Raw genomic sequence first — 54,860 nt, forward strand, 5'->3', positions numbered from 1 at the left:
CCCGGTCCAGCGCCAGATGACCATGACCGCGATCGTGACCTTGATGCCCCAGTACGACGAGAGCCAGCCGACCGGGTCGGCACCGACGGCTCGGAGCGCGGCGTTGACGAGCCCGAACCCGTCCGAGAACACCGAGCCGAACACGATCGCCATCGCGACCATGCTCGTCACGTTCGGGATGAAGAACGCGACCCGGTAGAAGCCCTTCGCCCGGATGTTGCCGTGCAGCAGGAACGCGAGCACGAGGGCGAGGAACAGCATCGGGACGGTCGAGATGATCCAGATGATGAAGGTGTTCGAGACGGCGTTCCAGAACCGCGGGTCGGTCAGCAGGTACTGGTACTGCGCGAGGCCGACGAACGCGGGGGAGCCGACACCGTCCCAGTCCGTGAACGACAGCACGATCGAGAAGACGATCGGGAACAGCCCGAACACGAGGAACAGCACGTAGAACGGCGCGATCGCCACGTACTGCGGCCAGAACCGGCGCAGGCTGAAGCGGTGACCGGTCGCCGCGGTGGAGATCGAGGCGGTGGGGGCGCCCCCGACGACGGGGTTCGCGGTGGTGGCGGTCTGCTCGCGGATCGGCGCGCTCATGCCGACACCCCGCGCTTCGCCAGGACGCGGTCGGTCTGGTCGATGGCGTCCTGCCAGGCACGCTCCGGGTCCTTGCCGCCGGACTCCACGTTCGTGATCTCGGTCGCGAAGGCGCCGATGAACCGCTCCGAGTTCGAGATGTACGTCACGGGGACCTCCGGTGCGGCCTTGCTGAAGAAGTCGAGCGGGTTCTGGTCCCCGAAGAAGTCGCCGGGGTTGCGCATGATGCCGTTCTCGAACGACGCGGGTGTCGACGGGAAGAGCTGGATGTCGTTGTAGGTGTGGGACTGCACGTCCGCGCCGGTGATCCACTTGGCGAACGCCACCGCGGCCTCGGGGTTCTTCGACGTCTTGGGCACGGCCAGGAACGAGCCGCCGCTGTTGCCCGGTCGCTCGGGCTGCCGGGCGATCCGCCACTTCCCGGACAGGTCCGGAGCCGTGTCGTGGATGATCTGCGTCCACCACGCGCCCTCGATCTGCCCGGCGACCCGACCCGCGACCCACCCGGCGTTCTGGTCGGTCCCGGACTGCAGGTTGCCGGTGATCCCGGCGTGGATCGACTCGACCGCGTTCTCCCAGGCCTTCCGGATCGAGCTGTCGTCGTCGTGGTAGAGCGGCTGGTCGTCACGGTCGAAGTACCGCGTGGGGCTCGCGGAGACGAACTGGTTGAAGAGCTGCGTCGCGGTGATGATCGTCGCGGCACCGGTCTTCTGCTTGATCTGCTTGCCGAAGGTCCGGAAGTCCGCCCAGGTCTGGATCGCCGCGCTCACCTCGTCCGGGTCGGTGGGGAGGTCGGCCTTCTGCAGGACGTCCTGGTTGTAGAAGAAGCCGGTGGGGCCGGTGTCGACGGGCCAGAAGCACTGCCGCCCGGACGGGGTCCGGCCGAGCGAGAGCTTCCAGTCGTAGTAGGCGGACTTCTCGGTGGCGGAGGGATCGAAGTCGGTGAAGAGGTCCTCGTCGGGGAAGTAGAGCCAGCAGTTCGAGTTCACCATGAGGACGTCGGGGATGAACGCGTTCCCGGCGAGGGCGGTCCGGAACTTCGTGTCGTACGACGCCCCGCCGATGAGGTCCGGCCGCAGCCGCATCGGTTCGTGGCCGCTGATGCCCCCGGCCGCCTGCTTCAGGAACTTCGGGTCGAGGGACCGGTTCCAGTACCAGAGGACGAGTTCGTCCGGGTCCTTGGAGATCGCGGTGCCGGTGGAACACCCGGCGAGGAGGGCCGTGGTGGCGAGTGCGCCGAGGGCGCCTGCGCCGGCGAGGAACCCCCGCCGGCTGAGACTGTGCGTTGCTGCTGTCACTGGAGTGCCTGCTCTCGTCGTTGAGATGCGGAACCGATGAGCGCTCGACCGTGAACGCTCACGAAGTGGTCAGAGCATGCCCCGGCCGACACGCCGTGTCAAGCATCTGCATCGTTGCAGGTGCGGAGACGGACGGGTACGGTCGTCGGGACCGTGAAGGTTCACGACACGATAGGGATCCGCATGTCAGCGCAGACCGCGACCACCGCCAGCAGCACCTCCTCGACGGGGCACGACACCCCCGGCTGGGCCGTTCTCGGCCCCGGTGGGATCGCCCGCCGCTTCCTCTCCCAGCTGCCCTCGAGTGGCGTCGGTGCCACCCTCGTCGCGGCCGGCAGCTCGTCGGCGGAGCGAGCGGGAGCGTTCGCTGCCGAGGCTGCCGAGCACGGGTTCGCCGACGTCGCCGCGGCCACCTACGACGAGGTGCTCGCCGACCCGCGCGTCGACGCCGTCTACGTCTCGACGGTCCACACCGGGCACGCGGCGCTCGTCCTCGCGGCGCTCGCGGCGGGCAAGGCGGTCCTCTGCGAGAAGCCGCTCTCGCCGAACCACGGCACGTCCATGGCGCTCGCCGATGCCGCACGCCAGGCCGGCCTCCCCCTCGTCGAGGCGTACATGTACCGCTTCCACCCGCAGACCGCGGCCCTGCTCGACCTCGTCCGGCAGGGTGCGATCGGTACCGTCACGCACGTCGACGCCTCGTTCGCGTTCCGGGCGGGCAGCCGGTCCGGGCGGCTCTTCGACGTCGACACGGCCGGCGGCGGGATCCTCGACGTGGGCGGCTACCCGGTGACGATGACGGCCGCGATCGTGCAGGCCGCGACCGGCGTGGCCGTCGCCGAGCCCACCGAGCTCACCGCCACCGGGACCGTCGGCCCGACCGGCGTCGACGAGTGGACGGTGGCACAGCTCAGCTACACCGGCGGGATCACCGCGAACCTCCGGACCGGCGTCCGCGTGCAGGACGACAACTCCGTGGTCGTCCACGGCACCACGGGGAAGATCACGCTCACCGACCCGTGGACCCTCGGCGACGACCCCACGATCGAGATCAGCACGGTGGACGAGGACCCGCGCACGCTGTCCTTCGCCGGCGCGCACCCCTACGCCCTCGAGGCCGACGCCACCACGGCGGCCCTCGCGGCCGGTCGTGTCGACGCCCCCGAGTTCACCCTCGACGAGTCGCTCGCCACCGCCCGGACGCTCGACAAGTGGCGTGCCGCGATCGGTCTGCGCTTCCCGTTCGAGGCCGAGACCGCCGACATCCCGACCGTCAGCGGCCGACCCCTCACGGTCGCCGCGCACGAGCCCGACCGAGCCGACAACCCGATGCGCTACGGCGAGGTCGCGGGTGTCGGCAAGCGCATGTCCCGACTGGTGATGGGTGTCGACAACCAGCCCGACCTGGCGCACGCGAGCGCGATCTTCGACCTGTTCGTGGAGCAGGGCGGCAACGTGTTCGACACCGGCTACATCTACGGCGGGGGCGTGCTCGAGGGTCGGCTCGGCAAGTGGATCCAGAACCGCGGCGTCCGCGAGGACGTGGTCGTGATCACCAAGGGCGCGCACACGCCGTACTGCGACCCGGAGTCCCTCACCCGGCAGCTGCTCGAGAGCCTCGAGCGCCAGGGCACCGACTACGCGGACATCTACATGATGCACCGCGACAACACGGACATCCCGGTGGGGGAGTTCGTCGACGTCCTCGACGAGCACCGTCGTGCCGGCCGCATCCGCGTGTACGGCGGCTCGAACTGGACCCCTGCCCGATTCGACGAGGCGAACGCCTACGCCCGCGCGAACGGCAAGCACGAGTTCGAGGTGCTGAGCAACCACTTCGGCCTGGCCGAGGCGTACGACGTGCCGTGGGCCGGCTGCGAGCACGCCACCGACGCGGCGTCGAAGCAGTGGCTCGAGGAGCGCCAGGTGCCCCTGCTGCCCTGGTCCTCGCAGGCGCGTGGGTTCTTCACCGGCCGCGCCAAGCCGGAGGACACGAGCGACGCCGAACTCGTGCGCTGCTACTACAGCGACGAGAACTTCGAGCGGCTGCGCCGTGCGTCGGAGCTCGGCGAGCGGTTCGGCGTCCCCGCGACGGCGATCGCCCTGGCGTACGTGCTGCACCAGCCGTTCCCGACGTTCCCGCTCTTCGGACCGCGTACGATCGCGGAAGCCCGGTCGTCCATGACCGGCCTCTCCGTCGACCTCACTCCGGAACAGGTGGCATGGCTGGACCTCCGCGACTGACCGAACCCGTTCCCGCACCCGGCGGCCGGGCGACGATCATCGACGTCGCCGCGGCCGCCGGGGTGTCCCGGCAGACCGTCACCCGGGCGATGAACGGCATGTCCGGCATCAGCGCGGCGACGAAGGAACGAGTCCTCGCCGCCGCGGAGCGCCTCGACTACCGGCCGTCGCGCTTCGGTCGCGGGCTCGTCACGGGTGGCGACCACCAGCTCGGCCTCGTCGTGAACGACCTGCGCAACCCCTACACGCCGCAGCTGGCCTCGGCCGTCTTCCGACTCGCCGCCGAGCAGGGCTGGAACGTCATGCTCGCCGACGTCGACCTCGCGAGCGACGCCGACCGGATGGTGCAGGCGCTCGGGTCGCAGACGGACGTCGTCATCGGGTACCTCGGCTCCCGTCGCGACCGGTGGCGCGAGCTCCTCGGCACCGTGCCGATGGTCGAGCTCGACCCGTACTCGGAGCCACCGACCGCAGCCGTCTGGATCGACCCCACCGACGCGATCGAGGTCCTCGCCGACCACCTCGTCGCCACCGGGGTCCGGCACCCGGTCGTGCTCGACAACTCCTCGCCGGAGCACACGAGTGTCCGCGGCATCCTCATGATGGACGCCCTCCAGCGGCGCGGGTACCTGCCCGAGCTCGTGCACGCCGAGCACGGCACGGCGGAGTGCGGCGCCGAGGAGACGACACGGATCCTCCGCCGACGCCGACGGCAGGACGCGATCCTCGCCTTCAACGACGTGATGGCGCTCGGTGTCCTGCAGGCCTGTCGGCGGGCGGGCGTCGACGTCCCGCGAGAGCTCCGGGTCGTCGGCGTCGACGGCCTGCCGCTCGGCTCGCTCGTCTCGCCGACGCTCACCACGTTGGCGGTGGACCTCGACGAGGTCGCGCGTGAGGCGCTCGACCTCGCCCTCGGCATGCTCGCCGGCGAGCTGCCGCGGCAGGGTGACGCGGTGCAGCGCACGGTGCGGCACCGCCTGCTCCTGCGCGAGTCGGCCTGACGACGCGGCCTACGAGACAGCGCGACCGGAGGACGGACGGGAGGCGCGGTGCGGGCCCGCACCGCGCCTCCCGTCCGTCATCAGTTGCATTTGCAACTATTACCGTCCAGACGGTACACTAACGGAGTCCTGACGGGATGCGTGCACACCCCGCGTCCCGTCCGGTCCGTTCGTCAGTTCCGCCGTCGACCTGGTCCGGCTCGAAGTCCCTGGAGTCACCGTGTCCGCCCTGCTCACCAGCCCGATCCCCACTGCCGCCACCGGCAGCCGCGCCCGCCGGTTCGCCGCCCTCGCGGTGCTCATGCTGCCCGTCCTCCTCATCTCGGTGGACAACACCGTCCTGAGCTTCGCGCTGCCGTCGATCTCGCGCGCGCTGAACCCGGACGCCACCACGCAGCTCTGGATCGTCGACGCGTACCCGCTCGTCCTCGCCGGCCTCCTCGTCGTGATGGGCAGCATCGGTGACCGCATCGGCCGCCGTCGGATCCTCGTCGTCGGTGCCACCGGCTTCGCGCTCTTCTCCGTCGCCGCGGCCTTCGCCACCGACGCCTGGATGCTCGTCGCCGCACGGATCGTCATGGGCGTGTTCGGCGCGATGCTCATGCCGGCGACCCTCTCGATCATCCGCAACGTGTTCGTCCACGCGGGGGAGCGGCGGATGGCGCTCGCCGTCTGGTCCACCATGTTCGCGGCGGGCAACGCCCTCGGGCCACTCGTCGGCGGCGTGCTGCTCGCGCACTTCCACTGGGGCGCGGTGTTCCTCGTCGCGGTGCCGATCCTCGTCGTGATGCTCGTCGCCGTGCCGTTCTGCGTTCCGGAGTCCCGTGACCCGAACCCGGGGCCGGTCGACGTGCCGAGCATGTTCCTGTCGCTCGGCGCCCTCGCCCCGATCGCGTGGGCGATCAAGTCCGTCGTGCACCCCGAGGAGCGCGGCTTCGCGATCGCGATGCTCGCCGTCGGCGTCCTGTGCGGCATCGCGTTCGTCCGTCGGCAGCTCCGCTCGCGGACCCCGATGCTCGACCTCCGGCTGTTCCGGAGCACGGCGTTCACCGGCAGCGTGCTCATGAACATGGCGGCGATGTTCTCGCTGACCGGGTTCCTGTTCTTCATCGCACAGCACCTGCAGCTCGTCGCCGGCCTCGACCCCTTCGCGTCCGGCATGGTGCTGGTGCCGGGGTCGATCCTCACGATCGTGGCGGGGCTCGTCGTCGTGCCGATCGTCGCCCGGGTCGCTCCGCGCTGGGTCGTCGCCGTGTCGCTGCTGTTCTCGGCGGCCGCCTACGCGATGGTCGCGGTCCTCGGGCACCACGCCTCGATCGTGGCGCTGGCGTTCGCGTTCGTGCTGCTCGGGATCGGGATCGGTGCCTCGGAGACGGTGACGAACGACCTCATCATCTCGACGGCTCCGGCGGACAAGGCCGGTGCGGCGTCGGCGATGTCCGAGACGGCGTACGAGATCGGTGCCGTGCTGGGGACCGCGGTGCTCGGGACGATCCTGGCCACGGCCTACCGGGCGCACGTCGTGGTGCCGGACGGGCTGTCCTCGTCGGCGCACACCGCCGCGCAGGAGACCCTCGGCGGAGCGGTGTCGGCGGCGTCGTCCCTCGGCGGGTCGGCGGGGCAGGCGCTGCTCGAGTCGGCGCGGGCCGCGTTCGACTCCGGCGTCACGGTGACGGCGGGGGTGGCCGCGCTCCTGATGGTGGTCGCGGCGGCCGGTGCCGTCGTCATGCTCAAGCGCCGGTAGCGCCGCGCCGCGCCGCCGCTTGGTGAGCAGAAATGGTCGGGTCGCCGCGAGCGACCCGACCATTTCTGCTCACGAAGTCGGGCTCGCACCGCCGCACCCCGCGTCACACGGGGTCACACGGCACGCCCGGGATCGACCGAACCTGGGAATCGTTGACCTCAACCAGGGTTCAGGTCATACGTTGGGACATGGCCGCGGAGCCGCGGCCCTCCCCATCGAAGGAACGACCACGACTCCCATGCCCGACGCAGCACCGGCGAACATCGCGGACGCCTACAAGGCCGCCTTCCGTGGACACCCGGCCGGTGTCGCCGTCATCACCGCCGAAGGCCCCGACGGTCCGACCGGCCTCACCGCATCGAGCGTCGCGAGCGTGGCGATCGACCCGCCCGTGCTCGTGTTCTCGCTGTCCACGAACTCGGGGTCAGCCGGAGTCGTGCTCGGCGCCCCGATCTTCGTGGTGCACCTCGTCGACTCGCTCGGCGTCGCCCTCGCCCGTCGCTTCGCCTCCACCGGCAGCCCCGCCGCGGACGACCCGATCTGGGGCACCCTCCCGTCGGGTGACCGCTACCTGCCGAGTGCCGCGAGCGCCCTGCGCTGCCGGCCCCTCTCGACCACGCCGATCGGCTCGTCGACCGTCGTCGTCGCCGAGGTCCTCGACATCGTCGTCGGCCTCGAGCGGGGCGAGCCGCTCGTCTACCACAACCGGGAATTCCACTCCCTCACCGATCGTTCCCGGCTCTCGTGAGCCGCGGAACACCATCCGCACACCACTGATCGAAAGGAACTCACATGGCTGAGTACACCCTGCCGGAGCTGCCGTACGACTACGCCGCACTCGAGCCGCACATCAGCGGCAAGATCATGCAGCTGCACCACGACAAGCACCACCAGACCTACGTGACGGGTGCGAACACCGCGCTCGAGCAGCTCGCCGAGGCCCGTGAGTCCGGCAACCTGGCGAACGTCAACAAGCTCGAGAAGGACCTCGCGTTCAACCTCGGTGGCCACGTCAACCACTCGATCTTCTGGACCAACCTCGGCCCGGACACGAAGGTCCCCGAGGGCGAGCTCGCCGCGGCGATCGACGAGTTCTTCGGCTCGTTCGAGAAGTTCCAGGCCCAGTTCACCGCCGTCGCCACGGGCATCCAGGGCTCCGGCTGGTCCGTCCTCGCCTGGGACACCGTCGGCCAGAAGCTGACCACGTTCCAGCTGTTCGACCAGCAGGCCAACGTGCCGTTCGGTCTCGTGCCGATCTTCATGCTCGACATGTGGGAGCACGCCTTCTACCTCGACTACCTCAACGTCAAGGCGGACTACGTCAAGGCCGTGTGGAACATCGTCGACTGGGAGAACGTCGCCGCGCGTTTCGCGAACGCGAAGTCGCAGAGCTTCGTCACCCTCTGAGACGGGCGCAGCGGGTCACGGTGGTGACCCGGTGAACGACGGGAGGCGCGGTGCCGGCTGGCACCGCGCCTCCCGTCGTTCGTCGGTGCGCGTCGACCGCTCAGGCCGACTGGACGTGGGCCCCGGCGACCAGCTTGTGCGCGATCGCGCGCAGCGCGGCGTCGGGCGTCGCCCGCTCGCGGTCGACGATCGTGCCCCACTGCACGCCCCGAGCCGCGAGGACGGCACCGCGGGCCGCTCGTTCGGCGTCCACCGCGCCGTAGCCGTGTTCGGCGCACCAGGCGGCGATCGCGCTCACCTGCGCGCGGTGGAAGGTTCGCTCGCGATCACGGCCGTCGAGTGACTCGACCGATCCGAGCTCGAAGGTGAGCCGGGCGGCGAGGGAGCGCTCGGGGTCGTCGAGCCCGCCGAACACCGCGATGAGGTAGTCGGTCAGCCCGAGGTCGTCGGCGCCGGGGTCGAGCGTGACGTCGGAGACGGATTCCGCCAGGTGGTCCACCACGGCGTCGATCAGGGCTTCGCGCGTGCCGAAGTGGTACACGATCGGGTACGCGCTCGTCCCGAGCACCCGACCGAGGCTGCGGACGGAGACGTCCTCGAGCTTGGTGTCCTGCAGGTGCTCGGCCACCTTCGCGATGATCGCCGGCTTGAGTGTCGGGTCGGGCTTGCGGGGCATGGCGTCTCCAACGAGCGTGATGGGCAGTACGCGACCGTTCACATACGATCACAGAGTATATTACTTCCGGTCGCCGGGAAACAGCCGGGAATCCATAACGGGTGCAAGGGATTTGTGGCGAGAAGCGGAGTTTTACTCGATTCCACGTAGGATGGGGCCGATGTCCATGCCTCCAGAGCGCCCTGTGGCCCCGTCGCGCCCCGAGGCACCCCGTGCCGGGCGGGCGGTCGCCGGACGCCGTCGCGGGGCGGGGAAGCGCTTCCTCGTCGTCGGCGACGTCCTGGACGGGGTGCTCGTGCACACCACGGCCGCGAGCATGGGTGCACACGACCCGGCCGCGGTCATCCGGCACCGACCGGTCGGCGCCGCGGGCAACACCGCGACGTGGCTCGGCTGGCTCGGCGCCGACGTGGACCTGGTGGGGCGGGTCGGCGTGGACGACGTCTACCGGCACGAGCGATCGCTCGCCGACGCCGGCGTCCGCGCGCACATCCGCTACGACGCCCGAACCGCGACCGGCGCCGTCGTGTCCGTGCGGAACGGGAACGGTCGGACCGCGATGTCCGATCCCGCAGCGAGCGGGGTGCTGTCGGCGGAGGACCTGCCGGTCGACCTCGTGGCGCGCGCGGACATCGTGCACCTGACCGGCTCGGCGATGCTCGGCGGAGGCGGTCCGGACCGCATCGCGGCACTCGTCGCCCAGGCCCGGTCCGGTTCCGCCCGGGTGTCCCTCGACCCCTCGTCCGCCGCGGTGGTGTGTGCGGTCGGCGCGTCGGAGTTCCTCGAGGCGCTCTCCGGCCTCGATGCCCTCTTCCCGAGCGAGGACGAGGCACTCGCGCTCACCGGAGCACCCACCGTCACGGAGGCGATCGAGTCGCTCGCCGACCGCGTGCCCCTGGTCGTGGTGACCATGGGGACCGAGGGCGTCCTGCTCGGGCGCCGTGGTCGGACGCCGCAGCGGGTGCCGATCACGCCTGCGACGGTGGTGGACACGCTCGGCGCCGGGGACGCGTTCGCGGCGGGGTTCCTCCGTGCGTGGGCGACCGATCCGGTGCGGGTCGCGGCGGCTGCGCGCGAGGGCACGCGGGTCGCGGCGCGGGCGCTCGGGTTCGTGGGCGGACGTCCGCCGGTCTGACGCTCGCGCGTCAGCGCTCGCTGGGTTCGGCCGGGACCACCGGTCGCGGGGTCAGCGCTCGCTGGGTTCGGCCCGGACCACCAGGGTCTGCACGAGGCCGGCTGCGAGCGGCGCCAACCGGATCTCGACCCGCAGTCGACCGGCCGTCCCCGGCAGCCACCAGCGCAGGTGCGACGGGGCCTGGGACTCGTCGGCCACCGGTTCCGCCCCGAGGTCGGCACCGACGGCCGCCACCGCCTCCGCGACGGCCCGGCGGCGTCGTTCGTACGGCACGTCCATCGCCACGTTCGGCGTGCAGATCGCATCGGCGAGGTCGTCGTCCCAGTGGGCCAGGAGGCGCGTCACGGCAGCCTGCGCCGCCCGCGTCGCGTCGACGGTCGGCCCGGTGCCGGGTGCACGGTCCGCCGCGGCGGTCGCGCGGGCGGTCAGCACGAGGTCGAGCGCCCGGTCCGCCGCCGCCGAGACCTTCGCCTGCGTGGCGTTCTCGAAGGCGATGACGCCGAGGCCGTCCCGGACCGACCACCGCATGTGCGCCGAGAACCCCGGGTACCCGCCGGAGTGCGAGACGATCTCGCCGAACGCCGGGTCCTGCTCGACGAAGAGGCCGAAGCCGTACGCCGTCGTGCGGCTCGAGGTCGGCACCACCGCTGCCGGCACGACCCGCATCGCCTGCTGCATGAGTCGGCGGTCGGCGGGGGAGACCGGTCCGGGCTCGGGCGTCTCGGTGAACGCCGACGCGAGGTGCCGACCCCAGCGGGCGAGGTCCGTGACCGTCGAGAAGAGCCCGCCGATCGACGAGAACGCGCCGGGGCCCGACATCGGCAGCGGCTCCCACGTGCCGACGCCCGCCCCGTCAGCGGCGGGACGCACGCCCGTGACCACGTGACCGCGGGCGTCGTCGGCGCGGAAGACGGTGTCGCGCAGGCCGAGGGGGCCGAGGACGAGTTCGGTTGCGACCTCGGGGAAGGGACGACCGGCCACGACGCCGATCGCCCGGCCGAGCAACGCGTACCCGGTGTTCGAGTAGGCGAACCGGGTCCCCGGGACCGAGTCGAACAGGAGCCCGGCGCGCAGGACGTCGTCGAGCTCGGCGTCCGAGATCGATTCCTGCCGGTCGGCCCACGGATCGTCGGTCGGGAAGCCGCCGGCCATGGTGAGGAGCATGCGGAGCGTCGGCACGGGGGAGTCGGCGGTGGGCAGCACGACGTCCGTGAAGGCGGGCACGAAGTCCGTGATCGGGGCGTCCAGCCGGACACGGTCGTCCGCCACGAGCGCGAGCAGGGTGGCCGCCGTCACGCTCTTCGTGCAGGAGGCGATCCGGTACACGGTGTCGGCGTCGGGAGCGACGCCGTCGCCGCGGTCGCCGTGCCCGCCCGAGGCGACGAGCCCGGTGCGGTCGAAGACGCCCCAGACGCTGCTCGGAGCGACGCCGCGTTCGACACGTTCGCGGAACAACGCGTCGACGTCCGCGATCACCTGCGGATCGATGCCGCTCACGACCGGCGCATCCGGTCGTACGCGTCGAGTGCCCGCTGCCGGGTCTCCTTGAGGTCGAGCATGGGCTCCGGACGGTCTTCGTCGGCGGGGACCCAGCGGTGCACGTACTCGCGGTGCGGGTCGAACCGCTCGAGCTGCCGGTCCGGGTTGAACACCCGGAAGTACGGCGCCGCGTCGAACCCGGAGCCGGCGACCCACTGCCAGTTCGCCGCGTTGTTGGCGGAGTCGGCGTCGACGAGGGTGTCCCAGAACCACTGCTCGCCCACGCGCCAGTCGACGAGCATGTTCTTCACGAGGAAGCTGGCCGTCGCGAGCCGGACCCGGTTGTGCATCGCACCCGACTGCCAGAGTTCCCGCATGCCCGCGTCGACGAGGTCGAACCCGGTCGTCCCGGTCCGCCAGCGGTCGATCTCGGCGTCGGGGACGCCCCGCCAGGGGAAGGCGTCGAACTCGCGCCGGACGTTCACCGTGGTGATGTCCTCGCAGTGGAAGTACTCGTTCCAGTTGAACTCGCGCCAGGCCAGCTGCCGGAGGAACGCCGAGGCGTTCTTGCGCTGCTCGGGCTCGAGCTGGCCGTGCAGGCGGTGCCAGACCTGGTACGGACTGACCTCGCCCCACCGCAGGTGCGGGGAGAGGTCGCTCGTGGCGGCCATCGCGGGTTCGTCGCGCTGGTCGTAGTCCTCGAGCGCGTGGTGCACGAAGTGTTCGAGCCGCCGGTGCGCGCCCTGCTCGCCGGGTTCCCAGGCGTCCCGGAGACCGCCGGCCCAGTCGGGGTGCGTCGGCAGCAGGTCCCAGTCGTCGAGGTCGTCGCTCGCGACCTGGGGCGCCACGGGGAGGTCACGCGGCTTGGGCAGCGGGTGGCGGGGCTCGGGCATCGCCTGGGCGGCACGCCAGAACGGCGTGAACACCTTGTACGGCTCGCCCTGCCCGGTGAGGACGGTCCAAGGTTCCCAGAGCAGGCTCGCGGCGAAGCTGTGCGCCTCGGTCCCGCCGTCGGTGAGGGTCGACTTGATGCCGGCGTCGAGGTCCCGCTCGGCTCGGCCGTACCGGCGGTTCCAGAACACCGCGTCGGCGCCGGTGTCGGACACGAGCGCGTCGACGGCCTCGGCAGCGGGCCCGCGGCGGAGGACCAGTCGGGACCCGCGCTCGCGGAGTTCACCGTCGAGCGCGGCGAGCGAGTGGTGCAGCCACCACCGTGCCGCAGCCCCGATCGGGCGGATGCCGGGGGACTGCTCGTCGAGGACGTACGCGACCGTGACGTCGCCGCCGTGGTCGATCGCTGCTCGGAGTGCCGGGTTGTCCGCGAGACGGAGGTCGTCGCGGAGCCAGACCAGGGCGCCGGTCACACCGTTGCCGCGTCGACGTCGGACGCCGCCCGGGTCGCGCCACGTCGGGGCGAGGCCGCACCGGCCGCGGTCCGGAGCTTCGTGCAGAGTTCGGTGAGCGTGCGCAGCTCGACGTCGTCGAGGCCGGCACCGACCTGGTCGGCGATGGTCTGCGCGTGCTGGACGGCGACGGCGCGGTACACGTCGAAGCCGTGCGCGGTGAGGGCCACGATGACGCCGCGGGCGTCGGTGGGGTCCGGCTGCTTCTCGACGATGCCGCGCGCGGTGAGCCGGTCGACCAGGCGGCTGACGCTCGGCTGCGTCAGGAGCAGGTGGCCGGTCAGTTCGCGCATCCGGCAGCGCCGGCCGGGCTGCGTGGAGAGGTTGAAGCAGACGTCGTACTCGTTGAACGAGATCTCGCCGCCCGGGAAGTCGGCGTTGAGCGCGCGCATCACCGTGACCTGGGCGCGGAAGAGCGCTTCCCAGGCAGCGACGGCGGTCGCCTTCTCGCTGCGGCGTGGCTCGTTCACGGTCGCGCTCCCTCTGGTCGTACGGTCATGCCACACTACCGACGGCCTCGGACACGCGATGCTGCTGACGCGCAGCCGTGTCCCCCGGGACGCAACGAGGGCCGGTCATCACGGGGATGACCGGCCCTCTCCCTTGCACCAAGAGTGTCCTGCAATCACATTCCACAGGCGGTGCCACAGCAAACACCGTCTGCACGCACGACTGTATAACGAACGGGTAACGGCGCGCTACCGGACGCGGCGGTCGTTCGCTGCGAGTTCACCAAGAACGACCGATCAGGATCAGAAGAGGTCCGGCGACGGCGTCGAGGCGTAGCGCACGGCGACGTCCGCGTGGCGGTCGAAGCGGTAGCCGACACCGCGCACGGTGCGGACGATCTCCTCGAACGCGCCGAGCTTCGAGCGGAGCCGACGGACGTGGACGTCGATCGTGCGCTCGTTCGGGGTCTCGTCCTCGCCGTCCGACCACAGGCCGTCGATGATCGCCGAGCGGTCGACGGTCTGGCCCTCGCGGAGGACGAGGAACTGCAGGAGCTCGAACTCCTTGTACGTCAGGGGAGCGGCTTCACCGTCGAGCGTGACGCGCTTCCGGGAGATGTCGATGACGACCCCGGTCTCCTCCGGCTCGGGCTTCTCTGCCTGCTTGCGCGCGGCCACGGCGGAGCGGTCCTGCAGGGCGAGCCGGACGACGTCGACGTCACGGCCGCCGGAGCCCTCGGCGGCGACGGCCACGGCGGCGTACGTCTCCGAGGTCGGGACGAGCTGCGCGGTCAGGGCCTTGAGCTGCTCGACGACCGCAGCGAGGGTCGTGCCCGCCGCCGCTGCCTTCGCCTCGTCGATGCCGACGTAGAGAGCGAAGCCGCGTGCCTCGGTGCCCTCGGGCAGGGCACGGTTGCGCTGCGGGGCGACGACCGGGCTGGTCGGCACGCCGGTGGCGACGGGCGGCGCGACGGGCTCGCGACGCGGACGGATCGGGGTCACGGTGCCGAGGTCGGTCGGCGCGGGTGCGGCGGTGCGGAGGGCGGTGCGGGGCTGAGCGATGGTGAGCGACATGGCGGTTCTCCGGGCGATGTGGCTGCGGTGTCGAGGTGTGCCGCGGCCGTGTCGAATGCGTCGGTCCGGGTACGGCGAGTGCCGTGGGCCCTGCGGTCCTGCTGCGGACCGGGGCCGACCCGGGGGTACGGGAGACAGACCTCGTGACGTGGTGCGCGTCGTCGACGTGGTCGTCACCCGGGGATCACGCTCGCGCGACGGGGGTGGTGTCGCGGGGGATCCGGCTGGAACGGGTGCCGATCAGGCACACATTCGACAACGCATGACGGCCGTGGCCGGCATCATCATGCCGGCGGTCCCCTGGGCCTCGGAGAGGACGCGGGTGGACACGGTTGCAGTCATGGGACGAGTATCGGTGGGATACCAACGTCGTGTCAACCGTCCGCACGGACGGTGCGTTCTGCGAACGCACCGGCACGACGGACAGGAGGCGCGGTGCCAGCTGGCACCGCGCCTCCAGTCGGAACGTGGTCGCGTCTACTCGGCGAGTCCGTAGAGGCGGTCGCCCGCGTCGCCGAGGCCCGGAACGATGTAGCCGTTCTCGTCGAGCTTCTCGTCGAGCGCGCCGAGCACGATCGAGACGTTGCGGTCGCCCACGGCGGCCTCGACCGCGGCGAGCCCCTCGGGCGCGCCGAGGATGCAGACGCAGGTGACCTCTTCCGCACCGCGGTCGAACAGGAAGTCGATCGCGGCCGCGAGGGTGCCGCCCGTCGCGAGCATCGGGTCGAGGACGAAGCACTGCCGACCGGAGAGGTCGTCGGGCAGGCGCTCGGCGTAGGTCTGCGGCTCGAGGGTCTCCTCGTTGCGCGCCATGCCGAGGAAGCCGACCTCGGCCGTCGGGACGAGCTTGACCATGCCCTCGAGCATGCCGAGCCCGGCACGCAGGATCGGCACGACGAGCGGGCGTGGCTTCGCGATCGAGACGCCCATGGTGTGTGCCACCGGGGTGTCGATCGGCGTCGCGGTGACCCGGACGTTGCGCGTGGCCTCGTACGCGAGGAGCGTGACGAGCTCCTCGGTGAGGGCGCGGAACGTGGGGGACGGCGTCGTACGGTCGCGGAGCACCGAGAGCTTGTGGGTGATGAGCGGGTGGTCGGCGACGTGGACTCGCATAGGGTCGAGCCTACCGTGCTGCCGACCGCCAGGAGGTTCCGTGGAAGCACCCGCCGCCCGCCCGTTCGTCCCCGCGATGGAACGCGCGCTCGACGAGGCCCGCGCGTGCCTCGCGACCGGGGACGTCCCGGTGGGGGCGGTCGTCCTCGACCGGGACGGCGCGGTCATCGCCGTGGGACGGAACGAGCGCGAGGCGCGACAGGACCCCACGGCACACGCCGAGGTCCTCGCGCTCCGGGCGGCCGCGGCGGCGATCGGCGACTGGCACCTCGAGGAGCACACCCTGGTGGTGACGCTCGAGCCGTGCCCGATGTGCGCCGGTGCGGTCATGGCGGCCCGGGTGCCGCGGATCGTGTTCGGCGCGTGGGACCCGAAGGCCGGCGCGAGCGGGAGCGTCTACGACGTCGCGCGGGACCGTCGGCTGCCGCACCGGTCCGAGGTGATCGGCGGGGTGCTCGAGGGGGAGTGCGCCGCGCTGCTCGACGCGTTCTTCGCCGAGCGTCGCTGACTTGTGGGCGTCACTTCCAGAGGACCGCGACGAACACGTTGACGATCGCGAGCGCCCCGGCCGAGTGGAAGAACGGCAGGGCGGCCTTCGCCTTTGCGGTACCGGCGTCCGCCCGCTTCTGACGCGCCCGCGCGACGAGCGCCAGCACGAGTGCGACCGCCGCGATGACGAGCTTCACGCCGAGCTTGACGTGGTTCGCGCCGCCGTCCTGCGTCGCGTCGATGATCCCCATCATCCCGAGGCCCGTGACGAGCTGCACGACGAGACCGGTGATCGGCCAGGAGGTCTGGAAGCCGCCCTTGCGGCGCACCTGCACCAGGAAGGCGCCGATGACGGCAGCGAGACCGAGGAAGTGGAGGACGAGCAGGATGCTGAAGAGCGCCGACATGTGACCATCGTGGATGACCGGCCACGGCGCTCGCCAGCAAGGTTCCCCTTAGTCTGCGGCGCGGATCACGATCGCCTCGGTCGGCGGGCGGGGGCCCGTCCGGAGCACGTCGGGTTCGACGTAGATCACGCGTGCGATCGGCACCGCCTGGCGCACCCGGTGCTCGACCGTGTCGATGCCCGCGGCGACGTCGCCGAGCCGTCGGTCGCCGTCCACCGCGACCTTCACGCCGACCATGAGCTCGTCGGGGCCGAGGTACAGGGTCTTGATGTGGATGATCGAGTCGACCTCGGGACCGTCGAGCACCGCGTGCTTGATGCGCTCGACGTCGGCCGCGGTGGCACCCTCGCCGACGAGGAGGCTCTTCGTCTCGATGCCGAGCACGACCGCCACGGCGATGAGCAGCGCGGCGATGAAGATCGTGCCGATCGCGTCGAACACGCCGTTGCCCGTGATCGCGGTGAGGCCGACGCCGAACAGGGCGAAGACGAGGCCGAGCAGCGCCGCGGTGTCCTCGAGCATCACGACGGGGAGCTCCGGGGCCTTGGCGCGGCGGACGAACTGCACCCAGCTCTGCCGGCCCTTCTGCGGTCGTGCTTCCCGCAGCGCGGTGCGGAGGGAGAAGCCCTCGAGCCCGATCGCGATGACGAGCACCACGAGCGGCAGCCACCAGTTCTCCAGCGGGTGCGGGTGGGTGAGCTTCTCGATGCCCTCGTAGAGGGAGAACACCCCGCCGACCGAGAACAGGATGATCGACACGACGAACGCGTACACGTAGCGCTCACGCCCGTAGCCGAACGGGTGCTCCTCGTCGGCGGCACGCCGGGCACGACGGCCGCCGAGGAGCAGGAGGAGCTGGTTGGCGGAGTCGGCGAGGGAGTGGACGCCCTCGGCCAGCATCGACGCGGAACCGCTGATCGCCGCGGCGATGAACTTCACGATCGCGATCCCGACGTTCGCACCGAGTGCGGCGAGGATCGCCCTCGTGCCTCCAGAAGCGCTCACAGCTGTCCCCTTCTCCCGATCTGTTGGACGATCCTAGGCGAGGGCGCTCGGTAGGGTCTGGGGCATGACGATCGAACTGCCCCGCACCGCCCTGCTCGGCGTCGGCTCCATGTCCGGCGCGGTCCTCGACGGCCTGCTCGCGGCCGGTCTCGACCGGGCCACCGTGACCCTGACGACGAAGTCGGAGCAGTCCGCCGCGGCACACCGGGAGCGTGGCCTGGACGCCACCGCCACCGACACCGACCCCGACGCGAACCGGGCAGCGGTGCGCGGCGCGTCGCTCGTCGTGCTCGGGGTGAAGCCCTACGCGATCGGTGACCTGCTCGACGAGGTCTCGGCGGACCTCGAGCCGGGGACCGTCGTCGTGAGCGTCGCCGTGGGGACGACGACCGCGAGCATGGAGGCGAAGGTGCCGGCCGGTGTCCGGGTCGTCCGAGCGCTCCCGAACACGCCGATCGGTGTCGGGCACGGGGTGACCGGGATCAGCGCCGGTGCCTCCGCGGACGCCGACGCCGTCGCGCTCGCGTCGTCGGTGTTCGACGCGTCCGGTGTCGTGATCGAGGTGCCGGAGTCCCAGCTCGACGCGCTCTCCGCCGTCTCGGGCTCCGGGCCCGCCTACGTCTTCCTCCTCGTGGAGCAGTGGCAGCAGGCCGCCGAGTCGCTCGGGTTCTCCCACGACCAGGCCGAGGCGATGGTGCAGGGGACGCTCCGCGGTGCCGTCGAACTGCTCGCCGCCTCCGGCAAGGAGCCCGCCGACCTGCGGAGGGCCGTCACGAGCCCGAAGGGGACCACCGAGCGTGCCGTCGCGGTGCTGCAGGACGCCGACCTGGCGGGGACGTTCGAGCGGGCGTCCCGCGCGGCGATCGCCCGCGCCGAGGAGCTGGCGAAGGGCTAGCGACCAGCGGGCTGGTGTTCCTCGGGCCGCCCCTCGGACGCGACGCCCGCGGCAGCCGGGGACGGCGCGGTCGGTCGGGCACGTCCGGCCCGGGCCATCGCCCAGATGACGAGCACCCCGGCGAGCACGGTGAGCACCGACCCGCCGATCGTCACCGCGTGGTCGAACGCCACACCCTGGGCGTGGGTCCACGGTGTCGCGGTGAGCGACCCGGTGAACACGGCACCGAGCACCGTGCCGGCGATCGCCACCCCGACGGCCGAGGCCACCTCGGAGGAGGTGTCCACGAGCGCGGCGCCGATCGTCGTGCGGTCCTCCGGCAGCCCGCGCAGGACGTTCGTGCCGGCGACCACCCCCACGACCCGCATGCCGGCGGCGACGAGCACGAGCGCCAGGGCGATCCACCCGTAGCCGAGCGGCCCGAGCAGCGTGTACACCGCGAGCCCGACGACGACGGCGGCCGCACTCGACCAGGCGGCGTGCCCGAGGCCGACGCGCCGGACGAACGGTCCGACGAACGCGCTCCCGGCCACGAGCACGGCCACCTGCGGGAGCATGCCGATCGCGGCGAGGGCCGGCGGCCACCCCCAGGCGAGCTGCAGGTGCAGCGTCACCAGGTATCCGAGGCCCGCGACCGCGAGGCCCGTGGCCGCCTTGTAGGCGAGGCCGCTCGAGACCAGCGGCCGGGCGACGAGCGCGAGGTCGAGCAGCGGGTGCTCGACGCGGCGCTGTCGCACGGCGAACCAGACGCCGCCGACGATCGCGCCGGCGGTGGCCGCCCAGGCCGTCCAGTCGTCGAGCCCGCCGTCGGCGAACCGCGTCGGCGCGACGAGGGCGAGGAGGATCGTCACGGTCCCCAGCGCCGCTCCGGTCCAGTCCACGGGAGCACGGTGCAGCCCCGTCGGATCGTCCGCGGTGACGCCGACGCGGATCCCCACGAACGCGAGTGCGGCGATCGGGACGTTGACGAGCAGGAGCACCTGCCAGGGCGCGACGGCGAGGACGAGTCCGCCCACCGTCGGTCCCACCGCGAGCCCGACGAGCCCGACGGTGGAGATCACCGTGATCGCCCGGACCCGCCGCTCGTCGTCGTCGAAGAGCCGGAACGCGAGGGCCATCGACCCGGGGGTGGTCATCGCCGCCGCGATCCCGGTGGCGACCCGGACGGCGATCAGCTGGTCGGCGGTGGTGACGAACGCGGTCGCGAGGCTCGCCAGCCCGAGGAGCACGAGCCCTACGAGCATCACCCGGCGTCGGCCGTACCGGTCCGCGACGGCACCCGCAGCGAGCATGAGCCCGCCGAACACCACCGAGTACGCCGTCGTCACCCACTGCAGCCCGGTCGCGCCGACCTGCAGCTCACGACCGATCGTGGGGAGCGCGACGTTCAGGACGGAGTTGTCGAGCATCTCGAACAGGAAGACCGCGGCGAGCCCGGCGAGGGCGACACGCGATCCGCGCAGGGATCGGGGAGAGTGGGGGGACCGGACGGCGTTCATGCGTCTAGGTTAAGTCAGTAAACTGAGTGAGTCAATCAGCGAGGAGTCCGCATGCCCAGGAGCGCGCCCCGCGGCGGGCCGGAGACTCGTGCGCGGATCGCCGAGACCGCGTCCGGGATGTTCGCCGAGCACGGCTTCGACGGCGTCACCGTCGCGCAGGTCGCGAAGGCCGCCGGGGTCTCGAGCGTCACGGTCTTCAAGCACTTCCCGCGCAAGGAGGACCTGTTCCTCGACCGCTCCGCCGAGACGGTCGCGCTGTTCGTCGCAGCCGTCGAGGACGTTCCGCGTGACGAGGCGCTCGACGCGCTCGAGGCGCTCGCACTGCGCCTGGTCGACGAGCGCGCGCCGGTCTCCGGGCTGGCGCCCGGCGCACACGCGTTCTTCCGGACGGTCGCCGACTCGCCCGCCCTGCAGTCGCGCGCGCTCGAGCACGTGGCGGGGGCGCAGCGCGCGCTCGGGGACGCCGTCGGCGACCGACTCCTCGCAGCGCTCTTCGTCGCCGGCTACGCCACGGTCTTCGTCGGGACGGCACGTGCCGTCCTCGCGGGGGAGGACGACGACACCGTCGTCACGGCGCACCGCGCCGGACTGGAACGGCTCTTCCGCGCACTCCGGGACGGCGTCGCGTCCGCGACGTGACCGGCTGACGGACTGGAGGGACGGTGCCGGCCCGCCCCGCGCCTCCTGTCCGTCCTGTCCTCACTCCAGGGCGGCGAACCGTTCCAGCGCACTCTCGGTCCCCGAGACGATGATGACGTCGTTCTGGCCGATCACGCTCTCCGGCGTCGCCGGGACGAAGGCCTCGCCGGGGGTCTTGATGCCGAGCACGGTCAGGCCGAAGCGGGTGCGGATCACCGTGGTCGCCAGGTCCTTGCCGCGGACCGACGCCGGCGGGAACATCTTGACCACCGCGAAGTCGTCGTCGAACTCGATGAAGTCGAGCATCCGGCCGGACACCAGGTGTGCGGTGCGCTCGCCGGCCTCGCGCTCGGGGTAGACGACGTGGTTCGCGCCGATGCGGGACAGGATCGTGCCGTGCGACCGGCTGATCGCCTTCGCCCAGATCTGCGGGATGCCGAGGTCGACGAGGTTCGCGGTGATGAGCACGCTCGACTCGAGGTCGCTGCCGGTCCCGACGACGGCGATCGGGAAGTCCTGCGCACCGATCTGCCGCAGGGCGTCGATGTCGGTCGCGTCCGCCTGCACCGCGTGCGTGACGCGGTCCGACCACTTCTGCACGAGGCCGGCGTCGGTGTCGACGACGAGGACCTCGCGGTCCTGCCGCTCGAGCTGCCCGGCGGTGGCGGCGCCGAACCGTCCGAGGCCGATGACGAGCACCGGAGCGTCGTGGCTGACGGCACCGAGCGGGTGCGGACGGTTGCGGTCAGCCAACGATCGGCCTCTCCTCGGGACGGCGGAACAGTTGCCGGCTCTGGCTGGCGGCCAGTGCAGCGGCGATGGTCACTGTACCGACACGGCCCAGGAACATCGTCGCCGCGAGCACGTACTTGCCGGACTCGGGCAGGTTCGCGGACACTCCGGAGGACAGCCCGCACGTCGCGAACGCCGAGATGACCTCGAACAGCACGCGGTCGAGGGACTCGTGGGTGATCTGCAGGAGCACGACGGTCGCGACGGCCACGATGGTGGCGCCCCAGAGCACGACCGCCACGGCCACGCGCAGGACGTCGCTCGGGATGCGCCGACCGAACGCCTCCATGCTCTGTCGCCCGCGGGCCTCGGCGACGGCGGCGAGGAACAGGACCGCGAGCGTCGTGACCTTGATGCCGCCGGCGGTCGAGGCCGAGCCGCCGCCGATGAACATGAGCATGTCCGTGACGAGCAGGCTCGACCCGTTCAGCTGGTCGAAGTCGACGAGGGAGAAGCCGCCGGACCGGGTCATCGTGGAGAGGAAGAGGGCCTGGAACGCGGTGCGACCAGCGCCCTCCTCACCGAAGGTGGTCGGGTTCGATGCCTCGAGCGCGATGTACACCGCGGCGCCGCCGACGAGCAGGACCGCGCTCGTCGCGAGCGTGAGCTTCACGTGGATCGGCCAGCGGCGCGGCGTCCGGAGCTGCTTCGTCAGGGCACGGATCACCGGGAAGCCGATCGAGCCCGCGACCACGCCGACCATGAGCAGCGAGAGGAACCAGTAGTCGTGCGCGAACGGGGTGAGTCCGCTGGCGTTCGGCGCGAAGCCGGTGTTCGTGAACGCCATCGCCGCGTAGTAGAAGGAATCCCCGACCGCCGTCCAGAAGGGCATCCCGGCGATGAGGACGGACGGCAGCAGGAGGAGCCCGAGGACGATCTCGATCGACAGGGTGCTCACCGCGACCGTCGCGAGCAGGGTGCCGACTTCACCGAGACGGACGGCCTGGCCCTCGGGCACGGCGCCGTGGTGGGTCCGCAGGGGGTTCGAGTCGCCGGCCGCCATGAGCTTCGCTCGGAGTCCGAGCTTCCGGGTGACGAAGAGGCCGAGGATCGAGGCGAACGTCAGGACGCCCACGGCCCCGATCTGCGTGCCGATCACCACGAGGCTCTTGCCGAACACCGACCAGTGCGTCGCCATGTCCACGGTGGCGAGCCCGGTGACGCAGACCACCGACGCCGCGGTGAAGAGAGCGTCCGCGAAGTGCGTCGAGCGTCCGTCCGCCGCGGCCCACGGCGTCATGAACAGGCTCGTGAAGACGAAGATCAGCGCCACGAAGACGACGATCGCCAAGCGGGACGGCGACGAGCGGAGGGCGGTGCCGAGACGGGACGGCCGTCGACGGGTCGCTCCCGCCGAGCGGGACGGCGGCTCGTGTCGGTCGAGCATCGTATGCCTCCGTGGACATGGGCGGGACGGTTCGTCATGGTACATCCGTGACGCCCCGGCTAGCCTTGCCCCATGGCCGACATCTTCAGCGTCGTGGCGGACCCCACCAGGCGTGAGCTGCTCGGGACGCTCCTGTCCGCGTACGGCTCGGACGTCACCGGCGGCGAGCTCAGCGTCGGCCAGCTCGTGGAACGCCTCGGCGTCAGCCAGCCGACCGTGTCGAAGCACCTGCGCGTGCTCCGCGACATCGGCCTCGTGACGAGCCGCGAAGAGGGGCAGCACCGCTACTACCGCCTCGACCCGGAGCCGCTCGTCGGCATCGAGGAGTGGGTCCTCCCGTTCACCGGCGCGGTGGACGCCGACGGCACCCCGGCCACGACGGCGTGGACGCTCGACGGGCAACCGGTCTCGGTCCGACGCTCCGGCACGGCGGGCAAGGCCACGGTCGAGGTCGGCACCGAGCTCGGCCGCGTGATGGCCGAGGCGTCCTACCGTGCGACCGCGGCGCTGTCCGGCGCGCAGCAGGGCTGGGAACGGGTCGTCGACCGGAGCCGGAAGCGCTTCACGCGGCGCGGCGACGAGGACTGAACGGGACCTGGACACCGGGTCGCACCGGCCCCTACAGTTGCCAGTGACCACACAGGTCACACCGATTTCCCGAAGGCGGACCATGACCGGCAGTTTCGACGACGTGCGCTTCCTCACCGTCGCTGAGGTCGCCGAGATGATGCGCGTCTCCAAGATGACCGTCTACCGCATGGTCCACGCGGGGGAACTCCCCGCCATCCGCTTCGGCCGGTCCTTCCGCGTCCCGGAGTCCGCCGTCGCGGACGTCCTGCGCGGTGGCATCGCCGACGTCGGCTAGGTGGGTCCGAACCGGCCCGTTCGACATCGCGTCAGGCCTCCGCTAGACTCGGCGGGGTTGTTTTTCCGCGGTCTCGTTGGCCCGGTGTCCACACAACATCAGTCCGAGTGAGGTCCGTATGGGTTCTGTCATCAAGAAGCGTCGCAAGCGCATGGCGAAGAAGAAGCACCGCAAGCTGCTTCGCAAGACGCGCCACCAGCGTCGCAACAAGAAGTAGGCCCCGAGCCTGCAGCGTCACGCCCCGGTTCGCCGGGGCTTTCGCTTTTCCGGGGGCGGATATGGTGGTCCCATGCCCGCCGTGACCCTGCTGACCAAGCCCGGCTGCCACCTCTGCGACGACGCCCGACCGGTCGTCGAACGTGTCGTGGCCGAACACCCGGGGACGACCCTCCAGGAGCTGTCCATCATCGACGACGACGCCCTCCGCCTGGAGTACGCGGAGGACATCCCGGTCGTCCTGGTCGACGGGCGTGTCCACAGCAACTGGCACGTCGACGCCGACCGGCTCCACCGTGCCCTCGAGAAGGCCGAGGCCCGCGCATGATCCACCACGTCGTCTCCTGGACCCTGCGCGAGGACCTCGACCGCGCAGAGTCCGTCGAGCGGATCCGCGAGCTCCTCGTCGGGCTGATCGGCACCGTCGACTCGATCCGTTCCCTGCAGGTCGTCGAGAACGTCGCCTACCCGGGGAAGAACCAGGACGTCGCCGTCGTGGCGACCTTCGACGACCTCGCCGGCCTCGACGAGTACCAGGTGCACCCGCAGCACCAGGCCGCGGCAGCGGAGATCCGTGGCCTGGTCACGGGGCGGGCGGCCATCGACTGGGAGAGCTGAGCCGCGCCTCCAGGCCCGCGCCGCGCCGCGCTCGCTTCGTGAGCAGAAATGGTCGCCTCCCGACTCGGGAAGCGACCATTTCTGCACACGAAGGCCGGCGGCAGTGCCGCGGACTACGGGGTGAGGCGCGTCGGGCCGCGGAACAGGTACGTGACCTCGCGGATGGACGGCTCGTGCAGCGCGAGCATGAGCACGCGCGCCAGGCCCATGCCGAACCCACCGTGCGGCGGCACGCCGTAGCGGAAGAAGTCGAGGTACCAGCCGAGCTCCTCGGGGTCGAGGCCCTTCTCGACGGCCTGTGCCGTCAGGGTGTCGACACGGTGCTCGCGCTGTGCACCCGTCGAGATCTCGGCACCGTTGAACAGCAGGTCGTAGCTGTTCGTGAGGGTCGGGTCGTCGGCGTGACGCATGTGGTAGTACGGCCGGATCGACGCGTCGTAGTCGGTGACGAAGACGAACTCCGAACCGTGCGTCTCCTTCGCCCAGGCGCTCACGCGGCGCTCGCCCTCGGGGTCGAGGTCACCGTCGGCGCGGACGACCTCGTAGCCGCTGTCGGCGACGATCTTCCGGGCCTCGGCCAGGGTCACGCGCGGGAAGGGTGCGGTCGGGACGACGAACTCGAAGCCGAAGACCGCTTCGACCTCGGTGCCGTACTTCTCCTTGACGGCGGTGAAGCCGGCGACGAGGAGCTCCTCGTGCATGGCCATGACGTCCTCGTGCGACTCGACCCACGAGATCTCGGCGTCGACGCTCGTGAACTCGGTCGCGTGGCGGCTCGTGAACGACGGGTCCGCACGGAAGGCGTCGGCGATCTCGAACACCGCGCCGAAGCCGGCCGGCTGCGCCATCTGCTTGAAGTTCTGCGGCGACTGCGCGAGGTACGCCGTCGTCTCGAAGTACTCGAGCTGGAAGAGCTCGGCACGCGACTCGGACGCCGAGGCCATCAGCTTCGGGGTGTGGATCTCGATGTAGTCACGCTCGACCCAGTACGTGCGGAACGCGTGCTCCATCGTGGTCTGGATGCGGAAGATGAGATTCTGCTTGCGGTTGCGCAGGTCGAGGAAGCGCCAGTCGAGGCGCTTGTCGAGCGAGGAGTCGTCCGCGATCGGGGTCTCCGGGACGGCGGCGCTGATGACGGTCAGGTCGCCGACCTTGACCTCGAGCCCGCCGAGCTTGACGCGCTCGTCGTGCTTCAGGGTGCCCTGCACGTGCACGAAGGTGCCGTGCGCGAGGCCGGAGATCGCCTCGGTCGTCGCGAGTGCGGCGGCGGAGGCGTCGTCGCCCTCGACCGCTTCGCGCGTGGCGGGGTTGACGAGCTGTGCGGCGCCGGACTCGTCACGGAGGACGACGAACTGCACCTTCTTCTGGTCTCGGACGGTCTCCACCCATCCGGCGACGGAGACGGGGCCGTCGGGGCGTGCGGCGAGGTCGGCGATGCGGGTGCGTTCGATCACGGTGGTCGAGTCTACCGGTTGCGCCTCCGGCGCCGTCGTCGGGTGCGTTCGTCCCTCCACAGGTCGGCTCGCGTCCGGTGTCGTCCACAAGGTGGGCCCGGAGGCGCGGGACGGGTCCGATGTCTCCGTAGCGTTCCCGACGTGGCCGGGTCGCGAGCTGGAGGGAGGCCCCGCACGACGGCAGGGGTCGAGGGGCTCGCGGCCCGGCCGCCCGCGGCGGGGGAGCTGTCACGGGAGTGAAGCGCGCAGGCTGCCGAGCGTCCCGATGAACTCCTCGGCCATGCCCGCCCGCTCGACGAGCTTCGCGTGCCGCGCCCGCGCGTCCACGAGGAACTCGTCGAGCCGTGCGGCCAGCGCAGGCGCGTCCCCGGGGTCCTTCGCGGCCAGACCGTCGACGACCCGGAGCAGCTCGGCCATCTCGTCCAGCGTGAACCCGAGCGGCTTCATCCGCCGGATCACGAGCAGCCGTTCGAGGTCCTGTTCCGTGTAGACGCGGAACCCGCCGGTCGTCCGTCCGCTCGGCACGAGCAGCCCGACCTCGTCGTAGTGCCGGATCGTGCGGAGGGACATCCCGGCGCGGTCGGCCAGTTCGCCGATGTGCATCGTGGTGCTCACGGGGACGACTCTACCCTCACGTGAGGGTAGAGTTCAGGGCGATGTCCGTGACCACCCACGCTCCCACCGCTCCGAGCGTCCTCAGCGCCCTGCGTTCGCCCCGCCTCCTCGCGCGCGAGGTCCTCGCCGGGATCGTCACCGCGCTCGCCCTCATCCCCGAGGCGATCTCCTTCTCGGTCGTCGCCGGGGTCGACCCGGCGGTCGGGCTCTTCTCGAGCGTCGTCATCGCCGTCGTGATCTCGATCGTGGGCGGCCGTCCGGCGATGATCTCCGCCGCCGCCGGGTCCGTGGCGCTCGTGATCGCCCCGCTCGTGCGCGACCACGGGATCGCGTACCTCGTCCCGACGATCGTCCTCGGCGGCCTCATCCAGATCGTGCTCGGCTTCCTCGGGGTCGCCCGGCTCATGCGGTTCATCCCGCGCAGCGTGAACGTCGCGTTCGTGAACGCCCTCGCCATCCTGATCTTCACTGCGCAGCTGCCGAACCTGTTCGGGCCGGACGTGCCGGCGGTGGTCTGGGCGCTGACGGCGCTCGGCGTCGCCGTCATCATCGGGTTCCCGTTCGTCACGAAGGCGGTCCCGGCACCGCTCGTCGCCGTCGTCGTGATCACCGCGATCACGATCCTGTTCGGCGTCGCCGTGCCCACGGTCGGCGACGAGGGTGCGCTGCCGAGCGCGCTGCCCGGGTTCAGCGGCATCACCACGCCGTTCTCGCTGGACACGCTGCAGACCATCGCGCCGTACGCGTTCGGCGTCGCGATCGTCGGGCTCATCGAGACGCTCCTCACCGCGCAGCTCGTCGACTCGATCACCGAGACCGGTTCGAGCAAGTGGCGTGAGTCGTGGGGCCAGGGCATCGCGAACGTCGCGTCGGCCTTCTTCGGCGGTACCGGCGGCTGCGCGATGATCGGCCAGACCGTCATCAACGTGAAGACGGCCGGGGCCCGGACGCGCATCTCCACGTTCGCCGCCGGAGCGTCGGTGCTCGTGCTGACGATCGTCCTGCACGACCTCGTGGCCGAGATCCCGATGGCCGCGCTCACCGCCGTGATGATCATGGTCTGCGTCGCCACCTTCGACTGGCACAGCATCCGACCCCGCACGCTCCGGCGGATGCCCCTCGGCGAGACCGCGGTGATGGTGATCACCGTCGTGGTCGTCGTCGCCACGGACAACCTCGCGACCGGGGTGCTCGTCGGGGTGGTCGTCGCCGCGCTCGTCTTCGCCCGCCGAGCCGCCCACGTGGTGACCGTCGCGCGTGAGGTCGTCGACGAGCACACGGTCCGCTACCGGGTCCGCGGGGCGCTGTTCTTCGCCTCGTCGAACGACCTCGTCACCCGCTTCTCCTACGCCGAGGACCCCGAGCACGTCGTCATCGACATGTCCGACGCGCACGTGTTCGACGCGAGCACGGTCGCGGCCCTCGACGGGGTCGAGCAGCGCTTCGCCAAGCACGGATCGACGGTCGAGGTGGTGCACCTCAACACCGGGTCCACGGCGCTCCACGGGCGGCTCTCCGGCGAACTGGGCTGAGTGGTTCCGCATCCGGTGAATCCCCTGTGCGGGCGGTGGGAACCCCTGAGCGACCTACACTGGAACCCATGCCCGCGTCCCGAATCCACCTCGTCCGTCACGGCGAGGTGCACAACCCGGACCGTGTCCTCTACGGGCGGCTCCCCGGCTTCGGGTTGAGCGACCTCGGCAAGCAGATGGCCCTCGCCTCCGCGACCGCGTGGAAGGACGCCAGCGTCGACGTCCGGCGGATCGTGGCCTCGCCGTTGCAGCGCACGCAGGAGTCCGCGGTGCCCTGGTCCGAGGCCTTCGGGCTCGAGGTCGCCCTCGACGAGCGGCTCATCGAGCCGACCAACCGGTACGAGGGACAGCCCCCGGGCTTCACGAAGCGTTCGCTCGGACGCCCGGCCGAGTGGCCCTGGATCGCGAACCCGTTCCGGCCGAGCTGGGGCGAGGCGTACGAGTCCATCGCGAACCGGATGCTCGCGGCGATCGCCACGGCGTGGGAGAGCGTCGATGACGGAGACGTCGTCCTCGTCAGCCACCAGTTGCCGATCTGGATGGTGCACCGCCGTCTCGCCGGCGAACCGCTCTGGCACGACCCGCGCAAGCGACGCTGCGACCTCTCCAGCATCACCACCGTCGAGCGTGTACCCGCCACCTCGTCCGGTCGGTTCACCGAAGTCGGGTACGCGGACCCGGCGCAGGCCCTGCGCGCGACCGCCATCGACGAAGGAGCAGTGTGATCACCAGCAGGAGCAAGCGGTTCGCGGTGCTCGCGGCGACGGCGGTGACCGCCGCCCTCGTCCTGACGGGGTGCTCGTCCGACAACGACTCGCTGTCGAAGCAGTACGGCAGCGGCACGACCCAGAACTACATCTCCGGTGACGGCGCCGTGACCGAGGTCGCCGCCGACAAGCGCACCGACGCGGTCGACTTCGAGGCGAAGGACATCGACGGCGAGACCCTGTCGTCGAAGGAGCTCACGGGCAAGGTCGTCGTCCTCAACTTCTGGTACGCCGGCTGCCCGCCGTGCCGTGCCGAGGCGAAGTACCTCAACACGGTCCACGACCAGTTCGCCGACGACGACGTCCAGTTCATCGGCGTCAACGTCCGTGACGAGCAGGCCACCGCCGAGGCGTTCGAGCGCACCTTCAAGGTCGACTACCCGACGGTGCTCGACCAGAAGACCGGCGCGATGCAGCTCGCGCTCTCCGGGCAGATCGCCCCGAACGCCGTGCCCGCCACGATCGTGCTCGACAAGCAGGGCCGCGTCGCCGCCCGCGTCCTCGGTGCGGTCGACGGCCCGGGCATCCTGAACACGCTCGTCTCCGACGAGTTGTCGGGCAAGGCTTCCTGACCCGTGTCCAGCAACCCCTTCGCCGACGCGATCCTCAGCGGGCAGATGGCCGTGGCGCTCCCCGTCGCGGCACTCGCCGGGCTCGTGTCGTTCCTGTCCCCGTGCGTGCTGCCCCTCGTGCCGGGCTACCTCGGCTACGTCGGCGGCGTCGCCGAGGGCGGACAGCGCCGCGGTCGCGTGGTGCTCGGGGTGCTGCTGTTCATCCTCGGCTTCACCGCGGTGTTCGTGGCGTACACGACGGTCTTCGGCGCGCTCGGGTTCTGGCTCGTCCGGTGGCGCGACCTCATCACGCAGATCCTCGGCGTCGTCGTCATCGCGATGGGTCTCGTCTTCGTCGGCCGCTTCACCTTCCTGCAGCGCACGATCAAGCCCGGGTGGACGCCCGCGACCGGCCTGGTCGGTGCGCCCCTGCTGGGCATCGTGTTCGGGCTCGGCTGGACGCCCTGCCTCGGCCCGACCCTCGCGGCGATCAACCTGCTCAGCGTCCAGTCCGGCAGCGCCTGGCAGGGCATGTGGCTCGGTGTCGCGTACTGCCTCGGCCTCGGCATCCCGTTCGTCCTCGTCGCGCTCGGCGCCGGCTGGGCCACGGGTGCGATCCGCGCCGTGAAGCGCCACATGCGCATCGTCAACATCATCGGAGGAGCGATCCTGATCGTCATCGGTCTGCTCATGGTCACCGGCATCTGGTCGGCCGTCATGTCGAGCGTCGGGGCGGTGATCCAGACCTTTGTCCCCGCAGTCTGACCCCGACATCGACTCCACCGACACCTCGGCGGACCCGCAGCGACCGTCGGACCACGTCGACGGATCCGGCCCGGAGACGGCAGCAGGCGGGTCGGGTGACTCCGGCGTCAACCAGCCGAAGCTCGGGGCCGTCGGGTACCTCCGCTTCTTCTGGCGGCAGCTCACGAGCATGCGCACGGCGCTGTTCCTCCTCATGCTGCTGGCACTCGCGGCGATCCCGGGGTCCCTGGTCCCGCAGCGCACGGCCGACCCGAACGGCGTCGTCCAGTACAAGGCCGACCACCCGCAGCTCTTCCCGGTCCTCGACAAGCTGCAGGTCTTCGACACCTACACGTCGGTGTGGTTCTCGGCGATCTACCTGCTGCTCTTCGTCTCCCTGATCGGCTGCATCGTCCCGCGCACGAAGCACCACTGGCAGGCGCTGCGCACCCGACCCCCGAAGACCCCGGTCCGCCTGAGCCGTCTGGCCGGCTACCGCTCGGTCGCCGTCGACGGCGAGGGCGTCACGCCGGAGCACGCCGTCACCCGCGCGATGGCGATCCTCAAGCGCTCCGGCTACCGCGTCGAACGCTTCGGCGACTCGGTGAGCGCCGAGCGCGGCTACCTGCGCGAGACCGGCAACCTGGTGTTCCATGCGGCGCTCGTGGGCGTGCTGCTCGCGGTCGGTGTCGGCGGCGGGTTCGGGTACACCGGTCAGCGGCTCCTCGTCGAGGGTCAGACGTTCTCGAACGTGCTCGGCTCGTACGACTCGTTCAACCCCGGTCGCTGGTTCCAGCAGAGCGACCTCAAGGGCTACAACTTCACGCTCGACAAGTTCGTCACCAAGTACGAGGAGCGGAACCTCGACGCCCTCGGCCAGGCGCTCGACTACTCGGCGACGGTCACAACGCAGGAGAAGGGCGGCTCCAAGCAGACGAGCCGACTCGGCGTCAACGACCCGGTGAGCGTCGGCGGCACCAACGTCTACCTCCTCGGCAACGGCTACGCGATGGACGTCACCGTGCGCGACGGCGACGGCAACGTGGCGTTCAAGGACACCGTGCCGTTCCTCCCCGAGGACGCGAACTACACGTCGACCGGCGTCATCAAGGTGCCGGACGCGCTGCCGGACCAGCTCGGCATGGTCGGGTTCTTCTACCCGACGGCGTCGAAGCTCTCGACCGGCGCGTACGCCAGCGCCTACCCGGACGACCAGAACCCGCTGCTGACCCTGCAGGTCTACACGGGTGACCTCGGGCTCGACGACGGCGTCCCGCAGAGCGTCTACACGCTCGACACCAGCGGGCTGCAGCAGATCGCGGGCCGCCAGTCCAAGACCGCCAGCGTCGAGCTGAAGCCCGGGCAGACCAAGACGCTGCCGGACGGCGCCGGGTCGATCACGTTCGACGGGGTGAAGCGCTACGTCTCGCTCGACGTCCACCACGACCCGTCGCAGCTGTGGGTCGGCGGCTTCGCCGTGCTGTCCGTCCTCGGGCTCCTCACGTCGCTCTTCGTCCCGCGCCGTCGCGTCTGGGTGAAGGTCGTGCCGCGCCGCGACGGCAGCGCCGACGCCGAGCCGGGCTACGACCTCGAGTACGCGGGCCTCGCACGCGGCGAGGACCCGAACCTCGAACGGGCCGTGGCGGACATCGCCAAGCGCCACACGTCGGACCTCGGAGTTAGGATGCCCCAGTGAACGACATGACCACGAACCTCGCGACCTACTCGGTCGTGCTGACGTACTCCGCCATGGCGGTCTACGTCATCGCGTTCATCGCGTTCGCCCTCGACATGGCGAAGCGGGCCGGCAACGTGACGGCTGCGTCCGACGCCGCTGCGACGCCCGCCGCCGGCGCGGAGCGGACCGTCGCGACCGTCCAGGGCGGCACCGTCGTCCTCGAGCAGGTCGCCGTCACCGACGAACGAGCCGGGCGCCGCGGGACGAAGTTCGAGCGGGTCGGCATGGCGATGACGATCCTGGCGCTCGTGCTGCACGTCGCGTCCGTCGTCCTGCGCGGGATCGCGGCCGACCGCGTGCCGTGGGGCAACATGTTCGAGTTCTCGCTGACCGGCACGGCGCTGATCACCCTGATCTTCCTACTCGTGCAGTTCTGGCAGAACCTGAAGTTCCTCGGCGTCTTCATCACCGGCCTCACGATCATCCTGCTCGGCATCGCGACCGTGAACTACTGGGTGCCCGTCGTGCCGCTGCAGCCCGCGCTGCAGTCGTACTGGCTCGTCATCCACGTCTTCGTCGCCATCGCCGGCACGGGCTTCTTCGCCCTGGGTGCCGGACTCGCCGTGGCGCAGCTCGTGCAGACCTACCGCCAGGGTCGGACCGCCTCGGGCAAGCTCCGCTTCATGGAGACGCTGCCGGACGCCGACCGGCTCGAGGTCCTCACCTACCGCGTCCTGCTCGTCGGGTTCGTCCTCTGGACCTTCACGCTCATCGCCGGTGCGATCTGGGCCGAGCGCGCCTGGGGTCGCTACTGGGGGTGGGACACGAAGGAGGTCTGGACCTTCATCATCTGGGTGGTCTACGCCGGGTACATCCACGCGCGTGCGACCCGCGGGTGGCGTGGCGCGCGGTCGTCGTGGCTGGCTCTCATCGGCTTCGCCGCGGTCATGTTCAACTTCTCGGTCGTGAACGTGTTCTTCAAGGGCCTGCACAGCTACTCCGGACTGTGAGCCGGACGGGTCGCTGATGCGACCCTGGTCGCGACCACCACCGGACGGGAGGCGCGGTGCCAGCTGGCACCGCGCCTCCCGTCCGTCGTCGGCGCGAGTCCGAGGCCCGTGCCCCGGTGCGAGTCCAGGCGCGAGCGCGAGGTCGCGCAATCCGTCGCCCGGCGCGCGTCGGAACGACCGAACGTGCGACCTCGGCGAACGTGAGCGGCAGGTCGTGCGACCGGGCCGACCCGGGCGGCCGGCCGGGCGGTCAGCCGGCGAGGAGCGCGTGCACCCGCTCGAGCCGCGCGAGCCACCACGCGGCACGCTCCGGCGACGCCGCGTTCCGCTCGAGCAGGTCCCGGTCGACCTCGACCCGCCGCACCGGCACCCGCCCGTCCACCGGCAGCAGCGGCGCCGCCGACACGTCCGACGTGAACATCGCCGCGGTGCCGAGCCCCGCGGCGTACCCGGGCGAAATCGCCTCGGCCGCGAGGAACGCTCCCATCCCCAACCCGACCGACGTGTCGAGCGCACTCGACACCACGCAGGGGAGCCCGGCGTCGGCGACGACCGCACGCGCGGCGGTGATGCCGCCGAGGGGCTGCGCCTTCACGACGAGGACGTCGGCGGCACCGGCCCTGGCGACGGCGAGCGGGTCCGAGGCCTTGCGGACGCTCTCGTCCGCGGCGATCGGCACGCCGAGCCCAGCGATCCGCTGCCGGAGCTCGGCGAGTTCCGGCACCGTGCGGCACGGCTGCTCGGCGTACTGCAGGTCGAACGGGGCGAGGCGCTCGAGGGCCTCTGCGGCGGAGTCGACGCTCCAGAGCCCGTTCGCGTCCACGCGGACCGCGGCGGAGGGGCCCATAACCCGTCGGACCTCGGCGACGCGGGCCACGTCGTCGTCGATCGTGGTGCCGGGTTCGGCGACCTTCACCTTGGCGGTCGTGCAGCCCGGGTACCGGGCGAGGAGGTCCGCGACGCCGTCCGGAGCGATCGCCGGCACGGTGGCGTTCACGGGGACGCTGTCCGCGGCGGGCTCGTGCGTCGTCCAGCCGAAGTCGACCGCGGCCCGGAGCCATGCGGCGGCCTCGGCGTCGTCGTACTCGACGAACGGGGAGAACTCGGTCCACCCGGCCGGACCGCGCAGGACGAGGGCCTCGCGCACCGTGATGCCGCGGAACCGCACTCGCATGGGCAGTGTCACCACGTGCGCGTCGGAGAGGAGGTCGTCGAGGTCGGGGAGCACCTGGCCATCATCCCAGGAGCACCCAGGGCACCCCACGGTTCCTCGGAGCGGACCGCCAGGGCAGCGCACTAGTCTGCATCGGTCGGCCACGGTCGGCACCCCAGCACGAACGTCGGCCACGGTCGGCACCCCAGCACCAGCACCAGCACCGAGGACGAGGGAGGACCTGTGGCGCCGGAACCGCAGCAGCGCGCGTCGCAGCGATCCGCAGCACCTCCCTCGGCGCGTGCGCAGGCCCCGGGCGCGCGTGCGCAGTCTCCGAGTGCGCGTGCGCAGGCCCCCGGTCGCGACACCGGCGAGTTCGCCCGGCTCATGCAGCGGAACACCGTCGACGTCCGGCAGGAAGCCCAGAAGGGGCGCAAGAAGCGCAACCCGGTGGTCGGCAAGATCGCCCTGGGGCTCGCGGTCGTCTCCGCCGCGATCGACGCGAGCGCCTTCGCCGTCTTCATGGGCGGCGACACCGACTTCGCGTTCGGCATCTGCTTCGTGGTGGTCTTCCTCACGCTCATCGCCGCGGTGCTCGGGTTCGTCGCCGCGGTGGGGTCGTTCGGCCGCTGGTACGGCGCAGTCGGCGTGGTCGTGGCGTTCTTCGCGAACCCGGTGATCCTCATCGTGCTGCTCGTGATCGTCGCCCCCGAACTGCTGACCGACATGGGTGGTTCGGCCGCGACGGACGGCGCGGGGCTGTAGCACGCGGCGGTAGCGTTGGAGCATGGCTGCTCCCGTCTCCGACCTGTTCGACCCCGACGTCTGGACCGCGGCTCCGATCGCGGAGCAGTTCACCGACATCACGTACCACAAGCACGTCTCCCACGGGATCGTCCGGGTCGCGTTCGACCGGCCCGAGGTGCGGAACGCCTTCCGTCCGCGCACCGTCGACGAGCTGTACCGCGCGCTCGACGACGCCCGGCAGGACCCGCGTGTCGGCGTCGTGCTCCTCACCGGCAACGGCCCGAGCCCGAAGGACGGCGGCTGGGCGTTCTGCTCCGGCGGCGACCAGCGCATCCGCGGCCGGAGCGGCTACCAGTACGTCGGTGACGAGGGCGCCCCGCCCGAGGGTGTCGACCCGGCAGCGGCGCAGGCGTCGATGGGGCGGCTGCACATCCTCGAGGTCCAGCGGCTCATCCGGATGATGCCGAAGGTCGTCATCGCCGTCGTCCCGGGGTGGGCGGCGGGTGGGGGCCACTCGCTGCACGCGATCTGCGACCTCACCATCGCGAGCGCCGAGCACGGCAGGTTCAAGCAGACCGACGCCGACGTGGGGTCGTTCGACGGCGGGTACGGCAGCGCCTACTACGCCAAGCAGATCGGCCAGAAGTTCGCGCGTGAGGTCTTCTTCCTCGCGCAGGAGTACTCGGCGCAGCGCGCGTACGAGATGGGCGCCGTGAACGCCGTCGTCCCGCACGAGGACCTCGAGCGCGAGGCGATCCGCTGGGGAGAGATCGTGCTCGGCAAGTCCCCGACGGCGATCCGGATGCTCAAGTACGCCTTCAACGCGGTCGACGACGGCATGGTCGGCCAGCAGGTGTTCGCGGGCGAGGCCACGCGGCTCGCCTACGGCACCGACGAGGCGGTCGAGGGTCGTGACTCCTTCCTCGAGAAGCGCGCGCCCGAGTGGACGTCCTTCCCCTGGCACTACTGATGGCCCGTCCGCTGGTCGCGACCGGCACGTCGGACCCGTCGGTCGTGCTGCGGGGCCTGGAGGCGGCACTCGCCGGCGGCCCCGCCCTGCTCCCGGTCGCGGACGGCGCCCCGGCGCTGCCGACACCTGCTCCGGCCACCGTCCCGCAGCGGGTCGCCCTGGTCGTCGAGACGAGCGGGTCCACCGGCACCGGCAAGCGTGTGGCGCTCTCGTCGGAGGCGCTGCTCGCCGGTGCCGCTGCGGCGGACGCGGCACTCGGGGGCGCCGGCGGCTGGGTGCTCGCGTTGCCGACGCACTACATCGCAGGGCTCAACGTCCTGACCCGGTCGATCACCGCGGGGACGGTGCCCGTCGTCGTCGCTCCCGGGCACTTCGACGCGAGTGCGTTCGCCGACGCGGCCGACCGGCTCGTCACCGGTCCCGGGGCACCGCGGCGCTACACCTCGCTCGTCCCGGTGCAGCTCGCCCGGGTGCTTGACGACGAGCGGGCCACCCGTGCACTCGCCGGGTTCGACGCGGTGCTCGTCGGCGGGCAGGCGACCCCGGCGCCGCTCCGTGACCGGGCCCGCGCCGCCGGCGTCCGGATCGTGACGACCTACGGCGCGAGCGAGACGAGCGGCGGGTGCGTCTACGACGGCGTCCCGTTCGGCACCGTCCGCACCGAGCTCGTGGACGGCGAACTGTTCCTGTCCGGGCCGATGCTCGCCGAGGGCTACCTGGACGACCCCGACCGCACGGCGGCGACCTTCACCGAGCGCGACGGACACCGCTGGTACCGCACGGGCGACGCCGCCGAGGTCGTCGACGGTGTCGTGCGGGTGCTCGGCCGGCTCGACGACGTCGTGATCTCGGGCGGCGAGAAGGTCCCGCTCGGCGCCGTCGAACGGATCGTCCGCGGGCTCGACGGGCAGGAGGGTGCGGTGGTCACGCGTCGGGCGTCGGGGGAGTGGGGCGAGGTCCCCGTCGTCGTGACCGACCGTCCGCTCGACCTCGACGTGGTCCGCGCCGCGGTCGGCGACGCCCTCGGGCGGGCCGCACGGCCGGCCGACGTGGTCGTCGTCGAGCGGCTCCCGATGCTCGCGACCGGCAAGCCGGACCGCCGGGCGATCCGCGCGATCGCGGACCCGACCGCCTGACGGAGGCGGGTCGACCGTCGATCGCGATCCGTTCCTCCTGGGCCGGCGTCCCGGACGCACGGCGGACGCGGATACGATGGACGGTCGTGGCACGCACGAAGAACACGAACCGGTCCAGGAACCGCTCCGGCAACCCGGCCAAGGCCGCAGCACCGCAGCGCACGAAGCGCCGCGCGACCGCGGGCGACTGGATCGGCGGGGCGCGCCTGCGCACCCTGACGCTCGGTGTCGTCCCCGTCGTGATGGGCACGACGGTCGGGTTCGTGGACAGCGGTGCGGCCGGTGACTTCGGCGACTGGCTCGCGAAGGGCCACCACCTGCCCATCGCGATCCTGGCGCTGCTCGTCGCCCTGTTCCTGCAGATCGGCGTGAACTACAGCAACGACTACTCCGACGGGGTGCGCGGCACGGACGAGTTCCGCGTCGGGCCGGCCCGCCTCACCGGAGCCGGACTCGCGAAGCCCCGCACCGTGCTGACCGTCGCGCTGACGTTCTTCGGGCTCGCAGCCGTCGCCGGCATCGTCATCGTGGTGCTCACCCAGCTGTGGTGGCTCCTGCTCGTGGGCGCTGCCGCCATCGTCGCGGCGTGGTTCTACACCGGCGGCAAGAAGCCGTACGGGTACAACGCCCTCGGCGAGGTCTTCGTGTTCGTGTTCTTCGGACTCGTCGCCGTCCTCGGCACGCAGTTCGTCCTCATCGACCGGGTCACCCCGAGCGGGTGGGCCGCTGCGATCGCCGCCGGGTTCTTCGCCTGTGCGGTGCTGATGGTGAACAACATCCGCGACATCGACGAGGACCGTCTCGCGGGCAAGCGCACCCTCGCGGTCGTGGTCGGACGGCCGGTCGCCCGGGTGCTCTACGGCCTGTTCCTGATGCTGCCGTACGTGGTGCTGCTCTGGTTCGTGCTGCTCTACTTCCGCACCGGGTTCACGTACTTCTCGCTGCTGCTGGCGCTGCCGGCACTCGCGATCGGCGTCTCCTCGCGGAAGCCCCGGGAGCTCATCACGGCGCTCCAGCTGTCGTCGTTCGCGTCGCTCGTGTTCGGCGTCGTGCTCGGCATCACGCTCGCCGTCCAGCCGTAACCAGGCGGGTCAGTCGTCGCGGTGCTCGCGGCGCGCTGCGTGGCGGTCGGCGTCGGAGACCGGCTGCTCGACCGGGGAGTCGCTGTCGGCCGCGTCGACGAAGTCGTCCTCGAAGTCGGTGTCGACGTCGTGCTCCGGCGCCGGTCGACGGTTCGCCAGGCTCTCGGTGACGCGACCGCGCAGCTTCGGCAGGGCGATGTACGAGATGAGCAGCGCCACGAGCGCGGCGACGATCGTCGCCCAGTAGCCGGGCATCGGCGTCAGGAGCAGGAGCAGTGCCAGCGCCGCGGCGAAGATGCCGAGGCGGGCCAGGGTGTACACGAGCCACGCTTTCACCTGCGCAAGTCTACGGATGCGCAACCGGCAGGGACCCCACAGGCTGCCGACCTAGACTCCCGGCCATGATCCGACTGTGGCTGATCGTCGTCGTGGCCGCCGTGGCGTTCACGGTCTACGCGGCGATCGACTGCGCCACGATGCCCCGCGAGCGTGTCCGTTCCCTCAGCCGTGGTGTGTGGGTCCTCCTCGTGATCGTGCTCCCCGTGCTCGGCGGCGTCCTCTGGTTCGTCCTCGGCCGGGCACCCGCGACCCGTCCCGGCGGCGGCTCCGGGTACCGTGGTCCCGAAGACGACCCGGACTTCCTCGGCGGCCCCAGCGGCCCCGAGCAGCACCGCACGGACAAGGACCAGGACGACGAGACCCTCCGAGACCTCGAACAGCAGTTCCGCGAACGAGAACGACGCGCCGACCGAGACCGCCGCAACCAGCACCGCGACGACGACGGCCGCACCGATCGCTGACGGCCCGGCCGGTTCCGGCAGCCCGGCGACCGACTTCGCCGTCGCGCTCCTGACCGAGCTCGCCCGGGCCGGTGTGACCGACGTCGTGGTGAGCCCCGGCTCCCGGTCGCAGGCGCTCGCCCTCGCTGCCGTCGCCGTCGAGCGGGCGGGCGGCATCAGCGTCCACGTCCGGCTCGACGAGCGCACCGCCGGCTTCTTCGCGCTCGGGCTCGCCGTCGAGTCCGGTCGGCCCGCCGCGGTCGTGACCACCTCGGGCACCGCGGTCGCCAACCTGCACCCCGCCGTGCTCGAAGCGCACCACTCCGGTGTGCCGATGATCGTCGTCAGCGCGGACCGCCCGGACGAGCTCCGGGGCATCGGCAGCAACCAGACCACGGTGCAGCCCGGGCTCTTCGGGCCGGCCGTCGCCGTCGTCCGCGACGTCGAGGCACCCACCGCGCACGGGGTCGACGCCGACACCGCCGCCACCGTCCGGGAACTCGTGCGCGAAGTCGTCGCCGCGGCCGCCGGCCACACGGGGCAGCCCGGGCCGGTGCAGCTCAACGTCGCCTTCCGCGAACCGCTGTCGGCCGGACTGGGCGAGGGGACGGTCCAGCCGGTGCCCGACGACGAGGTCGACCTCGCGTTCGCCACCAGGCGGGTGCACTCCGGTCTGCCGGTCGTCGACCTCGCGCCGGACGACGAGCCCGCGACGGTCGTCATCGCCGGACACGACGCGGGGGCGGACGCCGAGCGGATCGCCTGGGAGCTCGGTGCGCCGTTGCTCGCCGAGGTGTCGAGCGGTGCGCGGTTCGGGCGGAACCTGGTCGTCACCTACCGGGAGCTCCTGCGCGACCCGGACTTCGGCGGCGCGGTCCGCCGCGCCGTCGTCCTCGGTCACCCGACCCTCAGCCGCGAGGTCCCCGCCCTCCTCCAGCGCGCCGACGTCGAGACGATCGTGGTCCGCGGACCGGGGGCCGATCCCTACGACCCGGCCCGCGCCTCCCGGCCCGACGCCGCGACCACCTTCGTGTCGGACGTCCGCGTGGCGGGCCGCACCCGGCCGGAGCACCGCGCCTGGGTCGGCCGGTGGGTCGCCACGAGCCGCGCGCTGCTCGGTGGTGGCGACGCCGGCCCCGACCTCGATGCGAAGCGCTCCAGCGACCGCGCCGAGCGCAACAAGTTCCTCCGCGACGAGGTCGCGCTCCGCCGCCGCGCCGTCGACCGCACGATGCTCGCGGACGCCGTCTGGGGTGCGACCTGGCCGCACGACCGCCTCGTGCTCGGCGCCTCGCAGATCATCCGCGTGGCCGACGGGCACGTCGCGGGCAAGGCGATCCGCGTGCACGCGAACCGCGGACTCGCGGGCATCGACGGGACGATCTCGACCGCGCTCGGGATCGCCGCCGCGCTCGAGCGTTCCACGGCCTCGGTCGGCACGACACGCGTCCTGCTCGGCGACCTCACGCTCCTGCACGACCTCGGGGCGCTCGTGACCGGCACCGAGGAGCACCCGCACCGCGTGCAGGTCATCGTCGGGAACGACGGCGGGGGAGCGATCTTCCGGGGGCTCGAGGTCGCGGCGACGACACCGGAGGCCGACATGCGCCGCATGATGACGACGCCGCAGCACGTCGACGTCGAGCCGGTGGTGACCGGGCTCGGCTGGGAGTACCGGCGCGCGGCGACCTGGGGCGACCTCGAGCGGGTCCTGACGGACCCGGCCGAGCGCGTCGTCATCGAGGTGCCGCTGGCCGACTGAGCGGCACCGGGCCGCGGCGGGCGCGCCGGGCCGGCACCGCGCCTCCTGGCAGTCGACTAGGCGAGCGCGTCGGTGACCGGACGGAACTTCAGGGCCGTCTCGGCGACCTCGCGCGCCGGGTCGGACCCGGCCACGATGCCCGCGCCGGCCCACGCCCGCACGGTGCCGTCGTCGGTGATCCGGGCGCTCCGCAACGCGAGCATCCACTCGCCGTCCCCGTTCGCCCCGAGCCACCCGACCGGCCCGGCGTAGCGCCCGCGGTCGACGCCCTCGAGCTCGGAGACGAGCCGGACCGCGACGTCGGTCGGGGTCCCCGCGACCGCGGCGGTCGGGTGCAGGGCATCGGCGACGTCGAGCGAGGTCGTGCCGACGGGCAGCGTCGCCTGGACGTCGGTCGCGAGGTGCCACAGGTTCGGCAGCTGCAACCGGAACGGCTCCGGGTCGGCGCGGAGGTCGGACGCGATCGGGGCGAGCGCGGCCAGCAGGCTCTGGATGGCGAAGCCGTGCTCCTCGACGTCCTTCGCGCTCGCGGCGAGGGCCTCGGCGGCGGCGCGGTCGGACACCGGGTCGGTCCCGCGCGCCGCACTGCCCGCGAGCACGCGCGCCGAGAGTCGGGTGCCGTCGGTCCGGGCGAGGGTCTCGGGCGTCGCGCCGACGATCCCGTCGACGGCGAACGTGACGCACTGCGGGTACGCCTCGGCGAGGTCGAGCAGGATCGCTCGCCGGTCGGCGCCGTCGGGGAGGGTCCCGACGAGGTCCCGCGCGAGCACCACCTTCTCGGCGTCGCCGGCGGTGATCCGCCGGACGGCGTCGGCGACCGTCGCGGCGTAGGCGTCCTCGTCGATGGCACCGGGACGGAGCGCGACGGACACGTGCGGACCGACGTGCGGCACCGGCACCGACGTGCGCGTGAAGGCGAGGGGTTCGGGGTCGAGCGTGGTGTCGACGGCGGTGAGCCAGGCCTTCCCGCGGCGGCGGCCGATCACGACGCGCGGGACGATCAGCACGCTCGTCTCGGTCGAGTCGTCGGCGAACGCGAACGAGCCGAACGCGACGAGCCCGGTGCCGCGCAGCTGCACGGGGTCGTCGACCACGGCGTCGCGGACCAGGGACCGCCAGGCCGCCGAGGCCTCGCGCATCCGGTCCGGGCCGGTGAACGTCCACCGCACGGCCTCGCCGATGCCGACGATCCCGTCGCCGTTGCGGACGAACGCGAGCGGGCTGTCCCGGAGGGTGTGGCGGAGGACGGCGCCCGGGTCGTCGAGGATCCGGGTCGAGACCGTCAGCGGTGGGGCCGCCGTGGTGGTTCGGGTCACCCCACAGATCGTACGCGCCGCGCGGGGAACGTCCGGGCACGACCTCTAGGATGTTGTGGGTGAGCAGAGCGGACCTGAACAAGCGGCCGGACGAGGTGGCGGCCATGTTCGACGACGTCGCCGCGAAGTACGACCTCACGAACGACATCCTCTCGGCGGGCAACGCTCCGCTGTGGCGTGTCGCGACGGTCCGCGCGGTCGACCCCCAGCCCGGCGAGAAGGTGTTGGACATCGCCGCGGGGACCGGTACGAGCGCGGCGGCCTTCGCGAAGAAGGGTGCCGAGGTCACGGCGCTCGACCTCTCCGCGGGCATGATCGCCGTCGGCCGTGAACGCCACCCCGAGATCACCTTCGTCGAGGGCGACGCCGAGCAGCTGCCCTTCGACGACGACACCTTCGACGCCGTCTCGATCTCGTTCGGGCTGCGCAACGTGAACGACCCGATGCAGGCCCTCGGCGAGATGCTCCGGGTCCTCAAGCCCGGCGGACGTGTCGTCATCTGCGAGTTCTCCACGCCGCCGCTCGCCCTGCTCCGCTTCGGGTACGGCACGTACCTCAAGCGCGTGCTCCCGGGCGTGGCACGCCTGTCCAGCAGCAACCCGGCGGCCTACCGCTACCTCGCCGAGTCGATCGAGGCGTGGCCCGACCAGCAGGTCCTCAGCCAGTGGCTGCGCGGCGTCGGGTTCTCGGTCGTCGCCTACCGGAACCTCACGGCGGGTATCGTCGCACTGCACCGCGGTCGCAAGCCCGTCGCGGGCGAGGTCCGCGAGTCCGTCGCCCGGCGTGCCAAGGCCCGTCGCGAGCACCAGCACACCGGTGAGCAGCCGAGCGTCGACCCCACCGACGCCTGACCGGTCCCTCCACCCCCGAACACGGAGCAGCACTTGAATCCGAGCGTCCCGGTCGCACGTCGCGCACCGAGTCTCCGCGCATCGCTGGGCATCGGCGAGCGACTGTTCGCCACGCCCGCGGAACGCCGGTTCATCGCCGCGGTCGACGACGGCCTCGAGCTCGTCGAGCAGGGGCTCGAGGAAGCCATGCGCTCCACCGACACCCTCGCCGACACCACGAGCCGGTACCTGCTGTCGGCCGGGGGCAAGCGGATCCGGCCGACGCTCACGCTCCTCATCGCGCAGCTCGGTGACGGGGTGACCGACGCGGTCGTGAAGGCCGCCGTGAGCATCGAGACGACCCACCTGGCGTCGCTCTACCACGACGACGTGATGGACGAAGCGCCCGTCCGACGCGGTGTCCCCGCGGCCCACGTGACCTACGGCAACAACGTGGCGATCCTCACCGGCGACCTGTTGTTCGCTCGTGCCAGCCTCATCACGGCCGACCTCGGCACCGAGGGCATCCGGATGCAGGCGGAGACCTTCCAGCGGCTCTGCATGGGGCAGCTCCACGAGACGACGGGCCCCCAGCCCGAGGACGACCCGGTCGAGCACTACATCCAGGTGCTCAGCGACAAGACCGGCTCGCTCATCGCGACGGCTGCCCGTGCCGGCGTGATGTTCTCGGGCGCCGACCGCACGTACCTCGACGCCGTCGGCACCTTCGGCGAGAAGGTCGGCGTGGCCTTCCAGCTCGTGGACGACGTGATCGACCTCGCCCCCGCGAAGGCCAAGACCGGCAAGATCGCCGGCAACGACCTGCGCGCCGGCGTCGACACCCTGCCGCTGCTGCAGCTCAAGCGCCTCGCCGCGACCGGTGCCCCCGACGCGGTGGACCTGCTCGGGCGCATCGAGCGCGACGTGAACGCCGCACCGGACGACGTCGTCGACTCGGCGCCGTACCAGTCCGCCGTGGCCGCCCTGCGCGAGCACGAGGCGACCGCCGCGACCCGTGCCGTCGCGGTCCGCTGGGCGACGGACGCCGTCGACGCCCTCGCACCCCTGCCGGACGGCACCGTCAAGCGGGCACTCGTCCGCTTCGCCGAGTCCGTCGTCGAACGCAGCCGCTAGCGCCGGACCGCCGCGGTGACCGACGGTCCCGCCCCTCGAACCCCCTCGGGAGCACCCCACCCGAACGAACTGGAGACGATCAGTGCCCACCCTCCGAGTCGCCATCGTCGGCGCAGGCCCCGCCGGCATCTACGCCGCCGACATCCTGCTGCGCGAGGCCCACGGCCACGACGTGTCGATCGACCTGTTCGAGCAGCTGCCCGCCCCCTACGGCCTGGTCCGCTACGGCGTCGCCCCGGACCACCCGCGCATCAAGGGCATCGTCAACGCGCTGCGCGACGTGCTCGACCGCGGTGTCGTCCGGCTGTTCGGCAACGTCCGCTTCGGCGAGGACATCACCCTCGACGACCTCCGGCAGCACTACCACGCGGTCGTGTTCTCGACGGGTGCGATCAAGGACGCCGACCTCGACGTCCCCGGTGTCGAGCTCGAGGGGTCGTACGGCGCCGCCGAGTTCGTCAGCTGGTTCGACGGCCACCCCGACGTCCCGCGCACGTGGCCGCTCGAGGCCGAGAGCGTCGCGGTGATCGGCAACGGCAACGTCGCCCTCGACGTCTCGCGCATCCTCGCGAAGCACGCCGACGACCTGCTGCCGACAGAGATCCCCGCGAACGTGTACGAGGGGCTCAAGGCGTCCCCGGTCACCGACGTGCACGTGTTCGGCCGCCGCGGACCGGCGCAGGTGAAGTTCACCCCGCTCGAGCTCCGCGAGCTCGGCGAGCTCCGCGACGTCGACATGATCGTCTACGACGAGGACTTCGACCACGACGAGGCCTCGAAGACCGCCATCGCCACGAACAAGCAGGTCATGGTGATGAACCGCGTCCTCGAGCAGTGGCGCACCCGTGAGACCGGCCAGGCGAGCCGCCGACTGCACCTGCACTTCTACGCGAAGCCCCTCGAGTTCGTCGGCGAGGACGGCAAGCTCACCGCCATCCGGTACGAGCGCACGCGGCCGAACGGCCAGGGCGGCGTCGAGGGCACGGGCGAGATCCGCGAGATCCCGATCCAGGCCGCCTACCGTGCGGTCGGGTACTTCGGCTCTCCGTTGCCCGGCGTCCCGTTCGACGAGCGCCACGGCGTCATCCCGAACCACGAGGGCCAGGTCCTCGACGACGACAACCAGCAGATCCCGGGCGTCTACGCGACCGGCTGGATCAAGCGCGGCCCCGTCGGGCTCATCGGCCACACCAAGTCCGACGCGATGGAGACCGTCCAGCACATCGTGAACGACCAGGCGAGCTGGTGGACCCCGGCCGACCCGTCCGAGGGCGCGATCCCGGCCCTGCTCGCCGAGCGTGGTGTCGAGTACACCGACCTCGACGGCTGGCACAACCTCGACACCCACGAGCTCGCCCTCGGCGAGGCCGAGGGCCGCGAACGCATCAAGGTCGTCCCGCGCGAGGACATGGTCGACGTGTCCCTCGGCCGCGTCGACGCCCGCACGGGCTCGGCGACGAGCTGACCGGCAGCCCGCGAACGCCATGACGACCGCACGCCCCGCACCGCCCACCGCGCTGCGGGGCGTGTCCGTCTCCGGGGTCCGGCTCGAGGGCGTCGACGTCGCCCGTGCGCTGGCGCTGCTCGGCATGATGGCGACCCACGTCGGGGGCATCGCCGACCAGGTCGACTGGTCCGACCCCGGCACCTGGGCCGCCGTCGCCCACGGTCGCTCGTCGTCGCTCTTCGCGGTGCTCGCCGGGGCCTCGATCGGTCTGACGAGCGGTCGGACGTCGCCGCCCGGCCCGCCGCGGATCGGTCGGGTCCGTGGCCGGCTCGCGATCCGCGCGCTCGTCGTCGTCGCGGTCGGCCTGCTGCTCATGGCGCTGCAGACCCCCGTCTACGTCATCCTCCCGACGTACGGCGTGCTGTTCCTGCTGGCGATCCCGGTGCTCCGGGTCCGTGCGCGCTGGCTGCTGGTCCTCGCTGCGGCGTGCGCCGTGCTGTCGCCCGTCGTCGCCCTCGGCATCGTCCCGCTCTACGCGGGCGCCGGCATGTGGGAGGTGCAGCTCGGCCTCGTCTACCCCGTGGTCACCTTCCTGGCGTACGTGCTGGTCGGTCTCGCGGTCGCCCGTGTCGGACTGGAGGCGCGGCGCACCCAGGTGGTCCTCCTCGCGTCCGGCACGGTGGTCGCCGCCCTCGCCTACATCGTCGGCAACGCGGTCGCGCCGGTGCCCGCCGACGCCGGGTTCGCGTTCCCCGGCGTGCCGTACGCGGGCGAGGGGAGCACCGCCGCCGAGGCCACCGCGCAGCTGTTCCTGTCGCCGCGGGACCACTCCTCGTCGATCGTCGACGTCGTGGGGACCGCGGGGGTGGCCGTCGCCGTCATCGCGCTCTGCACGCTGGTGTTCGACGGGCGGGGAAAGGTCGTCCGACGCATCGGGTACCCGTTGGCCGCCGTGGGGTCGATGCCGCTCACGGTCTACGCGGGGCACCTCGTCGTGCTCGCGGCGTTGCCGACGTACCCGGACTCGGCGGCGGCGTGGGGCTGGTTCGCGCTGGGGTCGATCGCGTTCGCGATGCTCTGGCGGCGGTTCCTCGGGCGGGGACCGCTCGAGCGCGTGACGGCCCGGCTCACCCGCCTGGTGCCGGACCCGCGCTGACCGCCGCCGTCGCGCACCCGCGCCCGCGCAGCCGCGCGCGGCACCGCCGTCGCGCACCCGCGCCCGCGCGACCACCCGCCGCCCGCACCTGCCCGCCGGTCGCGACCCGCGCCTCCTGGGCCGGCCGCTACTGCAGCGCCGCCGTGAGCCGCGCGACGTTGTCGAGCACCTGCGACCGACGCGGCCGCTCCACCCACGCGTCGAGCGTCAACTCGAAGCTGTGCTCCTTGTAGGCGTCCTGGACCTCGCGCAGCGCATCGACGAAGCGGCTGCCGCGGACCATCACGGACACCTCGAGGTTGAGGCTGAACGACCGCATGTCCATGTTGCTCGACCCGATCACCGCCACGTCGTCGTCGATCGTGAAGTGCTTCGCGTGCAGGATCGTCGGCGCCCGGTACAGCCAGATCTTCACGCCGGCCCGGAGCAGCCCCTCGTAGTAGGAGCGCTGCGCGTGCCAGGTCATCGCGTGGTCGCCCATCTCGCCGACGAACAGCTCGACCTCGACCCCGCGCTGCGCCGTGGTGGTGATGGCGTAGAGCATGGAGTCGTCGGGGACGAAGTACGGCGAGGTGATCGACACCTTCTGCTGGGCCGAGTAGAGCAGGGCGTTGAAGAGGCGCAGGTTGTTCTCGCCGTCGAACCCGGGGCCGGACGGGACGACCTGGCAGTCCAGTGCGTCACCGCGGTCGGCCCGCTGGACGGGGTCGCTCTCGCGGAGCAGCAGCTCGTCGGTCTCGCTGTACCAGTCGGTCACGAACAAGGCGTTGAGGCCGGCGACGACGGGACCCTCGAACCGCGCGAAGAGGTCCTTGTACTGCATTCCCTTGTCGATGTGGGACTTCAGGTCGTAGGACTTGTCGATGAGGTTCTGCGACCCGGTGAACGCGATCGACCCGTCGATGACCACGATCTTCCGGTGGTTGCGGAGGTCCGGGCGCTGGAACTTCCCCTGCAGCGGTAGCAGCGGGAGCATGAGGTGCCACTCGATGCCCGCGCGGTCCATGAACGCGAGGGTGTCCTTGTAGCCCGGGTAGCCGCGGCTCGCCCAGTGGTCGAGCAGGACCCGGACGGTGACGCCGCGGGCCTGGGCGCGGGCGAGCGCCTCGAAGAACGGGCGCGTGGTGTCGTCGAGGGTCGCGATGTAGAACTCGACGTGCACGAACCGCCGCGAGCCGTCGATCGCGCGGGTCATCTCGGCGATCGACTCGTCGTAGTCGGGGTAGAGCTCCGCGGAGTTGCCGCCCACCAGGGGCATGGCGCCGAGTTCGCGGTTCAGGCGGGTGATGCTGTCCAGCCACGCCGGCCACGGGTGGTCGCGCCGGACGCGCTCGATCCCCTCGGTCTGCTCGAGGATGTACGCGTTGATCTCGGTCTGCTTCTCACGCCGGGCGTGCGGGAGCTTCGTCGACCCGATGACGAGGAAGACGATGAACCCGATGTAGGGGATGAGGAAGATCGCCAGCAGCCAGGCCGTCGCGGTCTGCGGCTTCCGGTTGATCGGGACGTAGATGATCGAGAAGACGCGGATCGCCAGGTCCAGCAGGACCAGGAAGACCGTGATCGCGACGGTGAGCCAGTGCTCCACAGCGGCGGGCGGCGCGTCAGCGGAAGTTGATGAACTGCAGCGGCACGTCGAACTCTTCACCCTTGAGGAGCTGGATCGTGTTCTGCAGGTCGTCGCGGCTCTTCGAGGAGACGCGCAGTTCGTCGCCCTGGATCTGGTTCTTCACGGTCTTCGGGGCGTTGGCCCGGAGGAACGCGCCGATCTTCTTCGCCACGTCCTGCTCGATGCCGTTCTTGAACTTCACCTCGATGCGGTACTCCTTGCCCGACGGGTACGGGTCGCCCGCGTCGAGGCTCTTGAGGCTGATGTTCCGCTTGATCGCCTTGCTCTGCAGGACGTCGAGGACGGCCTTCGCGCGCTCTTCCGAGTTCGCCTTGATCAGGACGTCCTCACCGCTGAACGCGATCGATGCGTCGGCGCCCTTGAAGTCGTACCGCTGCTCGATCTCCTTGGCGGCCTGGTTGAGGGCGTTCTCCGCCTCCATCTTGTCGACCTTGCTGACCACGTCGAAGGAACTGTCTGCCATGCGGGACAGCCTAACGGCGGACGGGAGGCGCGGTTCGGCACCCGTGGATCGGCCCACGGTGGTCACGAGCACCGTCTCGGATCGGCTATGCTTTCATGCGCGCCTTCGGTTGGTGACTACACGGGCCGGGTGCGCACATGGCAAGTTACCCAAGCGGCCAAAGGGATCTGACTGTAAATCAGCCGGCGTAGCCTTCGGGGGTTCGAATCCCTCACTTGCCACCATCGGAACGGCCCCGTCCTCATCGGACGGGGCCGTTCCGTTTCCGCGAGGATGGACGCATGCCCTCCGACCTCACCTCCGTCCAGTTCGCCGACCTCGCCGAGTCCATCGCCCGTGAGGCAGCAGCGCTCGCCGCACGCCGACGGGTCGAGGGGGTCGAGGTCGCCGACCGGAAGTCGAGCATCGTCGACGTGGTCACCGCTGCCGACCGCGAGGTCGAGGCACTCGTCCGGGCCCGGATCGCCGAGGCCCGGCCGGACGACGCGTTCTTCGGTGAGGAGTCCGGCACCGGCGCCGGAACCTCCGGCATCACGTGGGTGGTCGACCCGATCGACGGCACGGTCAACTACCTCTACGGCAGCGCCGAGTACGGCGTGAGCATCGGCGTGGTGCGCGGGCCGGCCGACCCGACCTCGTGGGAGCCGATCGCCGGCATCGTCGTCCAGCCCGCGACCGGCGTCGTGTTCCGCGCAGCCGCCGGCGAGGGTGCCACGCGCGACGGGGTGCCGCTGCACGTCGGGACGCCGGCCTCGCTCGCCGAGACACTCGTCGCCACCGGGTTCGGGTACACCGCCGAGCGCCGTCGGCAGCAGGTCGCGGTGCTCGCCGGACTCATCGGCGAGGTCCGCGACATCCGCCGTGGGGGAGCGGCCTCGCTGGACTGCTGCGCGGTGGGGGTCGGCACCGTGGACGCCTACTACGAGCGCGGGATCAACCCGTGGGACATGGCCGCCGGGTCGATCGTCGCCCGTGAGGCCGGCGCCGAGACCCGGATCTGGGAGGCCGGCGGCACGCGGTCGTTCCTCTTCTCCGCACCCGCGGTCGCGGACGAGCTCGCGGACCTGCTGCGGCTTCTCGAGGAGTCCGTGCTGGCCGGGTGAGGACATCCCGAGGACTGGCGTCTCCCGGACGCTCCTGCTAGCGTGCTCGGGTCCCGTTATCTGCTCGTTACCAACGAGCGCGTCTCGCCCCGATCAGGATCCACGCCGAACACATGCCCCACGCTCCCCTCACGCCCGTGCACACCGACGGCTCCGTGGACGCTCCCGCACCGGTCGTCCACCTGACCCGACGGGCCCGCATCGAGGCGGAACGCGCGGCGGCGACGGCGTCCTCCGGGGGAGCACCGGAGCGCGTCGAGCACGCGACGGCCGTGGCGGAGGCGAGCCGCGCCTCCCGCGCCTCCCGGGCCTCCCTCGGTGACTCGACCTTCGACGACCTGGTGAGCCCGGGGACACCCGCGACCCCGGCCGCGCCCGTGTCGCCCGTCGACCTCGCGCCGGCCTCGCCCGCGATGCCCGCGGCGACCGCATCGCCCGTGACGCCGCCGGCGCCCTCGTCGCCGGTCGTGGCTGCTGCCCCTGCGGTCGCGGCACCCACACCGTCCGCGCCGTCCGCGCGCCGTGTCCTCGGGCAGGTGCCGGCGTCCCGTCGGACCGGGCGTGCCACCACCGCCCCCGTGCAGGCCGACCGGGCCACGCGCCACATCGCTCGCACGGCTCCGGCTGCAGCGACTCCGGTCGCCGGGGTCGCGCCGCGTGCCGCGCGGGGGTCGCAGGGTGCGTCGTTCCGTCGGGCGGCCTCGCGGGTGACGGCCGTCGGCGCGCTGCTGTTCGTCGCGGGGCTCGTCGTGTCGACCTCGCTGCCCGCACAGGCGCTGTACACCCCCGAGCCCGGCTCGACGTCGGCGCGGGCGACGGCCTCGGGCGACACGCAGTCCCTCAGCGTCGGTGCCGGTGCGACCGACGCCGAGACGAACCGCGACCAGTACTCGGTGTCCTCGGCGACGCAGTACAAGAACGTCGACTCCTCGAGCTTCACGAACGACCCGAACGGCACGATCCAGTGGCCGTTCCTGACCGGTGTGCCGATCACCTCCGGGTTCGGCGGACGCCAGGTCGAGGGGTGCTCCTTCTGCTCGACGAACCACATGGGCGTCGACTTCGCTCCGGGTGAGGGCACGCCGATCCGGGTCATCGCCGCCGGCACCGTCCTCAAGGTGCAGGCCAACGACGGCGGCTTCGGCAACGACGTCTGGGTCGAGCACGACGTCGACGGCAAGCAGTTCGTCAGCGTCTACGGCCACATGGAGGACAACTCCTTCAAGGTCGTCAAGGGCCAGCAGGTCGAGGTCGGCGACGAGCTCGGTCTGGTCGGCAGCACCGGCAACTCGACCGGTCCGCACCTGCACCTCGAGGTGCACGTCGACGGTGTCCCGGTGGACCCGCTGGCGTGGCTCGAGGCCAACGCGAACTAGCGGTTCAACGCGGCACGCCCGGGCGTCACGGCCGGTTCCTGACCACCGTCGCGGGTCTGCTATCCTCGTGTGGTGCCGCCGAGCGGTACATGCCCCGATAGCTCAGTGGTAGAGCACTTCCATGGTAAGGAAGGGGTCGTCAGTTCAATCCTGACTCGGGGCTCCGACCCGGTGCGGTAGTCGTGCCGGATCCTTGGCGGGGTAGCTCAGTTGGTTAGAGCACACGACTCATAATCGTGGGGTCGCGGGTTCAAGTCCCGCCCTCGCTACCGCAAGCCCGGCGATCCGTTCGCCGGGCTTTCGTCGTTCTCGGGCGGTGCCGCGCGCGCGTCTCGCGTGTGCGTCTCGCGTGCGGGTCGGCGTTGGCGTCGGTGCGCGTCGCGGCGGCGCAGCGTCGAACCACGTTCCCGACATCGAACCGGGCCCGCGACCTGGTTCCGTGTCGTTCCCGTGGTTCGTCCCGGCGCCCGCTCTTGGCGGGGCAGCGCCGCGGCGCTGCCGTGCCCGCCGCGTGGCCTCGGGCGCCTGCGCGCAACGCAAGTCGCCCCGAACCGGGGGAGTGCGCGGTTCGCCGTGCCTTGCGTTGTGCGGCACGCGTGCCGGCGGGGGCGACCGCTCGCCGTCGCGGTCCGCGGGCTGCGTCGAACCACGTTCCCGACGTCGAACCGGCCCCACCACCTGGTTCCGTGTCGTTCCCGTGGTTCGTTCGTGCCTCCGGCCGCGCCGGCCGCGCCGGGCGCCTGCGCACAACGCAAGTCACGCCGAACCGTGCGAAGACGCGGTTCGCAGCGACTTGCGTTGTGCGGCGTCCGGCGACGCGCCCGCGCCGCGCCCGCGCGCCGCGCTACCGCGCGCTGAGCACGCCCGCCTGACGGAGTGCCCGCTCGATCACCGCGGCCGTGCTGCGCCAGGCATCGTGCCGCCGCTTCGCACCGATCTGCCCGCCCGACACCGCGGTGCCGTGCCCGGAGTGCCGCAACGTGATCGTGGTCGACGTCCCCGTGACGGTCGTCGAGAGCTCGTACCGCCGGAACTCCCGCGACGGGTGCACGAGCGCCCCGAGCAGGATCGTGAGCACCCGGTTGCCCGTCGTCGCGGTGAGCGTCCCGCCCGTCGACTCGACGTGGTGCCCTGCCTGCTGCAGTGCGGCGCCGGCGGCCTCCATCGCGGTGCAGCGGTCGCCCGTGTGCACGGCGAACTCGGTCGTGTGGTCCATCGTTCCTCCCCATCCCCGGAGATCGGTGTCGGTTCCCCCGAACCGCGTCGGGTCAGCATAGCCGATGCATTCTCATGAACACAGGCCCCCGAGCGGGCGTCGCTAGACTGCCGGACGTGTCTGTGAACCCCGAGCTCGTCGGCAGGACGTTCCCGCCGGCCCAGCCCTACCTGGTCGGTCGCGAGAAGGTGCGCGAGTTCTCCCGCGCCGTGTTCGCGACGAACCCGATCCACCACGAGCCCGAGGCCGCCCGCGCCGCCGGCTACGACGACGTCGTCGCCCCGCCGACCTTCGCGGTCGTCGTGCAAGAGGCCACGCTCGCCCAGCTCCTCGCCGAGCCCGACGCCGGCATCGACTTCTCCCGCGTGGTCCACGGCGAGCAGGCCTTCGCCTACGAGCGACCGATCGTCGCCGGGGACGAGCTCACCGCGACCCTGACCGTGACGAGCGTGAAGACCCTCGGCGGCAACGCCATGGTCACCGCCGAGAGCACGATGAACGACGCCGCGGGGGAGCACGTCGTCACGGCGACCTCCACCCTCGTGGTCCGAGGAGACGACGCATGACCACCGCACCCGTGACCGCGCTCGAGGTCGGCACCGTCGTCGCCGAGCGCGACGTCCACATCACCCGCGACTCGCTCGTCCGCTACGCCGGCGCGTCCGGCGACTTCAACCCGATCCACTACCGCGACGACGTCGCCGCCTCCGTCGGCCTGCCCGGTGTCCTGGCGCACGGCATGCTCACGATGGGGCTGGCCGTGCAGCCGGTCTCCGAGTGGCTCGGCGACCGCGGCTGGGTGGTCCGCTACGGCGTCCGGTTCACCCGCCCCGTGGTCGTCGACCCGGAGCAGGGCGCCACCGTCGGCGTCGTCGCCAAGGTCGGCACCGTCGACGACGACGGCCGTCCGCAGCGCATCGACCTCACCGTGACCGCCGCCGGGCAGACCGTGCTCGGCAAGGCGCAGGTCACGGTGGCGTTCCGCTGACCGTGACGGAGTCGGTCCTCGCCGACCTCACGACGCTGCGCGTCGGTGGTCCCGCGGCGCGGCTGCTCACGGCGTCGACCACCGACGAGCTCGTCGCGCACGTCACGGCGGCGTGGGACGACGACGAGTGGCTGGTCCTCGGCGGCGGCAGCAACCTGCTCGTCGCCGACGACGGCTTCGACGGCACCGTCGTGCTCGTGCGCACGACGGGCATCGAACACGACGCCGACGACGACGGCGTCACCGTCCGCGTCGCGGCCGGCGAGCCGTGGGACGCGTTCGTCGCCACGACGGTCGAGAACGGGTGGACGGGCCTGGAGGCGCTGAGCGGCATCCCGGGCACCGTCGGCGCCGCCCCCGTGCAGAACATCGGCGCCTACGGGGTCGAGCTGTCCGACGTGCTCACCCGGATCGAGTTCCTCGACGCGTCGACGGGGGAGCGCGCGTGGGTCCCAGCGGCCGAGCTGGCGCTCGGCTACCGCACCTCGACCCTCAAGCACGGACGGCGCGGTGCCGTGCTGACGGTCGAGTTCCGGCTCGGCACCGTCCGAGGCGCCGGGGTCCCGGTCCGCTACGCCCAGCTCGCCGGGTCGCTCGGTGTCGAGCTCGGGGCGTTCGTCGAGCCGGCGACGGTGCGGTCTGAGGTCCTGCGGCTCCGGGGGTCCAAGGGCATGGTCCTCGACGCGGACGACCACGACACGTGGAGCGCGGGGTCGTTCTTCACGAACCCGATCGTGTCCGCCGCCTTCGCCGAGACCCTGCCGGCCGAGGCGCCGCGCTGGCCGGCGGGCGACGACGTCAAGCTCAGCGCCGCGTGGCTCATCGAGCACGCCGGCGTCCACCGCGGGTACGCCGTCCCCGGGTCCCGCGCGGCGATCTCGTCGAAGCACACACTCGCGCTGACGAATCGCGGGGGAGCGACCGCCGCCCAGGTGGCCGAACTCGCCCGCTACGTCCAGGTGACCGTCCTGAACCGCTTCGGTGTCTCGCTCGTGCCGGAACCCGTCGTGGTGGGCGACCTGCTCGCCTGAGCCGAGCCGCGCCTCCTGGCCCGCGACGCGCAACGGCCCACCTCGACGAGGTGGGCCGTTCCGCATTGACGGGTGACTACGCGAAGAACTTCGCGAGCCGCGCGACGCCCTCGGCGATGTCGTCGTCACCGAGCGCGTACGACAGGCGGAGGTAGCCGGAGGGGCCGAACGCCTCACCGGGGACGACCGCGACCTCGGCGTGCTCGAGGATGAGGTCGGCGAGCTCGAGCGTCGTGGTCGGAGTCGAGCCGGCCCACTCGCGGCCGAGGAGCGCCGTGACGTCGGGGTAGACGTAGAAGGCGCCGTGCGGGGTCGGCGTGACGAAGCCCGGGATCGCGTTCAGACCCGCGACGATCGCCTGCCGACGGCGGTCGAAGGCCTCGCGCATGGCCGTGACGGGTTCCTGCGGGCCGGTCAGCGCGGCGATCGCGGCGCGCTGCGACACGTTCGACACGTTGCTCGACAGGTGCGACTGCAGGTTCGACGCCGCCTTGACCGCGTCGGACGGTCCGATGAACCACCCGACACGCCACCCGGTCATCGCGTACGTCTTCGCGACGCCGTTGACGAGGATCGTCGTGTCGGCGAGGGCCGGGACCGCTTCGAGGATGCCGGTGAACCGCACGCCGTCGTACACGAGGTCCTGGTAGATCTCGTCGCTGATGACCCAGATGCCGTGCTCGAGCGCCCACTCGCCGATGGCCTTCGTCTGCTCGGCGGTGTACACCGAGCCGGTCGGGTTCGACGGCGAGCAGAAC

The 54,860-nt window shown here is 71.7% G+C and carries 57 protein-coding genes and 3 tRNA genes (2 of these 60 only partly in view); 38 read left to right on the top strand and 22 right to left on the bottom strand.

Annotated elements, in window-relative coordinates; genetic code table 11:
* Both BJK06_RS13540 and BJK06_RS13545 read right to left on the bottom strand, forming a co-directional pair.
* Positions 1–597: the 5' portion of a carbohydrate ABC transporter permease gene (locus BJK06_RS13540; RefSeq protein WP_083295260.1), read on the bottom strand. It extends 444 nt beyond the left edge of the window; only the first 597 of its 1,041 coding nucleotides appear in the window; its start codon is at positions 595–597; its stop codon lies off the left edge, out of view.
* A complete protein-coding gene (locus BJK06_RS13545) occupies positions 594–1,895 on the bottom strand; it encodes an extracellular solute-binding protein (protein ID WP_070418335.1) in 1,302 nt (433 codons plus the stop codon). Before BJK06_RS13545 ends, BJK06_RS13540 begins: the two co-directional genes overlap by 4 nt.
* 183 nt (positions 1,896–2,078) lie before the next feature.
* Between BJK06_RS13545 and BJK06_RS13550 the strand changes: the two genes are divergently transcribed.
* The 5 genes from BJK06_RS13550 to BJK06_RS13570 all read left to right on the top strand — a co-directional run bounded on the left by BJK06_RS13550 (position 2,079) and on the right by BJK06_RS13570 (position 8,291).
* Positions 2,079–4,139, top strand: coding sequence for an aldo/keto reductase (locus tag BJK06_RS13550; RefSeq protein WP_070418336.1), 2,061 nt, complete (start codon positions 2,079–2,081; stop codon positions 4,137–4,139).
* A complete protein-coding gene (locus BJK06_RS13555) occupies positions 4,118–5,140 on the top strand; it encodes a LacI family DNA-binding transcriptional regulator (protein ID WP_070418337.1) in 1,023 nt (340 codons plus the stop codon). Before BJK06_RS13550 ends, BJK06_RS13555 begins: the two co-directional genes overlap by 22 nt.
* 220 nt (positions 5,141–5,360) lie before the next feature.
* Positions 5,361–6,884, top strand: coding sequence for an MFS transporter (locus BJK06_RS13560; RefSeq protein WP_070418338.1), 1,524 nt, complete (start codon positions 5,361–5,363; stop codon positions 6,882–6,884).
* A 238-nt stretch (positions 6,885–7,122) separates the two neighbouring features.
* Positions 7,123–7,632 carry a flavin reductase family protein gene (locus BJK06_RS13565; protein ID WP_070418339.1) on the top strand — a complete coding sequence of 170 codons (510 nt, stop codon included), beginning with the start codon at positions 7,123–7,125 and terminating at the stop codon, positions 7,630–7,632.
* Between the two features lie 44 nt (positions 7,633–7,676).
* Positions 7,677–8,291 (top strand): superoxide dismutase, encoded by a 615-nt coding sequence (locus tag BJK06_RS13570; RefSeq protein WP_070418340.1) that lies wholly within the window; start codon positions 7,677–7,679, stop codon positions 8,289–8,291.
* Between the two features lie 100 nt (positions 8,292–8,391).
* Here the strand turns inward: BJK06_RS13570 and BJK06_RS13575 are convergent, their stop codons facing one another.
* A complete protein-coding gene (locus tag BJK06_RS13575) occupies positions 8,392–8,967 on the bottom strand; it encodes a TetR/AcrR family transcriptional regulator (RefSeq protein WP_070418341.1) in 576 nt (191 codons plus the stop codon).
* Between the two features lie 160 nt (positions 8,968–9,127).
* On the opposite strand from BJK06_RS13575, the gene BJK06_RS13580 reads away from it, so the two are divergent.
* Positions 9,128–10,102: a carbohydrate kinase family protein gene (locus BJK06_RS13580; RefSeq protein ID WP_181015096.1), complete on the top strand. Its 975-nt coding sequence runs from the start codon at positions 9,128–9,130 to the stop codon at positions 10,100–10,102.
* A gap of 51 nt (positions 10,103–10,153) precedes the next feature.
* On the opposite strand, the gene BJK06_RS13585 is transcribed toward BJK06_RS13580, so the two are convergent.
* From BJK06_RS13585 to upp, 5 genes are all read right to left on the bottom strand, one after another.
* On the bottom strand, positions 10,154–11,599 hold the full coding sequence (locus tag BJK06_RS13585; protein WP_070418342.1) for a serine hydrolase: 1,446 nt from the start codon (positions 11,597–11,599) through the stop codon (positions 10,154–10,156).
* Positions 11,596–12,945 carry a deoxyribodipyrimidine photo-lyase gene (locus BJK06_RS13590; RefSeq protein WP_070418343.1) on the bottom strand — a complete coding sequence of 450 codons (1,350 nt, stop codon included), beginning with the start codon at positions 12,943–12,945 and terminating at the stop codon, positions 11,596–11,598. The genes BJK06_RS13585 and BJK06_RS13590 overlap by 4 nt, the downstream gene beginning before the upstream one ends.
* Complete coding sequence (locus tag BJK06_RS13595; RefSeq protein ID WP_254791810.1) at positions 12,942–13,454, bottom strand: MarR family winged helix-turn-helix transcriptional regulator; 513 nt, start codon at positions 13,452–13,454, stop codon at positions 12,942–12,944. The genes BJK06_RS13590 and BJK06_RS13595 overlap by 4 nt, the downstream gene beginning before the upstream one ends.
* Before the next feature lie 282 nt (positions 13,455–13,736).
* Positions 13,737–14,507, bottom strand: a complete 771-nt coding sequence (locus BJK06_RS13600; protein ID WP_070418345.1) for a winged helix-turn-helix domain-containing protein — start codon at positions 14,505–14,507, stop codon at positions 13,737–13,739.
* Between the two features lie 477 nt (positions 14,508–14,984).
* Positions 14,985–15,620 carry a uracil phosphoribosyltransferase gene (gene upp, locus BJK06_RS13605; protein WP_070418346.1) on the bottom strand — a complete coding sequence of 212 codons (636 nt, stop codon included), beginning with the start codon at positions 15,618–15,620 and terminating at the stop codon, positions 14,985–14,987.
* 76 nt (positions 15,621–15,696) lie between these two features.
* Here upp and BJK06_RS13610 point away from each other — a divergent pair, with 76 nt between their 5' ends.
* Positions 15,697–16,128 carry a nucleoside deaminase gene (locus tag BJK06_RS13610; protein WP_070419477.1) on the top strand — a complete coding sequence of 144 codons (432 nt, stop codon included), beginning with the start codon at positions 15,697–15,699 and terminating at the stop codon, positions 16,126–16,128.
* A gap of 10 nt (positions 16,129–16,138) precedes the next feature.
* On the opposite strand, the gene BJK06_RS13615 is transcribed toward BJK06_RS13610, so the two are convergent.
* Both BJK06_RS13615 and BJK06_RS13620 read right to left on the bottom strand, forming a co-directional pair.
* The gene (locus BJK06_RS13615; protein ID WP_070418347.1) at positions 16,139–16,516 is read right to left on the bottom strand and encodes a hypothetical protein; all 378 of its coding nucleotides are present in this window, start codon (positions 16,514–16,516) and stop codon (positions 16,139–16,141) included.
* Between the two features lie 48 nt (positions 16,517–16,564).
* On the bottom strand, positions 16,565–17,521 hold the full coding sequence (locus BJK06_RS13620) for a cation diffusion facilitator family transporter (protein ID WP_070418348.1): 957 nt from the start codon (positions 17,519–17,521) through the stop codon (positions 16,565–16,567).
* Between the two features lie 64 nt (positions 17,522–17,585).
* Here BJK06_RS13620 and proC point away from each other — a divergent pair, with 64 nt between their 5' ends.
* A complete protein-coding gene (proC, locus tag BJK06_RS13625; RefSeq protein ID WP_070418349.1) occupies positions 17,586–18,416 on the top strand; it encodes a pyrroline-5-carboxylate reductase in 831 nt (276 codons plus the stop codon).
* Here the strand turns inward: proC and BJK06_RS13630 are convergent.
* Positions 18,413–19,915 (bottom strand): MFS transporter, encoded by a 1,503-nt coding sequence (locus BJK06_RS13630; protein ID WP_070418350.1) that lies wholly within the window; start codon positions 19,913–19,915, stop codon positions 18,413–18,415. The two genes, proC and BJK06_RS13630, sit on opposite strands and share 4 nt — an antisense overlap.
* A 51-nt stretch (positions 19,916–19,966) precedes the next feature.
* Here BJK06_RS13630 and BJK06_RS13635 point away from each other — a divergent pair, with 51 nt between their 5' ends.
* The gene (locus tag BJK06_RS13635) at positions 19,967–20,554 is read left to right on the top strand and encodes a TetR/AcrR family transcriptional regulator (RefSeq protein ID WP_070418351.1); all 588 of its coding nucleotides are present in this window, start codon (positions 19,967–19,969) and stop codon (positions 20,552–20,554) included.
* A gap of 60 nt (positions 20,555–20,614) precedes the next feature.
* On the opposite strand, the gene BJK06_RS13640 is transcribed toward BJK06_RS13635, so the two are convergent.
* Complete coding sequence (locus tag BJK06_RS13640) at positions 20,615–21,307, bottom strand: TrkA family potassium uptake protein (protein WP_175473676.1); 693 nt, start codon at positions 21,305–21,307, stop codon at positions 20,615–20,617.
* Positions 21,300–22,733: a TrkH family potassium uptake protein gene (locus tag BJK06_RS13645; protein ID WP_070418352.1), complete on the bottom strand. Its 1,434-nt coding sequence runs from the start codon at positions 22,731–22,733 to the stop codon at positions 21,300–21,302. Before BJK06_RS13645 ends, BJK06_RS13640 begins: the two co-directional genes overlap by 8 nt.
* A gap of 72 nt (positions 22,734–22,805) precedes the next feature.
* Here BJK06_RS13645 and BJK06_RS13650 point away from each other — a divergent pair, with 72 nt between their 5' ends.
* The 5 genes from BJK06_RS13650 (at position 22,806) to BJK06_RS13665 (ending at position 24,432) form a co-directional block, all read left to right on the top strand.
* Positions 22,806–23,321, top strand: a complete 516-nt coding sequence (locus BJK06_RS13650) for a helix-turn-helix transcriptional regulator (RefSeq protein WP_070418353.1) — start codon at positions 22,806–22,808, stop codon at positions 23,319–23,321.
* An 82-nt stretch (positions 23,322–23,403) separates the two neighbouring features.
* The gene (locus BJK06_RS13655; protein WP_022902482.1) at positions 23,404–23,598 is read left to right on the top strand and encodes a helix-turn-helix domain-containing protein; all 195 of its coding nucleotides are present in this window, start codon (positions 23,404–23,406) and stop codon (positions 23,596–23,598) included.
* Positions 23,599–23,716: 118 nt separating this feature from the next.
* On the top strand, positions 23,717–23,815 hold the full coding sequence (locus BJK06_RS18290; RefSeq protein ID WP_003792170.1) for a 30S ribosomal protein bS22: 99 nt from the start codon (positions 23,717–23,719) through the stop codon (positions 23,813–23,815).
* Positions 23,816–23,887: 72 nt separating this feature from the next.
* Positions 23,888–24,142 carry a glutaredoxin family protein gene (locus BJK06_RS13660; protein ID WP_070418354.1) on the top strand — a complete coding sequence of 85 codons (255 nt, stop codon included), beginning with the start codon at positions 23,888–23,890 and terminating at the stop codon, positions 24,140–24,142.
* The gene (locus BJK06_RS13665) at positions 24,139–24,432 is read left to right on the top strand and encodes a Dabb family protein (RefSeq protein WP_070418355.1); all 294 of its coding nucleotides are present in this window, start codon (positions 24,139–24,141) and stop codon (positions 24,430–24,432) included. Before BJK06_RS13660 ends, BJK06_RS13665 begins: the two co-directional genes overlap by 4 nt.
* Before the next feature lie 113 nt (positions 24,433–24,545).
* On the opposite strand, the gene aspS is transcribed toward BJK06_RS13665, so the two are convergent.
* Together aspS and BJK06_RS13675 are read right to left on the bottom strand one after the other, a co-directional pair.
* Complete coding sequence (aspS, locus tag BJK06_RS13670) at positions 24,546–25,886, bottom strand: aspartate--tRNA(Asn) ligase (protein ID WP_070418356.1); 1,341 nt, start codon at positions 25,884–25,886, stop codon at positions 24,546–24,548.
* A 228-nt stretch (positions 25,887–26,114) separates the two neighbouring features.
* Entirely contained in the window at positions 26,115–26,489 is a 375-nt protein-coding gene (locus BJK06_RS13675; protein WP_070419479.1) for a MerR family transcriptional regulator, read from the bottom strand.
* A 53-nt stretch (positions 26,490–26,542) separates the two neighbouring features.
* On the opposite strand from BJK06_RS13675, the gene BJK06_RS13680 reads away from it, so the two are divergent.
* From BJK06_RS13680 to ccsB, 6 genes are all read left to right on the top strand, one after another.
* Positions 26,543–28,033: a SulP family inorganic anion transporter gene (locus tag BJK06_RS13680; RefSeq protein ID WP_070418357.1), complete on the top strand. Its 1,491-nt coding sequence runs from the start codon at positions 26,543–26,545 to the stop codon at positions 28,031–28,033.
* Between the two features lie 68 nt (positions 28,034–28,101).
* The gene (locus tag BJK06_RS13685) at positions 28,102–28,758 is read left to right on the top strand and encodes a histidine phosphatase family protein (RefSeq protein ID WP_070418358.1); all 657 of its coding nucleotides are present in this window, start codon (positions 28,102–28,104) and stop codon (positions 28,756–28,758) included.
* Positions 28,755–29,372 carry a TlpA disulfide reductase family protein gene (locus BJK06_RS13690; protein ID WP_083295264.1) on the top strand — a complete coding sequence of 206 codons (618 nt, stop codon included), beginning with the start codon at positions 28,755–28,757 and terminating at the stop codon, positions 29,370–29,372. Before BJK06_RS13685 ends, BJK06_RS13690 begins: the two co-directional genes overlap by 4 nt.
* A gap of 45 nt (positions 29,373–29,417) precedes the next feature.
* The gene (locus BJK06_RS13695; RefSeq protein WP_070419481.1) at positions 29,418–30,116 is read left to right on the top strand and encodes a cytochrome c biogenesis CcdA family protein; all 699 of its coding nucleotides are present in this window, start codon (positions 29,418–29,420) and stop codon (positions 30,114–30,116) included.
* The gene (locus BJK06_RS13700) at positions 30,100–31,791 is read left to right on the top strand and encodes a cytochrome c biogenesis protein ResB (RefSeq protein WP_083295265.1); all 1,692 of its coding nucleotides are present in this window, start codon (positions 30,100–30,102) and stop codon (positions 31,789–31,791) included. The genes BJK06_RS13695 and BJK06_RS13700 overlap by 17 nt, the downstream gene beginning before the upstream one ends.
* Before the next feature lie 5 nt (positions 31,792–31,796).
* A complete protein-coding gene (gene ccsB, locus BJK06_RS13705) occupies positions 31,797–32,783 on the top strand; it encodes a c-type cytochrome biogenesis protein CcsB (RefSeq protein WP_070419483.1) in 987 nt (328 codons plus the stop codon).
* A gap of 250 nt (positions 32,784–33,033) precedes the next feature.
* Here the strand turns inward: ccsB and BJK06_RS13710 are convergent, their stop codons facing one another.
* A complete protein-coding gene (locus tag BJK06_RS13710) occupies positions 33,034–34,011 on the bottom strand; it encodes an o-succinylbenzoate synthase (RefSeq protein ID WP_083295266.1) in 978 nt (325 codons plus the stop codon).
* 312 nt (positions 34,012–34,323) lie between these two features.
* Between BJK06_RS13710 and BJK06_RS13715 the strand changes: the two genes are divergently transcribed.
* From BJK06_RS13715 to BJK06_RS13730, 4 genes are all read left to right on the top strand, one after another.
* Positions 34,324–34,701 (top strand): hypothetical protein, encoded by a 378-nt coding sequence (locus BJK06_RS13715; protein WP_156794869.1) that lies wholly within the window; start codon positions 34,324–34,326, stop codon positions 34,699–34,701.
* A 22-nt stretch (positions 34,702–34,723) separates the two neighbouring features.
* The gene (locus BJK06_RS13720; RefSeq protein ID WP_070418360.1) at positions 34,724–35,653 is read left to right on the top strand and encodes a 1,4-dihydroxy-2-naphthoyl-CoA synthase; all 930 of its coding nucleotides are present in this window, start codon (positions 34,724–34,726) and stop codon (positions 35,651–35,653) included.
* A complete protein-coding gene (locus BJK06_RS13725) occupies positions 35,653–36,789 on the top strand; it encodes an AMP-binding protein (protein WP_070418361.1) in 1,137 nt (378 codons plus the stop codon). Before BJK06_RS13720 ends, BJK06_RS13725 begins: the two co-directional genes overlap by 1 nt.
* An 86-nt stretch (positions 36,790–36,875) precedes the next feature.
* Complete coding sequence (locus tag BJK06_RS13730; protein ID WP_258027642.1) at positions 36,876–37,871, top strand: 1,4-dihydroxy-2-naphthoate polyprenyltransferase; 996 nt, start codon at positions 36,876–36,878, stop codon at positions 37,869–37,871.
* Between the two features lie 9 nt (positions 37,872–37,880).
* Here BJK06_RS13730 and BJK06_RS13735 read toward each other — a convergent pair whose 3' ends face one another.
* A complete protein-coding gene (locus BJK06_RS13735; protein WP_071296706.1) occupies positions 37,881–38,207 on the bottom strand; it encodes a DUF4229 domain-containing protein in 327 nt (108 codons plus the stop codon).
* A 65-nt stretch (positions 38,208–38,272) separates the two neighbouring features.
* Between BJK06_RS13735 and BJK06_RS13740 the strand changes: the two genes are divergently transcribed.
* Positions 38,273–38,671, top strand: a complete 399-nt coding sequence (locus tag BJK06_RS13740; RefSeq protein WP_070418363.1) for a PLDc N-terminal domain-containing protein — start codon at positions 38,273–38,275, stop codon at positions 38,669–38,671.
* On the top strand, positions 38,664–40,412 hold the full coding sequence (gene menD, locus BJK06_RS13745; RefSeq protein WP_070419486.1) for a 2-succinyl-5-enolpyruvyl-6-hydroxy-3-cyclohexene-1-carboxylic-acid synthase: 1,749 nt from the start codon (positions 38,664–38,666) through the stop codon (positions 40,410–40,412). Before BJK06_RS13740 ends, menD begins: the two co-directional genes overlap by 8 nt.
* A 56-nt stretch (positions 40,413–40,468) precedes the next feature.
* Here the strand turns inward: menD and BJK06_RS13750 are convergent, their stop codons facing one another.
* A complete protein-coding gene (locus tag BJK06_RS13750) occupies positions 40,469–41,728 on the bottom strand; it encodes an isochorismate synthase MenF (RefSeq protein WP_070418364.1) in 1,260 nt (419 codons plus the stop codon).
* 59 nt (positions 41,729–41,787) lie between these two features.
* Between BJK06_RS13750 and BJK06_RS13755 the strand changes: the two genes are divergently transcribed.
* The 4 genes from BJK06_RS13755 to BJK06_RS13770 all read left to right on the top strand — a co-directional run bounded on the left by BJK06_RS13755 (position 41,788) and on the right by BJK06_RS13770 (position 46,295).
* Positions 41,788–42,579 carry a demethylmenaquinone methyltransferase gene (locus tag BJK06_RS13755; RefSeq protein WP_070419487.1) on the top strand — a complete coding sequence of 264 codons (792 nt, stop codon included), beginning with the start codon at positions 41,788–41,790 and terminating at the stop codon, positions 42,577–42,579.
* A gap of 33 nt (positions 42,580–42,612) precedes the next feature.
* Entirely contained in the window at positions 42,613–43,692 is a 1,080-nt protein-coding gene (locus tag BJK06_RS13760) for a polyprenyl synthetase family protein (RefSeq protein ID WP_070418365.1), read from the top strand.
* Positions 43,693–43,774: 82 nt separating this feature from the next.
* A complete protein-coding gene (locus BJK06_RS13765) occupies positions 43,775–45,157 on the top strand; it encodes an FAD-dependent oxidoreductase (RefSeq protein WP_070418366.1) in 1,383 nt (460 codons plus the stop codon).
* Positions 45,158–45,176: 19 nt separating this feature from the next.
* The gene (locus tag BJK06_RS13770; protein ID WP_070418367.1) at positions 45,177–46,295 is read left to right on the top strand and encodes a heparan-alpha-glucosaminide N-acetyltransferase domain-containing protein; all 1,119 of its coding nucleotides are present in this window, start codon (positions 45,177–45,179) and stop codon (positions 46,293–46,295) included.
* Between the two features lie 127 nt (positions 46,296–46,422).
* Here the strand turns inward: BJK06_RS13770 and cls are convergent, their stop codons facing one another.
* Together cls and BJK06_RS13780 are read right to left on the bottom strand one after the other, a co-directional pair.
* Positions 46,423–47,883 carry a cardiolipin synthase gene (gene cls / locus BJK06_RS13775; protein WP_070418368.1) on the bottom strand — a complete coding sequence of 487 codons (1,461 nt, stop codon included), beginning with the start codon at positions 47,881–47,883 and terminating at the stop codon, positions 46,423–46,425.
* A gap of 16 nt (positions 47,884–47,899) precedes the next feature.
* The gene (locus BJK06_RS13780) at positions 47,900–48,388 is read right to left on the bottom strand and encodes a YajQ family cyclic di-GMP-binding protein (RefSeq protein WP_069712130.1); all 489 of its coding nucleotides are present in this window, start codon (positions 48,386–48,388) and stop codon (positions 47,900–47,902) included.
* A 139-nt stretch (positions 48,389–48,527) separates the two neighbouring features.
* Here BJK06_RS13780 and BJK06_RS13785 point away from each other — a divergent pair.
* The 5 genes from BJK06_RS13785 to BJK06_RS13805 all read left to right on the top strand — a co-directional run bounded on the left by BJK06_RS13785 (position 48,528) and on the right by BJK06_RS13805 (position 51,136).
* Positions 48,528–48,612 (top strand) — tRNA-Tyr (locus tag BJK06_RS13785).
* A gap of 57 nt (positions 48,613–48,669) precedes the next feature.
* Positions 48,670–49,491, top strand: a complete 822-nt coding sequence (locus BJK06_RS13790; protein ID WP_070418369.1) for an inositol monophosphatase family protein — start codon at positions 48,670–48,672, stop codon at positions 49,489–49,491.
* A 113-nt stretch (positions 49,492–49,604) separates the two neighbouring features.
* Positions 49,605–50,867, top strand: a complete 1,263-nt coding sequence (locus BJK06_RS13795; protein WP_070418370.1) for a M23 family metallopeptidase — start codon at positions 49,605–49,607, stop codon at positions 50,865–50,867.
* Between the two features lie 91 nt (positions 50,868–50,958).
* Positions 50,959–51,030, top strand: a tRNA-Thr gene (locus BJK06_RS13800).
* A 32-nt stretch (positions 51,031–51,062) separates the two neighbouring features.
* A tRNA-Met gene (locus tag BJK06_RS13805) sits at positions 51,063–51,136 on the top strand.
* 575 nt (positions 51,137–51,711) lie between these two features.
* Here the strand turns inward: BJK06_RS13805 and BJK06_RS13810 are convergent.
* Positions 51,712–52,083, bottom strand: coding sequence for a hypothetical protein (locus tag BJK06_RS13810; RefSeq protein ID WP_070418371.1), 372 nt, complete (start codon positions 52,081–52,083; stop codon positions 51,712–51,714).
* 116 nt (positions 52,084–52,199) lie between these two features.
* Between BJK06_RS13810 and BJK06_RS13815 the strand changes: the two genes are divergently transcribed.
* Genes BJK06_RS13815 through BJK06_RS13825 form a run of 3 tightly spaced genes read left to right on the top strand, consistent with a single transcriptional unit; the run spans position 52,200 to position 54,102 of the window.
* Positions 52,200–52,649, top strand: coding sequence for a MaoC family dehydratase N-terminal domain-containing protein (locus BJK06_RS13815; protein WP_083295268.1), 450 nt, complete (start codon positions 52,200–52,202; stop codon positions 52,647–52,649).
* Positions 52,646–53,071, top strand: a complete 426-nt coding sequence (locus tag BJK06_RS13820) for a MaoC/PaaZ C-terminal domain-containing protein (protein ID WP_070419488.1) — start codon at positions 52,646–52,648, stop codon at positions 53,069–53,071. Before BJK06_RS13815 ends, BJK06_RS13820 begins: the two co-directional genes overlap by 4 nt.
* Positions 53,072–53,073: 2 nt before the next feature.
* Positions 53,074–54,102: a UDP-N-acetylmuramate dehydrogenase gene (locus BJK06_RS13825; protein WP_083295269.1), complete on the top strand. Its 1,029-nt coding sequence runs from the start codon at positions 53,074–53,076 to the stop codon at positions 54,100–54,102.
* 76 nt (positions 54,103–54,178) lie between these two features.
* On the opposite strand, the gene BJK06_RS13830 is transcribed toward BJK06_RS13825, so the two are convergent.
* Positions 54,179–54,860, bottom strand: partial view of a pyridoxal phosphate-dependent aminotransferase gene (locus BJK06_RS13830; RefSeq protein ID WP_070419490.1) — the 3' portion only. 500 nt of this gene lie beyond the right edge of the window; only the last 682 of its 1,182 coding nucleotides appear in the window; its start codon lies beyond the right edge, outside the window; it ends in the stop codon at positions 54,179–54,181.

It is taken from the genome of Curtobacterium sp. BH-2-1-1 (genome assembly GCF_001806325.1).
Classification (GTDB): Bacteria; Actinomycetota; Actinomycetes; order Actinomycetales; family Microbacteriaceae; genus Curtobacterium.

Bases quoted from the DNA above. Each gene is read 5' to 3' on its own strand.
- BJK06_RS13550 (WP_070418336.1), top strand. From the start codon at position 2,079: ATGTCAGCGCAGACCGCGACCACCGCCAGCAGCACCTCCTCGACGGGG.
- BJK06_RS13555 (WP_070418337.1), top strand. From the start codon at position 4,118: ATGGCTGGACCTCCGCGACTGACCGAACCCGTTCCCGCACCCGGCGGC.
- BJK06_RS13565 (WP_070418339.1), top strand. From the start codon at position 7,123: ATGCCCGACGCAGCACCGGCGAACATCGCGGACGCCTACAAGGCCGCC.
- BJK06_RS13570 (WP_070418340.1), top strand. From the start codon at position 7,677: ATGGCTGAGTACACCCTGCCGGAGCTGCCGTACGACTACGCCGCACTC.
- BJK06_RS13575 (WP_070418341.1), bottom strand. From the start codon at position 8,967: ATGCCCCGCAAGCCCGACCCGACACTCAAGCCGGCGATCATCGCGAAG.
- BJK06_RS13580 (WP_181015096.1), top strand. From the start codon at position 9,128: ATGTCCATGCCTCCAGAGCGCCCTGTGGCCCCGTCGCGCCCCGAGGCA.
- BJK06_RS13600 (WP_070418345.1), bottom strand. From the start codon at position 14,507: ATGTCGCTCACCATCGCTCAGCCCCGCACCGCCCTCCGCACCGCCGCA.
- upp (WP_070418346.1), bottom strand. From the start codon at position 15,620: ATGCGAGTCCACGTCGCCGACCACCCGCTCATCACCCACAAGCTCTCG.
- BJK06_RS13610 (WP_070419477.1), top strand. From the start codon at position 15,697: ATGGAACGCGCGCTCGACGAGGCCCGCGCGTGCCTCGCGACCGGGGAC.
- BJK06_RS13615 (WP_070418347.1), bottom strand. From the start codon at position 16,516: ATGTCGGCGCTCTTCAGCATCCTGCTCGTCCTCCACTTCCTCGGTCTC.
- proC (WP_070418349.1), top strand. From the start codon at position 17,586: ATGACGATCGAACTGCCCCGCACCGCCCTGCTCGGCGTCGGCTCCATG.
- BJK06_RS13630 (WP_070418350.1), bottom strand. From the start codon at position 19,915: ATGAACGCCGTCCGGTCCCCCCACTCTCCCCGATCCCTGCGCGGATCG.
- BJK06_RS13635 (WP_070418351.1), top strand. From the start codon at position 19,967: ATGCCCAGGAGCGCGCCCCGCGGCGGGCCGGAGACTCGTGCGCGGATC.
- BJK06_RS13645 (WP_070418352.1), bottom strand. From the start codon at position 22,733: ATGCTCGACCGACACGAGCCGCCGTCCCGCTCGGCGGGAGCGACCCGT.
- BJK06_RS13650 (WP_070418353.1), top strand. From the start codon at position 22,806: ATGGCCGACATCTTCAGCGTCGTGGCGGACCCCACCAGGCGTGAGCTG.
- BJK06_RS13655 (WP_022902482.1), top strand. From the start codon at position 23,404: ATGACCGGCAGTTTCGACGACGTGCGCTTCCTCACCGTCGCTGAGGTC.
- BJK06_RS18290 (WP_003792170.1), top strand. From the start codon at position 23,717: ATGGGTTCTGTCATCAAGAAGCGTCGCAAGCGCATGGCGAAGAAGAAG.
- BJK06_RS13660 (WP_070418354.1), top strand. From the start codon at position 23,888: ATGCCCGCCGTGACCCTGCTGACCAAGCCCGGCTGCCACCTCTGCGAC.
- BJK06_RS13665 (WP_070418355.1), top strand. From the start codon at position 24,139: ATGATCCACCACGTCGTCTCCTGGACCCTGCGCGAGGACCTCGACCGC.
- BJK06_RS13675 (WP_070419479.1), bottom strand. From the start codon at position 26,489: ATGCACATCGGCGAACTGGCCGACCGCGCCGGGATGTCCCTCCGCACG.
- BJK06_RS13680 (WP_070418357.1), top strand. From the start codon at position 26,543: ATGTCCGTGACCACCCACGCTCCCACCGCTCCGAGCGTCCTCAGCGCC.
- BJK06_RS13685 (WP_070418358.1), top strand. From the start codon at position 28,102: ATGCCCGCGTCCCGAATCCACCTCGTCCGTCACGGCGAGGTGCACAAC.
- BJK06_RS13695 (WP_070419481.1), top strand. From the start codon at position 29,418: ATGGCCGTGGCGCTCCCCGTCGCGGCACTCGCCGGGCTCGTGTCGTTC.
- ccsB (WP_070419483.1), top strand. From the start codon at position 31,797: ATGACCACGAACCTCGCGACCTACTCGGTCGTGCTGACGTACTCCGCC.
- BJK06_RS13715 (WP_156794869.1), top strand. From the start codon at position 34,324: ATGCAGCGGAACACCGTCGACGTCCGGCAGGAAGCCCAGAAGGGGCGC.
- BJK06_RS13720 (WP_070418360.1), top strand. From the start codon at position 34,724: ATGGCTGCTCCCGTCTCCGACCTGTTCGACCCCGACGTCTGGACCGCG.
- BJK06_RS13725 (WP_070418361.1), top strand. From the start codon at position 35,653: ATGGCCCGTCCGCTGGTCGCGACCGGCACGTCGGACCCGTCGGTCGTG.
- BJK06_RS13740 (WP_070418363.1), top strand. From the start codon at position 38,273: ATGATCCGACTGTGGCTGATCGTCGTCGTGGCCGCCGTGGCGTTCACG.
- BJK06_RS13770 (WP_070418367.1), top strand. From the start codon at position 45,177: ATGACGACCGCACGCCCCGCACCGCCCACCGCGCTGCGGGGCGTGTCC.
- BJK06_RS13780 (WP_069712130.1), bottom strand. From the start codon at position 48,388: ATGGCAGACAGTTCCTTCGACGTGGTCAGCAAGGTCGACAAGATGGAG.
- BJK06_RS13790 (WP_070418369.1), top strand. From the start codon at position 48,670: ATGCCCTCCGACCTCACCTCCGTCCAGTTCGCCGACCTCGCCGAGTCC.
- BJK06_RS13795 (WP_070418370.1), top strand. From the start codon at position 49,605: ATGCCCCACGCTCCCCTCACGCCCGTGCACACCGACGGCTCCGTGGAC.
- BJK06_RS13810 (WP_070418371.1), bottom strand. From the start codon at position 52,083: ATGGACCACACGACCGAGTTCGCCGTGCACACGGGCGACCGCTGCACC.
- BJK06_RS13820 (WP_070419488.1), top strand. From the start codon at position 52,646: ATGACCACCGCACCCGTGACCGCGCTCGAGGTCGGCACCGTCGTCGCC.